Origin of the sequence: Bradyrhizobium manausense (assembly GCF_018129685.1) — a bacterium.
GTDB lineage: Bacteria > Pseudomonadota > Alphaproteobacteria > Rhizobiales > Xanthobacteraceae > Bradyrhizobium > Bradyrhizobium manausense_D.
Genome location: NZ_JAFCLG010000004.1, coordinates 112,572 through 169,461, shown reverse-complemented (window position 1 = coordinate 169,461; position 56,890 = coordinate 112,572). Strand labels below are relative to the sequence as shown.

At 63.5% G+C, this 56,890-nt stretch carries 54 protein-coding genes and 1 tRNA gene (2 of these 55 only partly in view); 18 read left to right on the top strand and 37 right to left on the bottom strand.

Annotated features, from left to right (window positions below; all coding sequences use genetic code 11):
• Positions 1-1,207 carry the 5' portion of a ferredoxin:protochlorophyllide reductase (ATP-dependent) subunit N gene (locus JQ621_RS13385; RefSeq protein ID WP_212235175.1) on the bottom strand. The gene continues 80 nt to the left of window position 1, outside the view, so 1,207 of the gene's 1,287 nt are visible here — the first part of the coding sequence; the start codon lies at positions 1,205-1,207; its stop codon lies off the left edge, out of view.
• Positions 1,204-1,776, bottom strand: a complete 573-nt coding sequence (bchF, locus tag JQ621_RS13380; protein ID WP_409334223.1) for a 2-vinyl bacteriochlorophyllide hydratase — start codon at positions 1,774-1,776, stop codon at positions 1,204-1,206. Before bchF ends, JQ621_RS13385 begins: the two co-directional genes overlap by 4 nt.
• A gap of 264 nt (positions 1,777-2,040) precedes the next feature.
• On the opposite strand from bchF, the gene JQ621_RS13375 reads away from it, so the two are divergent.
• Positions 2,041-2,934, top strand: coding sequence for a cobalamin B12-binding domain-containing protein (locus tag JQ621_RS13375; RefSeq protein WP_212235174.1), 894 nt, complete (start codon positions 2,041-2,043; stop codon positions 2,932-2,934).
• Entirely contained in the window at positions 2,931-3,704 is a 774-nt protein-coding gene (locus JQ621_RS13370) for a biliverdin-producing heme oxygenase (protein WP_312015416.1), read from the top strand. Before JQ621_RS13375 ends, JQ621_RS13370 begins: the two co-directional genes overlap by 4 nt.
• A 19-nt stretch (positions 3,705-3,723) precedes the next feature.
• On the opposite strand, the gene JQ621_RS13365 is transcribed toward JQ621_RS13370, so the two are convergent.
• Both JQ621_RS13365 and ppsR (JQ621_RS13360) read right to left on the bottom strand, forming a co-directional pair.
• On the bottom strand, positions 3,724-5,904 hold the full coding sequence (locus tag JQ621_RS13365) for a GAF domain-containing protein (protein WP_212235173.1): 2,181 nt from the start codon (positions 5,902-5,904) through the stop codon (positions 3,724-3,726).
• 1 nt (position 5,905) lies between these two features.
• On the bottom strand, positions 5,906-7,279 hold the full coding sequence (gene ppsR / locus JQ621_RS13360) for a transcriptional regulator PpsR (RefSeq protein WP_212235172.1): 1,374 nt from the start codon (positions 7,277-7,279) through the stop codon (positions 5,906-5,908).
• 382 nt (positions 7,280-7,661) lie between these two features.
• Between ppsR (JQ621_RS13360) and JQ621_RS13355 the strand changes: the two genes are divergently transcribed.
• Entirely contained in the window at positions 7,662-8,096 is a 435-nt protein-coding gene (locus JQ621_RS13355; RefSeq protein WP_212235171.1) for a c-type cytochrome, read from the top strand.
• 27 nt (positions 8,097-8,123) lie between these two features.
• Here JQ621_RS13355 and JQ621_RS13350 read toward each other — a convergent pair whose 3' ends face one another.
• From JQ621_RS13350 to JQ621_RS13270, 17 genes are all read right to left on the bottom strand, one after another.
• Positions 8,124-8,390, bottom strand: a complete 267-nt coding sequence (locus tag JQ621_RS13350) for a hypothetical protein (RefSeq protein ID WP_212235170.1) — start codon at positions 8,388-8,390, stop codon at positions 8,124-8,126.
• Between the two features lie 41 nt (positions 8,391-8,431).
• A complete protein-coding gene (locus tag JQ621_RS13345; protein ID WP_212235169.1) occupies positions 8,432-8,920 on the bottom strand; it encodes a TspO/MBR family protein in 489 nt (162 codons plus the stop codon).
• Positions 8,920-10,116 carry a geranylgeranyl diphosphate reductase gene (locus tag JQ621_RS13340; protein ID WP_212235168.1) on the bottom strand — a complete coding sequence of 399 codons (1,197 nt, stop codon included), beginning with the start codon at positions 10,114-10,116 and terminating at the stop codon, positions 8,920-8,922. Before JQ621_RS13340 ends, JQ621_RS13345 begins: the two co-directional genes overlap by 1 nt.
• On the bottom strand, positions 10,113-11,465 hold the full coding sequence (locus JQ621_RS13335; RefSeq protein ID WP_212235167.1) for a BCD family MFS transporter: 1,353 nt from the start codon (positions 11,463-11,465) through the stop codon (positions 10,113-10,115). The genes JQ621_RS13340 and JQ621_RS13335 overlap by 4 nt, the downstream gene beginning before the upstream one ends.
• A gap of 2 nt (positions 11,466-11,467) precedes the next feature.
• On the bottom strand, positions 11,468-12,361 hold the full coding sequence (gene chlG, locus JQ621_RS13330) for a chlorophyll synthase ChlG (RefSeq protein WP_212235166.1): 894 nt from the start codon (positions 12,359-12,361) through the stop codon (positions 11,468-11,470).
• Positions 12,354-13,739, bottom strand: a complete 1,386-nt coding sequence (gene ppsR, locus JQ621_RS13325) for a transcriptional regulator PpsR (RefSeq protein ID WP_249125255.1) — start codon at positions 13,737-13,739, stop codon at positions 12,354-12,356. Before ppsR (JQ621_RS13325) ends, chlG begins: the two co-directional genes overlap by 8 nt.
• A 256-nt stretch (positions 13,740-13,995) precedes the next feature.
• Positions 13,996-14,919, bottom strand: coding sequence for a photosynthetic reaction center subunit M (gene pufM, locus JQ621_RS13320; protein ID WP_212235164.1), 924 nt, complete (start codon positions 14,917-14,919; stop codon positions 13,996-13,998).
• Positions 14,920-14,947: 28 nt separating this feature from the next.
• On the bottom strand, positions 14,948-15,784 hold the full coding sequence (gene pufL, locus JQ621_RS13315; protein ID WP_212235163.1) for a photosynthetic reaction center subunit L: 837 nt from the start codon (positions 15,782-15,784) through the stop codon (positions 14,948-14,950).
• A gap of 120 nt (positions 15,785-15,904) precedes the next feature.
• Complete coding sequence (pufA, locus tag JQ621_RS13310; protein WP_015684467.1) at positions 15,905-16,096, bottom strand: light-harvesting antenna LH1, alpha subunit; 192 nt, start codon at positions 16,094-16,096, stop codon at positions 15,905-15,907.
• Positions 16,097-16,108: 12 nt separating this feature from the next.
• Complete coding sequence (pufB, locus tag JQ621_RS13305) at positions 16,109-16,327, bottom strand: light-harvesting antenna LH1, beta subunit (protein WP_021076708.1); 219 nt, start codon at positions 16,325-16,327, stop codon at positions 16,109-16,111.
• 119 nt (positions 16,328-16,446) lie between these two features.
• Positions 16,447-16,755 (bottom strand): hypothetical protein, encoded by a 309-nt coding sequence (locus tag JQ621_RS13300; protein ID WP_249125254.1) that lies wholly within the window; start codon positions 16,753-16,755, stop codon positions 16,447-16,449.
• A 2-nt stretch (positions 16,756-16,757) separates the two neighbouring features.
• Entirely contained in the window at positions 16,758-18,209 is a 1,452-nt protein-coding gene (bchZ, locus tag JQ621_RS13295; RefSeq protein ID WP_212235162.1) for a chlorophyllide a reductase subunit Z, read from the bottom strand.
• Complete coding sequence (gene bchY / locus JQ621_RS13290) at positions 18,209-19,816, bottom strand: chlorophyllide a reductase subunit Y (protein ID WP_212235161.1); 1,608 nt, start codon at positions 19,814-19,816, stop codon at positions 18,209-18,211. Before bchY ends, bchZ begins: the two co-directional genes overlap by 1 nt.
• Positions 19,817-19,841: 25 nt before the next feature.
• Positions 19,842-20,837 carry a chlorophyllide a reductase iron protein subunit X gene (locus JQ621_RS13285; protein WP_212235160.1) on the bottom strand — a complete coding sequence of 332 codons (996 nt, stop codon included), beginning with the start codon at positions 20,835-20,837 and terminating at the stop codon, positions 19,842-19,844.
• Positions 20,834-21,775: a chlorophyll synthesis pathway protein BchC gene (gene bchC, locus JQ621_RS13280; RefSeq protein WP_212235159.1), complete on the bottom strand. Its 942-nt coding sequence runs from the start codon at positions 21,773-21,775 to the stop codon at positions 20,834-20,836. The genes JQ621_RS13285 and bchC overlap by 4 nt, the downstream gene beginning before the upstream one ends.
• A 62-nt stretch (positions 21,776-21,837) precedes the next feature.
• Positions 21,838-22,980 (bottom strand): methyltransferase, encoded by a 1,143-nt coding sequence (locus JQ621_RS13275; protein ID WP_212235397.1) that lies wholly within the window; start codon positions 22,978-22,980, stop codon positions 21,838-21,840.
• A gap of 89 nt (positions 22,981-23,069) precedes the next feature.
• Entirely contained in the window at positions 23,070-23,936 is an 867-nt protein-coding gene (locus JQ621_RS13270) for a polyprenyl synthetase family protein (RefSeq protein ID WP_212235158.1), read from the bottom strand.
• 103 nt (positions 23,937-24,039) lie between these two features.
• Between JQ621_RS13270 and crtD the strand changes: the two genes are divergently transcribed.
• Positions 24,040-25,578 carry a 1-hydroxycarotenoid 3,4-desaturase CrtD gene (gene crtD, locus JQ621_RS13265; protein ID WP_212235157.1) on the top strand — a complete coding sequence of 513 codons (1,539 nt, stop codon included), beginning with the start codon at positions 24,040-24,042 and terminating at the stop codon, positions 25,576-25,578.
• 47 nt (positions 25,579-25,625) lie between these two features.
• The gene (locus JQ621_RS13260; protein ID WP_409334222.1) at positions 25,626-26,438 is read left to right on the top strand and encodes a hydratase; all 813 of its coding nucleotides are present in this window, start codon (positions 25,626-25,628) and stop codon (positions 26,436-26,438) included.
• 11 nt (positions 26,439-26,449) lie between these two features.
• Here JQ621_RS13260 and JQ621_RS13255 read toward each other — a convergent pair whose 3' ends face one another.
• The 6 genes from JQ621_RS13255 to JQ621_RS13230 all read right to left on the bottom strand — a co-directional run bounded on the left by JQ621_RS13255 (position 26,450) and on the right by JQ621_RS13230 (position 32,097).
• On the bottom strand, positions 26,450-26,596 hold the full coding sequence (locus tag JQ621_RS13255) for a hypothetical protein (RefSeq protein ID WP_212235156.1): 147 nt from the start codon (positions 26,594-26,596) through the stop codon (positions 26,450-26,452).
• A gap of 63 nt (positions 26,597-26,659) precedes the next feature.
• Positions 26,660-27,562, bottom strand: coding sequence for an oxygen-dependent coproporphyrinogen oxidase (gene hemF, locus JQ621_RS13250; RefSeq protein ID WP_212235155.1), 903 nt, complete (start codon positions 27,560-27,562; stop codon positions 26,660-26,662).
• 10 nt (positions 27,563-27,572) lie between these two features.
• Complete coding sequence (locus tag JQ621_RS13245; protein WP_212235154.1) at positions 27,573-28,631, bottom strand: phytoene/squalene synthase family protein; 1,059 nt, start codon at positions 28,629-28,631, stop codon at positions 27,573-27,575.
• Positions 28,628-30,175: a phytoene desaturase gene (locus tag JQ621_RS13240; protein WP_212235153.1), complete on the bottom strand. Its 1,548-nt coding sequence runs from the start codon at positions 30,173-30,175 to the stop codon at positions 28,628-28,630. Before JQ621_RS13240 ends, JQ621_RS13245 begins: the two co-directional genes overlap by 4 nt.
• 56 nt (positions 30,176-30,231) lie before the next feature.
• Positions 30,232-31,128, bottom strand: a complete 897-nt coding sequence (bchO, locus tag JQ621_RS13235; protein ID WP_212235152.1) for an alpha/beta fold hydrolase BchO — start codon at positions 31,126-31,128, stop codon at positions 30,232-30,234.
• Between the two features lie 9 nt (positions 31,129-31,137).
• A complete protein-coding gene (locus tag JQ621_RS13230; RefSeq protein ID WP_212235151.1) occupies positions 31,138-32,097 on the bottom strand; it encodes an alpha/beta fold hydrolase in 960 nt (319 codons plus the stop codon).
• Between the two features lie 119 nt (positions 32,098-32,216).
• Between JQ621_RS13230 and hemE the strand changes: the two genes are divergently transcribed.
• On the top strand, positions 32,217-33,257 hold the full coding sequence (hemE, locus tag JQ621_RS13225; RefSeq protein WP_212235395.1) for a uroporphyrinogen decarboxylase: 1,041 nt from the start codon (positions 32,217-32,219) through the stop codon (positions 33,255-33,257).
• Here the strand turns inward: hemE and JQ621_RS13220 are convergent.
• The 3 genes from JQ621_RS13220 to hemC are packed head-to-tail and all read right to left on the bottom strand — an operon-like array spanning position 33,254 to position 37,014.
• Positions 33,254-35,011, bottom strand: a complete 1,758-nt coding sequence (locus tag JQ621_RS13220) for a magnesium chelatase subunit D (RefSeq protein ID WP_212235150.1) — start codon at positions 35,009-35,011, stop codon at positions 33,254-33,256. The genes hemE and JQ621_RS13220 overlap by 4 nt on opposite strands.
• Positions 35,008-36,030, bottom strand: coding sequence for a magnesium chelatase ATPase subunit I (bchI, locus tag JQ621_RS13215; protein ID WP_212235149.1), 1,023 nt, complete (start codon positions 36,028-36,030; stop codon positions 35,008-35,010). Before bchI ends, JQ621_RS13220 begins: the two co-directional genes overlap by 4 nt.
• 9 nt (positions 36,031-36,039) lie before the next feature.
• Entirely contained in the window at positions 36,040-37,014 is a 975-nt protein-coding gene (gene hemC, locus JQ621_RS13210) for a hydroxymethylbilane synthase (RefSeq protein ID WP_249125281.1), read from the bottom strand.
• Positions 37,015-37,304: 290 nt separating this feature from the next.
• Here hemC and JQ621_RS13205 point away from each other — a divergent pair, with 290 nt between their 5' ends.
• The 3 genes from JQ621_RS13205 to JQ621_RS13195 are packed head-to-tail and all read left to right on the top strand — an operon-like array spanning position 37,305 to position 40,668.
• Positions 37,305-38,624, top strand: a complete 1,320-nt coding sequence (locus tag JQ621_RS13205) for a DUF3422 family protein (protein ID WP_212235148.1) — start codon at positions 37,305-37,307, stop codon at positions 38,622-38,624.
• Positions 38,621-40,132: an alpha/beta hydrolase gene (locus tag JQ621_RS13200; RefSeq protein WP_212235147.1), complete on the top strand. Its 1,512-nt coding sequence runs from the start codon at positions 38,621-38,623 to the stop codon at positions 40,130-40,132. Before JQ621_RS13205 ends, JQ621_RS13200 begins: the two co-directional genes overlap by 4 nt.
• 38 nt (positions 40,133-40,170) lie before the next feature.
• Positions 40,171-40,668 (top strand): DUF427 domain-containing protein, encoded by a 498-nt coding sequence (locus tag JQ621_RS13195; protein WP_212235146.1) that lies wholly within the window; start codon positions 40,171-40,173, stop codon positions 40,666-40,668.
• Positions 40,669-40,692: 24 nt separating this feature from the next.
• Here JQ621_RS13195 and JQ621_RS13190 read toward each other — a convergent pair whose 3' ends face one another.
• Entirely contained in the window at positions 40,693-41,130 is a 438-nt protein-coding gene (locus tag JQ621_RS13190; RefSeq protein ID WP_212235145.1) for a hypothetical protein, read from the bottom strand.
• Positions 41,131-41,363: 233 nt separating this feature from the next.
• Here JQ621_RS13190 and JQ621_RS13185 point away from each other — a divergent pair, with 233 nt between their 5' ends.
• Complete coding sequence (locus JQ621_RS13185) at positions 41,364-42,014, top strand: RNA polymerase sigma factor (protein WP_212235144.1); 651 nt, start codon at positions 41,364-41,366, stop codon at positions 42,012-42,014.
• A 536-nt stretch (positions 42,015-42,550) separates the two neighbouring features.
• On the opposite strand, the gene JQ621_RS13180 is transcribed toward JQ621_RS13185, so the two are convergent.
• The 5 genes from JQ621_RS13180 to JQ621_RS13160 all read right to left on the bottom strand — a co-directional run bounded on the left by JQ621_RS13180 (position 42,551) and on the right by JQ621_RS13160 (position 47,080).
• Positions 42,551-42,626, bottom strand: a tRNA-Lys gene (locus JQ621_RS13180).
• 180 nt (positions 42,627-42,806) lie between these two features.
• Entirely contained in the window at positions 42,807-43,391 is a 585-nt protein-coding gene (locus JQ621_RS13175) for a Spy/CpxP family protein refolding chaperone (protein ID WP_212235143.1), read from the bottom strand.
• Positions 43,392-43,620: 229 nt separating this feature from the next.
• Positions 43,621-44,622: a TRAP transporter substrate-binding protein gene (locus JQ621_RS13170; protein ID WP_212235142.1), complete on the bottom strand. Its 1,002-nt coding sequence runs from the start codon at positions 44,620-44,622 to the stop codon at positions 43,621-43,623.
• A gap of 220 nt (positions 44,623-44,842) precedes the next feature.
• Positions 44,843-46,405: a 2-isopropylmalate synthase gene (locus JQ621_RS13165; RefSeq protein WP_212235141.1), complete on the bottom strand. Its 1,563-nt coding sequence runs from the start codon at positions 46,403-46,405 to the stop codon at positions 44,843-44,845.
• Between the two features lie 405 nt (positions 46,406-46,810).
• Complete coding sequence (locus JQ621_RS13160; RefSeq protein ID WP_212235140.1) at positions 46,811-47,080, bottom strand: hypothetical protein; 270 nt, start codon at positions 47,078-47,080, stop codon at positions 46,811-46,813.
• Between the two features lie 291 nt (positions 47,081-47,371).
• On the opposite strand from JQ621_RS13160, the gene JQ621_RS13155 reads away from it, so the two are divergent.
• From JQ621_RS13155 to JQ621_RS13120, 8 genes are all read left to right on the top strand, one after another.
• Positions 47,372-48,574, top strand: coding sequence for an SMP-30/gluconolactonase/LRE family protein (locus tag JQ621_RS13155; RefSeq protein WP_212235139.1), 1,203 nt, complete (start codon positions 47,372-47,374; stop codon positions 48,572-48,574).
• Positions 48,575-48,705: 131 nt separating this feature from the next.
• Entirely contained in the window at positions 48,706-49,824 is a 1,119-nt protein-coding gene (locus JQ621_RS13150) for a D-alanine--D-alanine ligase family protein (protein WP_212235138.1), read from the top strand.
• A gap of 67 nt (positions 49,825-49,891) precedes the next feature.
• Complete coding sequence (locus JQ621_RS13145) at positions 49,892-50,164, top strand: FAD-dependent oxidoreductase (protein ID WP_312015415.1); 273 nt, start codon at positions 49,892-49,894, stop codon at positions 50,162-50,164.
• Between the two features lie 325 nt (positions 50,165-50,489).
• Positions 50,490-51,728, top strand: coding sequence for an ABC transporter substrate-binding protein (locus JQ621_RS13140; protein WP_212235137.1), 1,239 nt, complete (start codon positions 50,490-50,492; stop codon positions 51,726-51,728).
• 93 nt (positions 51,729-51,821) lie between these two features.
• Complete coding sequence (locus JQ621_RS13135) at positions 51,822-52,697, top strand: branched-chain amino acid ABC transporter permease (protein WP_212235136.1); 876 nt, start codon at positions 51,822-51,824, stop codon at positions 52,695-52,697.
• Position 52,698: 1 nt separating this feature from the next.
• On the top strand, positions 52,699-53,625 hold the full coding sequence (locus JQ621_RS13130) for a branched-chain amino acid ABC transporter permease (protein WP_027529629.1): 927 nt from the start codon (positions 52,699-52,701) through the stop codon (positions 53,623-53,625).
• The gene (locus JQ621_RS13125; protein WP_212235135.1) at positions 53,625-55,106 is read left to right on the top strand and encodes an ATP-binding cassette domain-containing protein; all 1,482 of its coding nucleotides are present in this window, start codon (positions 53,625-53,627) and stop codon (positions 55,104-55,106) included. The genes JQ621_RS13130 and JQ621_RS13125 overlap by 1 nt, the downstream gene beginning before the upstream one ends.
• Positions 55,107-55,145: 39 nt before the next feature.
• Positions 55,146-56,384: an ABC transporter substrate-binding protein gene (locus JQ621_RS13120; RefSeq protein ID WP_212235134.1), complete on the top strand. Its 1,239-nt coding sequence runs from the start codon at positions 55,146-55,148 to the stop codon at positions 56,382-56,384.
• A gap of 62 nt (positions 56,385-56,446) precedes the next feature.
• Here JQ621_RS13120 and JQ621_RS13115 read toward each other — a convergent pair whose 3' ends face one another.
• A protein-coding gene (locus JQ621_RS13115) for an MSMEG_0569 family flavin-dependent oxidoreductase (RefSeq protein WP_212235133.1) crosses the window boundary here: on the bottom strand, positions 56,447-56,890 show its 3' portion. The gene runs 822 nt beyond the window's last position; the window shows 444 of its 1,266 coding nt (coding positions 823-1,266); its start codon lies off the right edge, out of view — the gene reads right to left on this strand; it ends in the stop codon at positions 56,447-56,449.

The following is a 56,890-nucleotide window of genomic DNA, read 5'->3' as shown; positions in this document are numbered from 1 at the left end:
TGGGCGTGAATACGAGCTCGATCGACCATTTCGTGGTCATGCCTTCCGCTTCCAGCGGATTGGCAAGCCCAAGCCCACACACCACCAGGTCCGGGCGCGCGGCGCGGCAGCGGTCGAGCTGCAAATCGACGTCCTGCCCTTCGGACAGCACGACGTCATCCGGCAGCAGCCTGAGCTCTTCGGCGAGATGCTCGCGGTGCAGATAGGGTGTCCCGACCTCGACCAGTTGCATCGACAATTCGCGCGACAGAAATCGTGCCAGAGGAATTTCCAGCTGCGAATCCGGAAACAGGAAAATGCGGCGTCCGCCGAGCTGGTCACGATAGCGAACGAGCGCCCGCTCCGCCCTGACGCGATGATTTTGCGTGACCTTCTCGAACAGCGCGGGCGCGACACCGAATGAGTCGGAAGCCGCGCGCAGCCACGCTGTCGTGCCCTCCACGCCCAGCGGGAACGGCGCAGCCAATCGTGTGGCGCCGCGATCTTCCAGGGCGCGCGCCGTGTCCGAGAGGAAGGGCTGAGCCAAGAGAAATCTGGTGTTTGGTCCGATCGCCGGAAGCGCCATTGCCTTGCGCGGCGGCAGAAACTGCACACGGCCAATCCCCAACGCATCGAACAGCCGGATGAACTGGTCCTCGACCACGTCGGCCAGCGAGCCGACGATGAGCAATTGGTCCTCGCTCGTCCGGGTCGGGGGGGGAGCCGCGGGGACGAGCGAGGCGAGACAGGCATCCTCGCCTTGCGTGAATGTTGTCTCGATTCCGCTGCCCGAGTAATTGAGAATGCGGACTGCGGGCGAAAACTTCTGTGACAGCCGCAATGCGGCGCGCGACAGATCGAGCTTGATGACTTCGGACGGGCAGGAGCCGACCAGGAACAGCAGCCGGATGTCCGGCCGCCGGGCAAGCAGCTGAGCCACGATCCGGTCCAATTCGTCATTGGCATCGTTGAGCCCGGCGAGATCCTTCTCCTCCATGATCGCAGTGGCAAATCGCGGCTCCGCAAAAATCATGACGCCGGCGGCGGATTGAATCAGATGCGCGCAGGTACGCGAGCCCACCACCAGGAAAAAGGCGTCCTGGATCTTCCGATGCAGCCAGACGATCCCGGTCAGCCCGCAGAACACCTCGCGCTGGCCGCTCTCGCGGCGGACCGGCTTTGGCGTGCCATCGGTGGCGACGGTACATCCCTGCACATGCACGTTCATGCGCGGCTCCCGGGAATGGAGGAAGCCGCCGAAAGCGCCAGTCGCTCGTCGCGACGCGCGGCGCGCAGCTTGAGGACGAACTGCGTGGCGTTGACGAAATAGGAAGCGTAAGCCGCCAGCGCGAGCAGCATCTGCTGGCGCGGATCGGCGAGCCCTGCGAACAGCGCGACCAGATAGCCGGTGTGCAGCGCCAGCACGAGAAAGCTGAAAACGTCTTCCCAGAAAAACGCCGGCGCAAACAGGTAGCAGCCGAAGACTTCACGTTCCCAGATCGAACCGGTGATCATGATCGCGTAGAGCACGAGCGTCTTGACGACGATCGACGCCGTCGCGACGCCCCATCCCTCGCCTGTCGAGAGATAGCGAAGCACCAGTGCCAGGCTGATCAGGAAAACGGCAAACTGAACCGGCGCGAGAATGCCCTGCACCAGCGTCCACTTTGTTGCATCGCGGCGCTCGCGCTGTTCGGGGGTGTATAGCGCCTTAAGTCCTTGCGCCGTCGAACGCGCCGAGGAGACGACATCGGCAGTTTTCGAAATTTCATTCGCAGGCGCAGCGACGGATTCCACGGCGCGACTGTAAAGATTGTTTGACAGTCCTCCGTCGCGGTGATGCGATATCGGCTGGGGAAATCGAGCAACTGCCGGCGAAGGGTCGCCGTGTTTGGGAAAGTCGCCGCTTTTAGCTGCTCGAAACTGCACCGCGCCACTCCCTAAGTGCGGGCTTGATGGAAAGAAGGCTAAACCTCGCTTCAGGAACTGTCAACTAAACCATACGTAAATTCAACTTGACGGTTTTTCGGCGTCGGGACTTAATGTTGGGGGGAGTGAAAAATGACCGATGTGAACGAGCAATCCTTCTCAAGCGGTAGCGCCACCGACACTGCTTCGGCGCCTCGTCCCAATTCGTTGCGACAGAAACTTCCGGCGCCGATCTGGCGCTTTCGGTCGACGCTGCAACCGGTCGCAGTGGTCAGAACCATCAAGACGCAGATCATTCCCAAGATCGTGCTGGCATTGCGCAGCACACCGATCGCAAAGCCCGCGGAGACTGCAGAGCCGACCACGCCGACCGAGGTTGAGACGTTCGCCGCACTGGCGCTCGGCGCCGATGACGGCGCTGCATACGCCTATGTCGTGGATCTCCAGGCGAAAGGCGCCTCGGTCGAATCGATCTTTGTCGATCTGCTGGCGCCCGCAGCACGACAGCTCGGTGCGCAGTGGGAATCGGACACGACGGATTTTGCCAGCGTGACGCTCGGCGTCGGTCGATTGCAGCTCATCATGCACCGCCTGGGCGACAGCTTCGTCGAGGAAGCAAACGACAGCCACAGCGGCGAATCGGCTCTGCTGACGATCATTCCGGGTGATCAGCACAGCTTTGGACTGTCCATGGTGGCCGAGTTCTTCCGCCGCGCCGGCTGGAATCTCTGCACCGGGCCTTTCTCGTCGCATCAGGAACTGACATCCCTGGTGCATAATCACTGGTTCGATATCGTCGGCTTCTCCGTGAGCAGCGATCGACGGCTCGACGAGTTGAAGAAGGATATTCACGACATCAGGCGCGACTCGCGCAACAGGCAGGTCGGAATCATTCTTGGCGGGCCGATGATAATTGCGCAGCCCGACCTTGTGGCGTCGATGGGAGCCGATATGATGTCGGCAGATGCGATCACCGCACCGCAACAGGCGCACGGTCTGATCGAGCGGATGAAGGGGCAAAAGTGACGGGCCTCGGCGCACAGGGACGGCGGAGATTGACGCGACGAAGCTTACCTTCAAACGCCATCGCGGAGGCGACGGGGATGACGGCCACGACGGCGGAGAGTTCTTCCCCGCCCAGCGTCGTGACCGGGCTTTACCTCCGCACCAAAGCGCTGCATGCGGAAGCGGAGCGGACCGGCGTCATTCGCAATCTGCTGCGGGGTGAGGCAAGCCGGGCAGGCTACATCCTGTTGTTGCGCAATCTGCTTCCTGCCTATCAAGCAATGGAGCATGGGCTCGATCGCCATCGCGGTTCACCCGGCATTGCATTGCTCTCCCGCTTCAGGATCGAGCGCTCGCTCGCGATCGTATCCGACCTTGCCGCGCTGTGCGGCGAGCGATGGATTGAAGACATTCCGCTGCTTGCCGCCGGAGAGATCTATGCCAATCGGATTGCGCATGTGGCCGGGGGCGACGGCATGCGGCTGATAGCTCATGCCTATACGCGCTATCTCGGGGACCTCAGCGGCGGGCAGATCCTGCAACGATTGCTGGCGCGTACGCTGGAGCTTCGCCCTTCGGAGCTGGCCTTCTACGATTTTCCACACTATTCCGATCTGGACATGCTGAAGGCCGACTATCGCAAAGCGCTCGACGAGGCCGCTGCACTTGCGCCCGATCCGCAGTCCGTGGTGGAAGAAGGCGCAATTGCCTTCTCCATGAATATCGACCTCTCCTGCGCCGTCGAGGCTGCCGTGCTACAGGGCTCGGCCACGGTCGCGCCGGTGGAGTAGGTCCGCCACGCCCGCAGTTTCAGGCTTTCGGCTTATTGCTGCCCGACGTGCGCGACGCATGCCAGATCAGATGCTCCAGCACTTCGGCAGTTCGCAGCGTCGAATTGCGGACGCTCTCGAGCATCTCGGCGATCCGGCCGGTTTCCACACCATAGGTGATTTCGAGCGCGGCGAGCTGCGCGTTCTCGATCACCGACGACAGCAGGTTCTGGTAGACGAGATCGGTCTTGGAATCGAGACGGACTCTGCCGATCCGATTGCTCTGGACGATGCCTTCCTGGAGACGGCTGCGCGCGATCTCGGCGGCCTTTCGGTCGGTGATGTCGGAGAAGATCAGCACGAAGCCGAGCACTCGGTCCCGCGACGGATGCACTGGATCGGCCCTGATCATCAACGGCTTTTCCCGGTTGCCTTCGCTGCGCAACAGCAATTCGCCTCGCCACGGGCGATGGTGACGGATGAGCTCCGCAACATCGTGAAGGAAACGGTCCGATTGCTGGAAGGCTGCGGCCAGCTCATCCAGGCGGCCGAACGCGGAATGATCCTTCGGCAGCAACGTCTTGAACGCCTCGTTCATCAGCAGAATCTTGCCGTCTGTATCGGCAATGATCACCGGCTGCTCGGACACGCGCACCTGGCGGCTGAACTGCTCGAGCTGGTCCTGGGCGATGAGCGTGCGCACCGCGCGGAATTGCAGCACGATATCCGCCACCGACTGGCCGATCAGGCGGGCGGCTGCAAGATCGGCCGGCGTCCAAGGGTCGGACGTTCCCTCGACCTGCTGATGCCACTGCGCGAACGACCGACGCGGCGACAGATCCGTGGGGTTATTGCCGATCACGAACGGCTTCAACGGATCGCCGCCCCAGGTCACCGTGCGAATGCGCTCCGGCCGGAACCAGATCAGGTACTCGCCGGGATTGCTGGAGATCGGCGTCACCGCGATGCCGCTCGCGACCTTCGTGATCCCCGCGAATTGAGGAAGATCCAGTCCGAGCGATGCCGTCGCCACCACAGACCGATCGCGATGCGTGTCGAGCCACGCACCAATCTCCCTGATTTCCTGGGTTCCCGGAACCTCACCGGTCGAAATGATCTGGCCTTCATAGATCAAAGCGCTTCCGCTCGCCCCGAGCGGCTGCAGGATCGATTGCGAGCTGTCGAAGATCGCGCCTCGCCAGTCGCCTTCGCGCGACATCGCTTCGATCATTCGCTGCTCGAGCCGCTGTACGAAGATCTCTGACTGGCTTTGCGCAAAGCTCTCGAGCGCCGCGATGCGTGTCGCGATCGCCTCGGCAAGCAGTTCGCAGACGGCCCGCAATTCAAAATGGATGAAGCGCGGCTCGTAATGATGACAGGCGACGAGGCCCCAAAGCTTTCCGCCGACCACCAGTGAGATCACCAGGGTGGCGCCCACACCCATATTCTTCAGGTACTGAAGGTGAATCGGCGACATGCTGCGCAGGAAGCAGAGCGACATGTCCAGATCCCGTCCGGTGATCGGCGACAGCCGGGGCTGCAACGGGACCGGCTGGTAGTTCACATCCACCAGCACGCGGACCCGCGTGCGCTCATAGAGTCGCCGCGCCATCTGCGGAATATCGGTCGCGGGGTAGCGATTGCCCAAATAGGCCTCGAGCTCAGGCTTGCGGCGCTCCGAAAACACTTCGCCGTGTCCCTCGTCATCGAAACGGTAGACCATCACCCGGTCGTAGCCGGTACGATCCTGAAACAAGGTCGCGGCCTCTTCGCACAGCGCGCGAATCGAGGACGCTGTGCGGATCTTCTCGAGCGCCTTGGCGATGTACCTGGTGAAATCGACAGACGGTCCGGCCCGCTCCAGCTCGATGACCAGGCCTCCTTCAGGCGGACGATGCAAAAGCCCGTCATAGTCGGCGCTGGGGCTTCCGATCCTGCAGCGAACCGCGATCGGCATTCCCTCGGCGGTCGGGTCGAGGTGCGGAAGAATTCGGACCAGCAGGTCGCCGTCAAGATCGGCGAGCGCCATGCCGTCGACTTGCTTCAGATTGAGAAATGCCGCCGCGTTGGCGCTGGCCTGCACGACACGGTGATCGGGCTCGCTGACGACCAACAGGGCGCCGTGCGGCTGGATCGAGCCCGCGAGATGAATCTCTTCCCGTTCGCAGTTCGAAAGATCGGCTTTTCCGAATGCTGGTGTAGCGAGCGAATGCAGCGCCAACTCAGTCCTCTGGGGTTTCCTCGGCGTCCGGCTCCTTGTCGTCCAGGCCGTAACGATTGAGCTTTGCATAAAGGCTCTGGCGGCTCAATCCCAGAAGTTCGGCGGTCGCCGTCCGGTTGCCGCCCGCAAGCTCGAGCGCCTGCTTCACATAATGCTGTTCGACGATGCCAACCGTATTCTTGACGAGCTGGCGCAGCGACGATTTCCCGATCTGCTCGCTCATCGAGCCCAGCGCCGTGCGCAGAAAATCACTCTCGCTGCCCGATGGCAGGCGACGGGCCACATTGCGGACCAGCACGCCGATCTGACCCGGCCCGCCCTCCCCGGTCCCGGCGGAGATCTCGACCTCGGTCTCGGTGCCGAGTTCCCCGCGAATCGACGTCGTGAACAGCCTCACGGTTTTGTGCCGCTGGATGTTCGAAAGAAGTGCATTCAGATCGGCGCCAGGCTGCCAGAGCCACCGGCCGAGCGATTCCCCGATCGCGGATGCCTTCGAGCCCAGTTGCACCAGATCGAGGAAGGCCTGATTGGCATGGCGAATGATGCCGGCTTCATCGAGCGCCACGAACCCGTCCGGCAAATGCTCGACCAACTCCTCGACGGTCGACGGCTCGCCATTTTCTTTGGGGGCCGAAAGATCGGTCGCCGCGGTGAATTGCAGCAGAAATACATGGCCAGGCTCCGCCGTCATCAGCGAGCCCCGCAGCATCCAGGGCTTCGCTTCAGGGCCAAGATGCACGAGGATGCTCAGCGCCTTGCCGCGCTCGCGGATGCGTGCCAGCACTTCGCGAACCGCGTCGCGGTCTTCAGCGGCGATCTCATGCAGCAGTTCGCGTCCCGCGATGTCCTCGTTGCGACGACGCGGCGAATTCAGCGCCTCGATCGCAGTACGGTTGGCTTCCAGGATCCGCAGATTGGCGGCCGATACGATCAAGACGGCTTCGTTCGATGCGTCGAAGACCAGACGGTAGCGCGTCTCGATTTCGCGCAGCTTCCAATAATCGCGCTCCATCGTCTGTTGGGCCGCGATCAGGCGTGACTGAAGCTCAGCGACCGCTTGCAGGTTCTTGCCGATCGCGAGCATCCCGGCGCGGCCGCCCAGCAGCACCGTTGTGTATTCCATCGGAATTTCGAGACCGCTCGGAAAGCGCTGGTTGATCTGGCGGAACGCCGAAATGCCGGTGACGCGCGCGTCATCGACCATGCGCTTGACCTTTTCGCCGCCCATCTCGCCGGCGACTTCGACCCACGGGCGGCCGAGCCATCCGTCGACACTCTCGCTGCTCATCGATGGAGACAGCGTCGCCTCGCGGATCACACCCTCCATGTCCAGCAAGAGCGTGATGTCGGGTTGGACGGTCGGTAATGCGGCCATTTTGTTATCTGCCGATCATTCTCTGCGGAAGCGTGAAGCTGACGAAATAACGGCAGTCGGGCCGATGCATGCGACGTGCCAACGTGGCCTGACACTCGGCACCCAAAATCTGAGGCCCTCCTTGGTAGGAATGCGCAAAATCGAGCGCGAAGTCAAGAAACACCTTTGTTTTGAATGTTTTAGTTGTCACATTTGATTGACACTGACTGTTGCCGTCCGGGCTGGAAGCTCGCTGACACGCGTTCAGCTAGCACAATCCGGCAAGGACTTGTTTGACCCCGCTCAAAAGATCCTCGGGAACCGACAACACCGATTGATATTTATAACTGTCAATATATCCTAACACTTAAATCGAGCCCAAACGGAAGTCAGGGAGATCAACGTGCCGGTGAAATCTGCAGTTTTTGGCTGTGTCTTAGCAGCCGTTGTCATTTCGAGCAGCGCGGTCCTGGCGCAGGACGCGGCCAAGGGTGAGCAGATTTTCAAGCAGTGCATGACCTGTCACCGCATCGGGCCGGATGCCAAGAACCTGGTCGGACCGGTCTTGACCGGCGTTATCGGTCGGCAATCGGGTACGGCGCCCGGCTTCGCCTATTCGGCGCTGAACAAGGCCGCCGGCGAGAATGGGCTGGTCTGGTCCGACGACCTGATCTTCCAATATCTGCCCGATCCGAACGCATTCCTGAAGAAATTCCTCACCGACAAGGGCAAGGCGGATCTCGCGACCGGCTCGACCAAGATGGCGTTCAAGCTCACCGACGAGCAGCAGCGCAAGGACGTCATCGCCTACATCAACAAATTCTCCGAGAAGAAGTAGTCCATCCTCTCAGCGCAGTCGCGGTGGCTAGTTGCGCCACCGCCGGGCGACGTCGGTCAGATGCGCGAGACCGGCGGCCGCAAGGAAGAGACTTGCCAACATCCAGCCGCTGCCGGCGAGGGTGGCCCGCAGTGCGAGCAGAAGACAGGCGCCAGCGCACAGATTTGGCAGCAGGTCGAATGGCGCGACCCCGCGCCGGGCGCGCAACCAATAGACCAGCAAGGCCACAGCCTCGATAACGACCACGACGAGAATGAGATCGACGAGGCGTCCGCTCGCAAACAAGTCAGCCATGCCGAAAGATCACATGGACGCCTGCGCCAGGCAACCGGCCATCACGCGAACGGTGCATTGAGGCGGACCACGGTGAGGTTGAGAAACGCGGCGAACGACACCCACAGCAGATAAGGCACCAGGTAAAGGCTCGCGGGCCTTGCGAAACGCCAGAACACGATGATCGGCAACAGGATCGAGAGCCACAGGAACACCACCTCGATCAACGCCCAATCCGGACGCTTCAGCGCGAAGAACAACGTGCTCCACAACACGTTGAGAAATCCGTTCAGGGCGAACAGTGCAACGACCCATTCCCGTTGCGCGCGGCTCCCGGCGTTGCGCCAGGCATGGACCGCCGAAGCCGTCGCAAGCGCAAAAATCAAGGTCCAGGCCGGTCCGAACAGCCAGTCCGGCGGCTGCCATGGGGGTTTTCGCAGGCTCTGATACCAGACCCCGGTGTCGGTCAGCGTGCCGCCGAGCAGCGCAATGAAGATCGCGACCGATGCCGCGATCAGCACCGGCCTCCAGAAATTGCCGCGCGTCGCCATCAGGCCGATGCCAGTCCTGCCATGTGGGCAAGGTTCTTGAAGAAGATGCGCACATGGGCGACCGGCTTGGCGCGAACCAGTTCCTTGTTCATATAAGCATCCCACGTCAGCTTCTGGACGTCGCGGTCGCGGCAGATGCTGACGAAGCGCTCGCGGCGACGATCATTGGAATACCAGTACCACTGCATCACGCCGAGAATCCAGAACACGACGCCGTGCAACCGCATGAAGCGCTTCCGCGCATTGCGCAGGGCCTTGGCGTTCCCTGTCTCCAGGAACTCGTCCACGGCTTCCGCCGACAAGCGTCCGCCGATCATCGCATAGTAGATCCCTTCGCCCGACGCGGGAGCAACGACACCCGCCGCATCGCCGGCGAGCAACACGCTGTGCCCATCATCCCACCGCGGCAGCGGATGCAGCGGGATGGGCGCGCCCTCACGGCGGATGGTTTCGGACCTTGCAAGCCCCGCGGCCTCACGCAGGCCTCCGACGGACCCCCGCAATGAAAATCCCTTATGCGCGGAACCTGTGCCGACGCTGACGGTGTCGCCATGCGGGAAGACCCAGCCGTAGAAGTCGGGAGACACGGTGCCGCGGTAATAGACGTCGCAACGTGTACCGTCGAAGCTGGACGTCGCCGCCGGCGCACGAACGATCTCATGATAGGCAAACACATAAGGCATCCGATCCGCACCGGGCAGGCATTGCCGCGCCACGGCCGACAAGGCACCATCGGCGCCGATCAACGCGCGGGCCCGAACCGTGCTTTCCGCGGTGGTCCCGTCGGCGGCGCGTTCCTCATAATGGACGACGGTCGTGCCGGTTTCGTCGCGTTCGAAACGCTTGAACAAGCCAATCTTCCGCTTCGCGCCAGCCTCGGCGGCGCGTGCCCGTAGCCATTCGTCAAAGACATCGCGGTCGACCATGCCGACAAAGCCGCCGTCGATGGGCATGTCAACCTGCTTGTCCGATGGCGACACCATCCGGGCGGAGTTGACGTGCGCGACCAGCAGATGATCGGGAATATCGAAATCACGGATCAGCCTCGGCGGGATCGCGCCGCCGCAAGGCTTGATGCGCCCGGCGCGGTCGAGCAACAACACGCTCCGGCCGAGCTTTGCAAGATCGTGCGCCGCCGTCGCGCCCGACGGCCCTCCGCCAACCACCACGACATCAAAAATCTCCGAACTGGTCATGACCGCGCTCCTTCTGCGATAGCGGCTACCGGCGAATCGAAAACACGCCGCTGCATCGCGTCCTTTGCCGGAGCGCGATGAACCCAAACGGCCAACACCGCGGCAACGACGAACAATCCTGCCTCAGATGCGAACACCGCCGAATAAGACAACGCCGCCGATGTCAGGACATAGCGCGCGATGTCGCTGGCCAGCGTTCCCAGGAACCCACCAATTCCGAATGCGAACGCCTGCGCCGCGCCCCACAGACCCATGCGCACGCCTTCACGCTTCTCTTCGCCCGCACCGACGAGTGCCATCATCGAGCCGATCGCCGCCACCGCGTAGGCCCCATTGGTAACGCCGAGCATGAACACGGTCTCGCGCAGCGGCCAGGACGGCCCGACAACCGCCGCTGCCGCCAAACACAACAGCGCGATCGACGAAGCGAGGCATCCGCCGATGGTCCAAATCTGCAGGTTTCCGCGAGATCGCGGATAGATGGCGCCAATCAGCGGCACTAATGCCATGCCGATCAACGTTCCCGCATGCTGGACGCCCGAAAGCTTCGTCGTCTCGCCAGGCGTGAAGCCGAACACCGTGCCGGCGAACGGCTCGAGGATCAGATCTTGCGCGCTATAGGCAAGCATCGAGACAAAGACGAAGATGGCGAATCGCCGCGATCTTGGTTCGGTCCAGACTTCCAGGAAGGCTTCGCGGAACGACGCTTGGCGCGGCGGCCTGGGAGCCGATCGGGCTTTGGCGGCCGGACCTGCTTCGACGCCCCATACGCCGACGACAGTGAGAACCATCGCCACCACGGATACCGATGCCGAAACAATGATCAACCGCACCGGCGAAAACGGATCGAGCAAATGGCCCGCTACACCGGTGGTCACGATGAAGCCTGCGATCATCATCACCCAGACGATGGTGGCCGCCGCCGCTCGGCGGTTGTCGTCGGTGCGCTTGGCGAGCAGGACCAGCAACGACGTGCCGGCGGCGCCGACGCCCACGCCGATCAGGCAGAAGGCAACAACCGCGAGCGCGATACCAAGCAGCGGATGCGTCGTCATCCAGGCCGTCGCGACCGAGGCTATCAAACCGCCGGTTGCGAGTACCGCCATGCCGCCGACGATCCATGGTGTCCGCCGCGCGCCCAGATCGGAGCCGTGGCCCCACGCCGGCCGAAAGACCTGGAGCACATAGTGGATGGCAACCAGCGCGCCCGGCAGCATCGCCGGCATTGCCAGCTCGACCACCATGACCCGGTTCAGCGTCGATGTCGTCAGGACCACGATTGCACCGAGGCCGGTCTGAACCAAGCCTAGTCTGACGATGCCGAACCACGAGAGAACTGAACCATTCATGGTCAACTCGCTCGCATCGCGGCCAGCGCAAAGGCGCTGACGAGCATGCCGACGACATAGCAGCTGACACCCGTGCCGTTATACCAGGGCGCGCGCTGGCGCGGGCTCTTGAGGAAATGGACCATCAGGCACAATTGCGCGAGCACCAACGCGGCAACCGCCGCCGCATAAAATGGCCGCTGCCACGCCAGCAACATCGCGACGACTCCGAGTTGCGGCACCGCCATCACCAGACAGGCAAAGCGCGCGGCATTGCCGACGCCGAGCAGCACCGGGAGCGAATCGATCCCCATCCGCCTGTCGCCTTCGACGGACTTGAAGTCGTTGAGAGTCATGATGCCGTGGGCGCCGATGCTGTAGAGCAGTGCGATCAGGACGATGCGCCAGTCGGGCGCGGAGGAACTCATCACGGCGGCCCCGGTGAACCAGGGCAGGCCTTCGTAGCAAAGTCCGCACGCGGCGTTGCCCCACCAGCCGTTCTGCTTGAGGCGGACCGGCGGCGCGCTGTAAGCCCACGCCAGCACGAGGCCGACGATCGCGGCAACAAAGCCCCACGTGCCGAGCATGGTCGCCACCAGCAACGACAGGGCCGTCCACACGCTTGCGATATAAAGACCCCAGCGGCCGGGAATGCGCCCCGACGGGATCGGCCGCTCAGGCTCGTTGATGGCATCGACATGCCGGTCAAACCAGTCGTTCACCGCCTGGCTGGTCCCGCAAACCATGGGTCCGGCCAGCAGCACGCCGGCGATGATCATCGGCCAACGCTGACCCGGGGAAACGCCCGACGACACGATCCCGCATCCCAGGGCCCACATCGGCGGAAACCAGGTGATCGGCTTCAGCAGTTCAAGAACGACCGACGGCGCGGGATGGCTGACGACGGCACTAGTCATCTTCGGCCTCCCCTTCTCCCGCATGCTCCGCAAGCCCAAAACGCCGGAGCTTGACGTAAAGGCTCTGACGGCTGAGCCCAAGCATCTCCGCGGCCGATGCGCGGTTGTCTCCGGTCAATTCCAGCGCGGCCTCGATCGAGAGCTTCTCGATGACGTCGGTCGCCTCGCGCACGAGATCGCGCAGCGGAACCCGTCCGATCCGTTCAGTCAGCTGGGCGACGGAGCGCGGGAGCTCTCGGGCCGAGGACGGCGATGCCGAAAGACGCTTCTCGACATTGCGAATGGCGAAACCGAAACCCTGCTTGCGGTCGTCGTGGATCAAGGATGCCGCGGAGACCTCGACGTCCGTCGTCGCGCCGTGCTCGCCGCGCAGCGAGGTCGAGAACAGTTTGATCGAACCGGTCTGGCGAAGATTGGCGAACGCCACCGCGAAGTCGACACCGGCACGGCCGAGCCAGCGATCCAGCAATTCGCCGCGAGACTGCTCCGCGCTGCCGAGTTGCGCCATCTCGGTGAAGGCCGGGTTCACCTTGACGATGCGGCCGTCATGCCCCGTGATCACCAATGCGTCGGGCGCAGCGTCGAAATACTCGAGCAAACTCGACGTCGCCTTCAGCGCACTGGCCTGCGGCGCCGTCAGTTGCGCGGACAGGCGGACCAGAAACAAGGTCGCGTTCTCCTGCCGGAACTGGGATGCGGCGACAACGCACTCGCGATCGCCCTTGGCGAGCCTGGCGCGGACACTGCCGTCCCGACCGGTCGCACGAACATTGGACAGCAGCGTTTGAACCGGTTCGGCGTCTGCCGCATCGAAATGTGAGGAGAGATTCGATTTCAGGACCTGCGGCGCGCTCTCGTCGAGCAGCGCCAGCGCGGCCGGATTGATCTCGAGGATCGCATTGCTGGAGGCATCAACGATCATGGCTGCTTCCGACGATACCTGGAACAACAAGCGATAGCGCGTTTCGGCGTGACGCAGCCGGACGTAGTCGCGCTCCATCGATTGCTGGGCGTTGACGAGCCGTTGTTGCATCGCTGCAAGCGGCCGCAGATCGCGACCGACCACGACGAAACGATCGTCGCGTCCGATGTTGACGGCCGAATACAACACAGGAATATCTGTGCCGCCGGGCGACGGATGATTGACCTGACGCCAGATCGAAGATTTTCGGCGCATCGCGTCCTGGAGCAGTTCCTCGGCTTTCGCACGGGTTTCGGACGTCACGATGTCGGCCAGCCTCGAACCGAGCCAGCGGCCGTGGGCGTCGAGTTCGAGCGACAAATCCTCCTTGTTGAAGGCGACATCGCGAATGACCCCCTCGCCGTCGACGATGACGGCGACGTCGCTGGCCGCCGCGATCAGGTTCGCGGCCGGCAATGCGCCGAGATTCCCCAGCGACTCCTTCGGAGATTTGAACACCTGAACCAGGGCAAATATCCTCCAACAACCCGTGATCTCTCACCTAGCGTTCCTCGAACCTGTTTTTGTTGGCGGACGCTTTTCGCACGAAGCCCGGATTGGGCCGTGCGCCGCCGTTTCGTCGCGAACAGCCGAGTCCCGGGAAGACGACGAAACCTGACGCGCGCCGCCGCGGGATGCTGCAATCCGGCGCGTGTCCAAAAGCTCTGACGAATTATCGCGGCAGGGCTAGGCCGTGCTTGACGCCCCAATCGAACCAATTGTCGACGACCGTACCGGAGAGAAGAATGCCGATACCGCCGCAGAGCGGGCAGAGCACCGCAAACCACCACGCCCAGCGATGGATCGATTCCGCGGTCGCATTGAAGCCCATGGTCCAGCGCCAGAACAGAGCTGCCCGCTCGAGCGCCGTACCGCGGTCGACGATCTGTTCGATCTCGCGCTCGCCGCCGTAGCGGCTGACTGCGAGGATCGTCGCGCCGTGCATGGCGAACAGAAGTGCTGAGCCGTACAGGAACGCGATCGACAGCATGTGGAACGGATTGTAGAAGAGGTTGCCGTGCGTGATCGAGAAGTTGTTGGTCCAATCCAGATGGGGGAAGATGCCGAACGGAACGGCTTCGCTGAAATGTCCCATCAATAACGGCCGGATGAAGCCGAGCACCAGATAGAGCCAGATCGCCGAAGCGAAAGCCCAGGCGACATGGGTGCCCATGCCGAGCGCGCGGGCCCGACGGTAGGTGCGTGCCCACCACAACAGGATCGAGGTGGTCAGGAAGAAGCCAGCCATCAGCCACCACCCTCCCTCCTGCAAGGGCGGGAAACTGATGCCGTATTCGGGCTTCGGCGGCTCCAGCGAGAGCCAGGGGAGTTGCCTGACGAATTCGATCGGGCTCCAGTTCACCGATGCGAGCATGTTGAGACCGATGATCTCGATCGCGACGATGCCGCATGCAATGGACGCCAGCCCGAGAAATCCGAGATAGAACGGGCCGACCTGGGCGTCACCGATCTTTCCGAGCCAGTAGTTGAACCGGCCCTCACTGGTACGAACCCATATTCCCGGCTGAATCGGAATGCCGGGATAGATGGTGCTGCGCACCTGCACTTGTGTAAAGAAGTTTTGATATTGGGCCATGGCTCAGGACTCTCTCTGATGACCGGATTTAGTTTGAGGACCAGATCGGAAGATTGCGCCACCAGTTCCACCACTCGGACCAAGCATTTCCTTCCGACCACAACGGCCCGCTGATCACGATGCAGACCGCGCTGAAGAACACCGCGGACAGCGCGATGAAGAGTCCGACACGATGGATGCCGAGGGTGCCGACCGAATAGCCGATCAGATCGCGGAACATGGTGTTCTCATGTTCAGGCGATTTCACTGGCTCGCCACGATCGGGATTGGTCGATGACAGGATCAGGCCGCCGTGCAAGGCCAGCGCCAGGCACGTCGTGAAGAAGAAGGTGATGGCGATCATGTGCGCGGGATTGTAGTGGAAGTTGCCGTATTGGTAGCCGGTGTTCGACACCCAATCGAGATGGGTGATGATGCCGTAGGGGAAACCGTAGCTCCACGATCCCATCAGGACCGGCCGGATCACCACCAGGGTGAAATAGGCCAGGATGGCGAAGCCGAAGGCGAACGGCACGTGATAGCCGATCCCGAGCTTGCGACAGATTTCGACCTCGCGCAGTGCCCAGGAGACGAAAGCGCCGAGCGCGCAGATCGTGACGATCTGCCAGATGCCACCTTCCTGCAGCGGCGCGAAAGACAGGCCGTATTTGACGTCCGGCGGATTGACGCTGATCTGCCAGAGATTCCAGGTGGGGCCGAGCGCGGTATTCCACAGGATCATTGCGATGCCGACGAAGGAAAAGAACACCGTCGTCACCCCGAAGAACCCGACGTAAAACGGACCGACCCAGAAGTCGAACAGGTCGCCGCCGATGAGCGTTCCGCCGCGAACGCGATATTTTCTTTCAAAGCTGAGCATTGCCATCGTTCGTTCCTCCGCCTGCGCAAACCAGCGTAACCATCATCTCCGGGTCGCTACCGGAAGCGGACGAGACGGGCCGCTCGATCCTGCCTCGTCCGTTCCGGTACGCATTTCCTCATGCCATCAGGACGGCATGCTTGGTGGTGTGTACGGCAGAGTGATCTCTGACGTCTTCGCCTTGCGGGGCCCGTCCAACCAGTTGAACCGGTCGGTCGAGAGCAGGATGAAGTGGATCACGATCGCCAGTCCGAACAGGAACGTGAAGAGCGCGACCAAGGCACGGCGCGGATCGAACAGAAGCCAAATTCGCCACATGATTGCCTCCCTCTATGTCAAGTACGAAAGGGCGACGCTGGCGACGTGCTGGATGCTATCCAGCGCCGTCGTCTTGTAGCCGCCCGGGCCGGGCAACCAGGGACGCCACATCCAGGCGAGGATATGGGCAACCACCGCGACAGCCGTGAAGAGCAGGAAGCTCGTCATGAATATCGAATGGAATTCCTTGGCTTCAGCTTCGGATAGCCCCGATAAGGAACCGTCCTTCATTTGGTATCCTCCTAGTGATGGCCTTGCGGCCGTTCGCCGCCCGAGCGTGGGCGACAGCGATTGCCGGACCTTTCGATACGGCGCTTATCCACCCGGCGACTGGCCGGACGGAATCCCGGTTACAGGCCCATGAACGACGATGTGACGATCGTGCCCGCGGCACTGCGGGCCTCCGCGAAGATCGACTCGCGGTTCCTGGAATGATCGAAGGCCGCTCGTTTGCGCCAGGGCGTCAGCCGCGAGAGCGCGGCCCGCAATAGAAAGGCCCCGTAGCAGGCCCCAAACACCACTTGGGATTCGATGGTTCTGTTCCCGCCATGCGCTTTCGTTCGATCGCCATAAGCATAATCGGACATCGACATCACCTCCCGCATATCGTTCTTCAGGTGCAGATACGGAATCACCGGAAACAAGCCGGCCTCGATCATTCTCATGCTGGCGCTCCACTGATCAGCGCCGCGCGGGCCCTGGCCACGAAATCCGTGGTGACCCGCGCCTCGCCGGCCTGGCGCGCACCGCTCTCAGCGGCATCGCGCAGGCGCTTGGCCGCCGAAATGCGCACCAGCACCGGATGAGCCTCCAACACCTCGTCGAGCAGCGCCTTGGCCTCGTCGCTCCAGAGGATTTCCTCGTGCAGCCGCGCGGGCGTCGGGTCGACACGATCGAGATCGGCTGCCAAGGGCAGGATATTGAACAACGCGTCGAACAGCGCGTTGCAGACTTCCTGAACGAGGTAGGTCGCGCCCGAATAGCCCATGAACGGCGTGCCGGTATGGCGGCGGATCACCGCGCCCGGGAAGGACGCCGGCACATAGATAGCCCGGCCATTGGCCTCGGCCAAATACATGCGTTCGTTGTAGCTGCCGAACAGGATTAGCGGTGGCTTCTCGCGCACCGCGGATCGCACGGCATCGTTGTCCGGCTTGACGCCCGCCTTGCGCGAGAAGGAGAAGGTGCACGGCAGACCCATTTCTTTTTCCAGGAAATTCCTCACGCCGCGCGCATAGGTCTCGTTGGCGACGATGGCGAAGCTGGCTGTGCCGAAAAAGTCCTGGGTTACCGATCGCCACAGATCCCACAGCGGCTTGATGGTGGTGTGCTTCTCGCGCGCGATGAACGGCTCGGGATCGAGGCCCAGCAGTTCGCCGAGCTTGCGCAGAAATCTGGTGGTGGAGTGAAGGCCGATCGGCGCCTGCAAATACGGCCGCTCCAGCGCCTCGCACAGCATCCGGCCGAACTCTCGATACATGCAGACGTTGACGTCGGCGTTCACCAGCTTCGGAATGTCGGCAAGATGGCTTCCGAGCGGGAAAACCATGTTGATCTCGGCGCCGATGCCCTCGATCAGCCGGCGGATCTCGGCGAGGTCGGACGGCATGTTGAAGGTGCCGTAGATCGGCCCGATGATGTTGACGCGCGGTTTGACGCCGTCGGCGCGCGGCTTGCGCTCGGGAATTTTCTTGACACCGTATTCCTTCCAGAGCCAGACGATGGCGCGGTCGGCGCTCTGCCACTGATCTTCGTCGATGGTGCGCGGCAGGAAGCGCTTGATGTTGGTTCCCTCCGGCGTCACCCCGCCGCCAATCATTTCGGCGATCGACCCGGTGACCACGACGGCCGGCAGATAGGGATCGAGCACGCGGTGCGCGCGCTTCATCGCGCCCTCGGTGCCGGTCTGTCCGAGCTCTTCTTCGCCGAGGCCCGTCACCACGATTGGCAGCTCGTGCGGCGGCAAAGCGTCCGTATAGTGCAGCACCGATGTGACCGGCAGATTTTCGCAACCGACCGGACCGTCGATGATGACCTGCATGCCCTTCACGGCAGTGAAGGCGTACACCGCGCCCCAGTAGCCACCCGCACGATCGTGGTCGAGGACCAGCATCAGATCATCTCCTCGGCTTTGCGCTTCTTGGCCTGGGCTTCGATCTGCTTCCTGTATTTCTCGCGGAAGGCCACGTTTTCGTTCGGCGTATCTTCCCAGATGCCGGCGGCGTGGCCTTCGCCGACATCGCCGAAGAAGTCCTTCATCTCGTCGAAGCGACTCTGGTTGGCGAGCGCGGCGTTGACGACCTGCGCCAGCGAGCCGGCACCGGCGACGCCGAACAACGGGCGCGCCGAAATCAGATTGGTGAAATACAGCGCCGGGATCGCGAGTTGCTTGGCCTTCTGAACGACCGGCGTGGTGCCGATGGCCAGATCGGGCTTGAACTCGCCGACGGCGGCCAGATCCATTTCCAGCGATGCGCGATACTGAACGCGTGTGCCCCTGGCTTCCAGCCATTCGCGGTCGGCATCGGACCATTGCGTCCTCGGGCAGGCCGTGCCGACATAGGATACGCGCGCGCCGCTCTCGATGAGGAGCCGCGCGACGAGAAGTTCGGAACCTTCGTAGCCGGAGACCGTGATGCGCGCGTCGATCGGCTTCGCCGCCAGCGCGGCCTTGATCATCGGCAGGAAGCGGTTCTTGGCGGCGTCGATCTTGTCCCGCGCGACGTTGCAGGCCGTGCCGATGGCTTCAAGCCAGGCTTCGGTACCGTCATGCCCAACCGGCGCGGAACCTACGATCTTGCGGCCGGCCAGTTCGAACTGGCGGAAGCTCGCCGTGTAGAACGGATGGATCGCGGCAATAACGGAGCCATCGAGCGCGGCGTATAGCTCGCGCCACTCCCGGGTCGGCACCACCGGACCGGCCGCCAGACCGAGCGGATCGAGCATCATGCCGATACCGACGGGATCTGCCGGAAACATTTCGCCGACGAGGGTCACCGTCGGCCGTTCGCTCTTGCCACCGCGCGGCGCCTGAACCGGCCCCTGCTCCACTTCCTTGCGGGCATATTCGAGCATCGCTGCCGCCAGGACATCCTTGGCTTCGGCATGGGTCGGCACACCAAAGCCGGGCACGTCGATACCGATGATCCGTACCCCGTTGATTTCGTCCGGCAACAGATCGAGCGGAACGCCGGACGCCGTGGGTACGCAGAGATTGGTGATGATGATGGTGTCGTACAGCGCAGGATCGGCGAGCTTGAAGACAGCTTCGCGAATGTCCTCGAACAGCTTGCCGGTGACCAGCGTCTCGGAGTTGAAGGGAACGTAGCCGACCGTTCGCCGCGCGCCGTAGAAATGCGAGGTGAAGGTCAGCCCGTAGACGCAGCAGGCAGAGCCCGACAGGATCGTCGCGGTGCGCCGCATCCGCAGGCCGACCCGCAGCGAACCGAATGCCGGGCACATGCTTTGCGGCTGGTCGTGCGGACCTTTGGGATAGTCGGCGGCATAACGATCGAGGATCTCGCTCTTTCCCGCAGCGCCGGCGGCAGCCTTGAGTTCAGCAGCACCGGCATGACAGCCCAAGCCGTCGCTCTTGGTCGCTGCGGTGTTGATGGCGGGCTGTGCAACGACGGCGTCCGTCGCCGCCACGTCGAGCTCGACGGGCTCGTTCACGACGGACTCGGCGATGGCGCCGGCGTATCGCGGCAGGATGACGTTCATGTTGCGCTCCGCGTCATGCTGCCGCTCACGCCGCGTCGTAGACGACTTCGAGGGACGGCTTGTCGACGACCGACTTGCCGCACATGTCCTCCATGGTCGCAGGCTCGAGCACGACTCCGCGGCCGACCACTTCGCCCTTGAACAGGCTCAGCAGACCGTCCTGAGTCAGCGGCGCGGGGCGAACCGGCGGTGCCAGGCCAACATTGGTGGCAAGTTCTTCGAACAGCGAGCTCCACGCTCCGCCCGGCAGGCCGATGATCTCGTAATTCGCGCTCTTCTTGCGGATGTCGTCGTCGGCGGGGATTGCCGCGAGAACGGGGATACCGACCGTTTTGGCGAACGCCGCCGCCTCGCCGGTGCCGTCGTCCTTGTTGATGACCATGCCGGCGACGCCGACATTGCCGCCGAGCTTGCGGAAGTATTCGACCGCCGAGCAGACATTGTTCGCGACGTAGAGCGACTGGAGATCATTCGAGCCGACGACGATGACCTTCTGGCACATGTCGCGCGCGATCGGCAAGCCGAAGCCGCCGCAGACCACGTCGCCAAGGAAATCGAGCAACACGTAGTCGAATCCCCATTCGTGGAAGCCGAGCTTCTCCAGCAGTTCGAAGCCGTGGATGATACCGCGGCCGCCGCAGCCGCGGCCGACTTCGGGGCCGCCGAGCTCCATCGCGAACACGCCGTCGCGCTTGAAGCAGACATCACCGATCTTCACTTCCTCGCCCGCAAGCTTCTTCTTCGACGAGGTTTCGATGATAGTCGGACAGGCGCGACCGCCGAACAGCAGCGAGGTGGTGTCGCTCTTGGGGTCGCAGCCGATCAGCAGCACCTTCTTGCCCTGCTGAGCCATCATGTACGAGAGATTGGCCAGGGTGAAACTCTTGCCGATGCCGCCCTTGCCATAGATGGCGATGATCTGGGTTTCCTTGGTCGCCGGCGTCGTCACCGGCGCGTCGGGCTCGATCGACGCTTCCGCCCGCAGAGCGTCCTTCATGGTGATGGTTGGCACGACATTCATGAGAGCGAACTCCAGTTCAGGACCATTTTCAGGCAAGCCGGATCCTCGAACGCGATGCGATACGCATCCGCGGCAGCCCGGGCGTCGTGGTGGTGGGTGATCAGTCCGTCGAGCGAGAGACGCCCGGATTCGATCAGCCTCTTGATCGCGATCAGATCCGCTGGTTGCCACTCCGCGGCAACGCGTAGCCGCGCCTCGCGCATGAAGGCGGGCGGGAACGCAAAGGACAGTCGCTCGCTGTAGAAGCCGGCCAGCACGATCTCGCCGCCCGGCGCGATGCGACCAATCAAGGAATCGAGCAGGCCCGCGTCGCCGCTGACGTCGTAAATGCTCTTGTAGTCGCGCCGCGTATCGTGCTCGGGATCGATCACGCCATAGTCGATCGCGCCCCCGACGCGCGCTGGATTCGTCTCCCACACGGTCGGCGGCTCGTTACGAACAGCGAGCGAGATGCGGGCCAGCAGCCGCCCCAGCACGCCGTGACCGACAATGCAGTCCGGCGCCGAGGCGCCGCGCGCGGCGATGGCGTGATAGGCCGTCGCCGCCAGCGCCAGCAGGATTCCACGCTCACCGAAATGCTGATCGAGCGACACCACGCGTTTGGCGGGCACGACCAGGCGCGAGGCCGAGGCACCGAACAGGCCGCGCACCTCGCCGAAACATTTTGCGCCGGGAACGAAGACCCGCTGGCCAGGATGCAGATCGGTGGCCGATCCCGCTTCAACGACATGCCCGACCGACTCGTAGCCCGGCACCAGCGGATATCCCATGCCCGGAAACGAAGGCATCCGGCCCGACCAAAGCAACCGCTCTGTGCCCGTGCTGACGCCACTCCAGTCGACATCGACGACGACGTCGTCGGCGGTCGGAGGAGTCAAAGCCAGCCGATTGAGCTCGATCTGCTCCGGCTGCTTGAGAACTACCGCGATGGTCTCCATCGCACACTCCGATCTTCGGCGGCTATTCCGCAACTGTCATGCTAGACTTACATTTTGGACTGTCAAGTTTGATTAACGTCAATCTTGCTGTTTCGCGCCGTTATCACGCTTGCCAGCATCGGCATTGCGACCGGCCGCAGCGCAATATCGATAAAGCCGGCCTCGGTGAGCATGTCGCGCAGCCGCGCGAAAGTCCGGGGACGGCCGCTGCCCATTGCAAGCAGATAGAAAGCGAAATAGGCGTCCCCGATTGGCTCGGCACCGCGAACGCCGGAGATGGGCTCGGCAATGAGAAGCGTGCCATCGGATGACAGGGCCACGCGAATCGCACGCAGCAGAGTCATGATGTCGGCGTCGTCGTGATCGTGGATCACCCGCACCAGCGAGACGATATCGGCCCCCTCGGGGAGACGGTTCGCAAGAAAGCTCCCTCCGATCGCGACCGCACGCGATGACAGCCCCTCCGCACGAAACCGTTCGCTGGCCTGGTCGGCCACCGCGGGCAAATCGAACAGAACGCAGCGCAGTTTTGGTGCCCGTGCCGCGACGGCGGCGATGAAGGAGCCGTCGCCGCCGCCTATGTCGAGCAGGCAGCGATGTTCGCGAAAGGAGTAAGCCGACAGCACCTGTTGCGATATCATCGGCTGTGACGCCGCCATCAATGCGGTGTATGGCCCGATCGCGTCACGCGACAGATTGGCGGCCTTGCGATTGCCTGCATAGGGCCAATACGCGGCGAGTTGTCCTGCGCCGACGTCACCGCGCAGCAGCGCGATCGGATCCTTCAGGTCGTCATACAGCATCGCATGATGCTCGATCATGGCGACAACGCCGGGATTGCCCCTCAGGGCTGCCCCGAGCGAACCAAGGCCGTAACGGCCGTCGCTGCGACGCTGCAGCAGTTGCAGCGAGACCGCCGCATCGAGCAGCATCAGCGTCGCGTCGGACGGTAGCGGCAGACGCGATACGAGTTCTGCCGAACTCAACGGCCCATCTGCCAGTTGATCGAACAGCTTCAGGCGGACGCACGCGAACAGAACCTGTGAATAGACGAAGCCGGCGCAGAGGTCGAACAGCGCGCCCGCCCGCCGCCGCGCGATCGGCCGCGTTAGCGCAAAATTGGCTGCAAATCGCTGAAAAGCTGGATTGGCGAGGATCGAATCGCGCCAGCCCAGCAGGCGATCACGCAAAGATGGCCGCGACATGCCGTGTGCCGAAGGTACGACATTCACACCGCGCGCCGCCTCGGATGTCTCGCCGCCGCTATCACGATGTGTGATCGCGGCCATGGTGGCTATGCCGCGAACTGGGCAAGCTTGGCAGGCACCAGGCGCCTGGCTTCCGAGAGCATCAGCGAACGCAATTCGGCGCCATTGGGACATGGCGGAATCGCATCGATTGCGCCGCGCACCAGGTCGTGCAAACGGTAGAGTGCGCCATCGAGGCCAAGCTCGATCACGGCGCTCGGACGCCCGAGGGCGAGGTCGCGGCCGACGGGCTTGCCGATCTCATCTTCCTCGGAGGCAGCGTCACGAATATCGTCGGCGACCTGATAGGCCTCGCCGAGCTTCTCCCCAACCATCCGCCACGGCTCGCAATCGGCACCGGCCGACGCGGCGCCCGCAACGGTCGCCGCAGCGAACAGCGCGCCTGTCTTGGCACGGTGATAATGTGCGAGATCGATCTGGTTTTCGCATTCCCAGGCTTGCCCCGCGACGATCCCTGAGGGAACGCCGACCGATCCGGCCACCGTCAGGGTGAGCGTCGCCAGCCGCTCCGGCGTGCATTGAAGACGCGCCAGCGTCTGGAATGCGAGCACGATCAACGCATCTCCAGTGAGAACCGCGAGCGGCTCGCCGAACGCCTTGTGCACGGAGGGACGGCCGCGCCGCGTCTCCGCCGCGTCGAAGCACGGCAGGTCGTCGTGCACGAGCGAGGCACAATGCAGGAGTTCGAGGGCCGCGCCGGCAGCTTCCGTGGCGGCGGGATGATCCTCGCCGCAGGCGGCTGCGACGCTGTGGCAGAGCCTTGGTCGCACGCGCGCACCGCGGGGAAACACCGCGTAGCGCATGGCCGCTGCCAGCCGGGGGGGACAGCCGGGAAGCTCAGCCTGGCCAATCGCGTCGTTGAGTGCCCGTTCGATCCGGCTGCTGACGTCCATGGCTGGCTCCCGTGTTTGACACAAGGAATGTCAATTTGACTTGTCGTAGTGAGTGTAAATAATTATAGACACATGTCAACGACAACCCGGAGCAGCTGCGCAGATGCCCAGAGATCGTGTTGTCGTTGTCGGTAGCGGCGTCGCGGGACTCGTCTCAGCCTTCGCACTCGCAGCACGCGGCCTTGATGTCACTGTCCTCGAACGCGCCGCCGCGCCGGGCGGCAAGATGCGGCAGATCGCGATCGGGTCGTCGCGGATCGACAGCGGTCCGACCGTCTTCACGATGCGCTGGGTCTTCGACGAACTGTTCGCAGCGGCCGGCCGAAATTTCACAGACCATGTCCGGCTGCGCCCGCTGGAGGTTCTGGCGAGACACGCTTGGGATGAGCACGCCCGGCTCGATTTGTTTTCCGACCACGAGCGTACCGTCGATGCGATCGCGACTTTTGCCGGCGCACAGGAAGCAGATGGTTACCGCGCCTTCTGCCGCGATACCCGTGGCATCTATGAGATTCTCGAAAAACCGTTCTTGCGCGCCTCCCAGCCTAGCATGGGCGGACTGATCGGCGCCGACGGCCTTCGCGGGCTGATGCGGCTGCCGCAGATCAAGCCGTTCTCGTCGATGTGGTCGGCGCTGGGGCGATATTTCGCCGATCTGAGGCTGCGGCAGTTGTTCGGACGCTACGCAACTTATTGCGGATCGTCGCCGTATCTCGCGCCGGCGACGCTGATGCTGGTTGCGCATGTCGAGCGCGAGGGCGTCTGGTCCATCGACGGCGGCATGCAGGCGCTCGCGAAAACGCTGGCGGAGTGCGCAGGCTCCTTCGGCGCTGCGATTCGCTACGGCGAGGACGTCAGCGAAGTCCTGATCTCCGGCGGCCGCGCCAGCGGCGTCAGGCTCGCAAGCGGCGAGCGCATTGCGGCGGACGCCGTGATCGTGAATGCTGATGTTGGCGCCGTCGCGGACGGAGCGTTCGGTACCCCTGTCCGTCGCGCTGCGGCGGCGATCCCGCTCCGCGCCCGCTCGCTGTCGGCCATGACATGGAGTGTCGTCGCAAAGCCTGATGGCTTCCCGCTCCACCGACACAACGTCTTTTTCTCGGGCGACTATGCAGCCGAGTTCGACGACATTTTCGCGCGGGACCGGCTGCCGCGCGAGCCGACGGTCTATGTCTGCGCCCAGGATCGCGACGACAACGATATCGCGCCGAACGGCCCCGAACGATTTCTGGTCCTGGTCAACGCGCCCGCAAATGGCGACCGGCATGTCTACGATGCAACGGAGGTGGCACAATGCGCGCAACGAACATTCGACATGCTGGAGCGCCGCGGTCTGCGAATCCAGCCGCAAGCAGATGCGACGCAAGTGACGACGCCAGCGGATTTCAACCGGATGTTTCCGGCCACTGGCGGCGCGTTGTACGGCCGCAGCTCTCACGGATGGACGGCCTCTTTCCAGCGTCCGGGCGCACGAACCAGAATTCCGGGCCTGTATCTGGCAGGGGGCAGCACGCATCCGGGTCCGGGCGTGCCGATGGCGGCCTTGTCGGGTCGTTCGGCGGCAGCGAGCCTGCTCGCGGACCTGACTTCTCACGGGTCGTTCCGGCGAACGGCTATGCGTGGTGGTATGTCGATGCGCTGAGCGACGACGGACAAAACGGCATCACCATCATCGCTTTCATCGGCAGCGTGTTCTCACCCTATTACGCGTTCGCACGGCGCAAGGGACCGGCCGATCCGCTCAATCATTGCGCCGTCAATATTGCAATCTATCGCAGCGGCGGCAATCGTTGGGCCATGACGGAGCGGCCGCGCGGGGCGGTCAGCCGTACGACGGACACATTCACAGTGGGCCCAAGCCATCTGTCCTGGGACGGCAAATCGCTGACCATCAATGTCGACGAAATCTCGGTTCCGATCCCCGGACGCCTGCGCGGCACCATCCGGCTGGTCCCCACCGCGATCGCACAGCACGCCTTCGTGCTGAATCGGGACGGTCATCATCGATGGTGGCCGATAGCGCCATGCGCGCGCGTCCAGGTGCGGCTCGATCATCCGCGCCTGAGCTGGCAGGGTGACGGCTATTTCGACATGAACTGCGGCGACGCACCGCTGGAGCACGGCTTTTCGGATTGGCAATGGGCACGCGGAGCGATGCAGGACGGCACGGCGATCCTTTACGAAGCGGAACGGCGCGACGGCAGCCGGGTCGACCTGGCGATGACGTTCGATCCGAACGGACGGATGCAGATCTTCGAGCCGCCGCCAACGGTGGACCTGAGGCGCAGCGGCTGGCGCGTCGCCCGCAGCGTGCGCAGCGACAGCGCCGCCAAGATCGTCAAGACCCTCGAAGATGCGCCGTTCTATGCCCGCTCGGTCGTGTCGGCGACGCTCCTCGGCGAGCCCGTGACGCTGATGCACGAAAGCCTGTCACTTGATCGCTTCAATATGCCAATCGTCCAGGCCATGCTGCCATTTCGCATGCCGCGGGCGCGGAGGTAGATCTGGCGGGATCAAGGTGACGCGGTCGGCTTTTGCTGCTTGGTCGGTTCAGCTTCCTTCTTTCTGTCGAGCCGCCGGCAAACCAGTTCGAGGACACCCCAGGCCGCCGCGAACATGAGCACCACGAAGAGCTCGATGAAACCAAGATAGCTGTCCATGATGTCGCCCCGCGAAACTCTCCGCAGCTACCGTTTCAGTACAGAATTGGTTTCAGCCGAATGTTACACCCAGCTCACCAGCGGCGGCATCGAACTCAGGATGGTCTCGATGTTGCCGCCGGTCTGAAGTCCGAACATTGTGCCGCGGTCGTAGAGCAGATTGAACTCGACATAGAGGCCGCGGCAGGCGAGCTGCTGCGCGCGCTCGGCTTCGGTCCACGGTTCCATCATCCGTCGGCGCACGATCCGTGGATAGACATCCAGCAAAGCAAGTCCGACGTCGCGCGTGAAGGCGAAATCCTTGTCGAAGTCGCCCGTGTTGAGATGATCGTAGAAGATGCCGCCGACGCCGCGCGCCTGGCCCCGATGCGGCAGGAAGAAGTAGGTATCGGCCCACGGTTTGAACTTGCCATAATAGCCGGGATCGTGAGCGTCGCAGGCCCGCTTCATGGCGGTGTGAAACGTCACGGCGTCCGGCGCGTCCTGGGTTCGCTGCTCGGGCAACATCGGCGTGAGATCCGCCCCCCCGCCGAACCATCCATGCGTTGTCGACAGAAATCGTGTGTTCATGTGTACGGTCGGCACCCGCGGGCTGCGCGGATGCATGATCAGGCTGATGCTGGTGGAGACATAGTCGAGCTGAATGCCGTCGCCCGGCAACTTTTTGGCCATCTCTGGCGTAAGCGTGCCGTTGGCCGATGAAGTATGGATACCGATCTTCTCGAACAGTCTGCCACCGCTGAGGAAACCACCGGTACCGCCACCGCTGCCGGTCGCGCGCTGCCACGGCTTGTAGGTGAAGGTGGCAGGCTCTCCCGGGAACAGCTCGGCCGGGGCCTCGCGCTCCAGCAACTCGACCTCGGCGCAGATCCTGTCGCGCAACGATTCGAACCAGACCTTCGCTTCGGCACGTCGCCGTTCGACGAGACCGTTGCTGCCTTCCCGGATGGACTCGGTGCCGTGCATCTCGTTTGTTCTACCGGTAGGAGGCCGTGCGTTGCAGCTGGTCGCGACGTTCCAGCCGCTCGAACAGATCGATCACCCAGACCACGCGGTCCTCGATCGGCCGCCGCCGCGGCTGCGCGTTATCGCGCAGCGGCGTTGCCGCTACGGCCTCGACCAGGAAACGGGTCTCTTCAATATCGGCGGTCTTGACGTCAAGCTTTCTCGCAGGTGCCCATTCCGTTTGCGGCAAGAGCAGCGTTCGCGCCAAGACCGCGAGCTTGCGGTTGGTGGAGACGACCGCACGCTGCGACACCGAATCCAGCCCGCTCCGCTCCAGTTCGCGGCCGATCTCGGCATAAAGTGCGCGGGCCGCATAGATTCCGGGACGGCAGCCGATCGGCAGGTTGGCGATCCCGTGCGTCGCGCGGGAATAGAAGGTATCGGCCGCATCGAGCAGCCTCTGTACGATGGCCGCAACCTCAGGCGTGAAACAAGGGTTCGCCAGCCAAATGTCCGGATCGACCCCCGCCTCACGCAGCCACGATTGCGGCAGATAGAGCCGGCCGGCGCGGGCGTCCTCACCGACGTCGCGAGCGATGTTGGTCAACTGCATCGCGACGCCGAGATCGCAGGCGCGCGCAACAATCTCGGGAGCGCGCTGTCCCATCACGAGCGTCATCATCGCGCCGACAGCACCCGCGACCCGCGCTGCGTAGGCCGTGAGATCCTGCAACGTCTCATAGCGGCGGACCTCCGCATCCCATGCCAGCCCCTCGAGCAGGGCTTCCGGCAACTCACGGGGAATGCAGAATTTCGAGACGACGTCGGCAAACAGGCGATCCGCAGCAAGGTCGGTCGGCTGGCGCCGATAGGCGCGATCCAGCCGGTCCCGCAACCGCGTCACTGCCGCAGCGCGGTCCTCGCCGAGATCGACGGCATCATCGGCCAAACGGCAGAAAGCGTACAGCGCGATGGCGGGCTCGGCGACCCGGCGCGGCAGCACCTTCGAGGCCGCGTTGAAGGTCCGTGAGCCGCCCTTGAGCAGGGCACGGCAGGCAGCCATGTCGATGGGATCGAGCCTTATCGTCATGCGGTCACCATGCTTGCAAGGTGCGAGGCTTCAGGCACCTGGGAATCCAGAACGCGCGCCGACGAGAGCACGCCGGGCAGGCCCGCCCCGGGATGCGTGCCGGCGCCGACCAGATACAGATGTTCGATATCTTCGCTCTTGTTGTGCGGGCGAAACCACGCACTTTGCGTGAGGATCGGCTCCAGCCCGAAGGCCGCGCCGCGAAACGAGGAGAGACGGTCCTGGAAATCCTGCGGCGTCAGCATCCGCGAACTGACGATCTCATTCTCGAGATCAGGCAGCATGGTCCTGGAGAGTTCGCCTGCAATCGCCTGGCGGTAGCCTTCGGCCACAAGACTCCAATCGGTCCCGCTTTGCAGATGCGGGACGGGTGAAAGCACGTAGAACGCGTCGCAGCCGTCGGGTGCAAGGGATGTGTCAGTCGCGGTCGGGCGATGCAGATACAGGCTGAAATCGTCAGCCAGAATCTTGCGATCGAAGATGTCCGTCAGCAATCGCTTGTAGCGCGGCCCCAGCAGGATCGTGTGGTGCGGCACGCCCTCGTATCTGCGACGTGTGCCGAAATACCAGACGAACAGGCTCATCGAATAACGCGCACGTTCGATGCGCCTGTCGGTCCAACGCGACCGCGCTGACGCAGGCACCAGATGTCGATACGTCCATGCGGAATCGGCGTTCGACACCACGACATCGGCGGCAATGGTCTCGCCCGAAGCCAGCCGTACGCCGCGCGCAACGCCGTTATTCACGACGATCTCGCGGACCTCCTGGTTGCAGCGGAGCTTGCCGCCCTGTCCCTCGATCAACTTGACCAGGCCATCGACCAGCCGTCCAGTGCCGCCAAGCGCAAAATGCACGCCCCAGCGCCGCTCCAGAAATGCGATCAGGCAATAGATCGAACTCGCGGTGAGGGGGTTGCCCCCGATCAGCAGCGGATGAAAGCTGAAGACGACGCGCAGGCGCGGGTCGCGGAAGAACTTCGAAACCAGCGCATAGACACTGCGATAGCTCGACAGCCGCAGCATCTCGGGCGCGATCTTCGCCATATCCGTCCATTTGCTGAACGGCACGTCGCCGAGCCTCTCGAAGCCGACCTTGAAGATCTCCTCGCTGGCCTTCATGTACGCGTCGTAGCCATCAACGTCACCAGGCGAAAATCGCGCGATCTCGCGGCGCATCGCGCCAGCATCGCCGGAATAGTCGAAGTGCGATCCGTCCTGAAACCGAATCCGGTAGAACGGCGAGACCGGTACCAGCGTCACGTCGTCGGACATCTTTCGTCCGCACAGCTTCCACAATTCCTCGAATAGGAAAGGCGCGGTCACGATGGTCGGCCCCGCGTCGAAGGTGAAGCCGTCCTGCCGGTAGACGTAGGCACGGCCGCCAGGGGCATCGAGCTTTTCGAGAACCGTGACGCGGTAGCCCTTTGCGCCGAGCCGGATTGCGGCTGCCAATCCGCCAAAGCCGCTGCCGATCACCACCGCATGCGGCTGGCAATGCGGTGGCGCTGATGGCGTTGTTCGGACTGAGGTAGAGTCCAGCATGCGGCCACTGTAATTAATTCTTGACAGTTGCCTAGCCTGAAAGTGTACATTCCTTGTTACATTTGTTGAGCCGCTTGCTCGGCCGCATTTGCGTGGGCGTATTTCATGATGAGGTGCGCGATCAGTTGCGGCTGCTCTTCGTGCGCGAGATGGCCGAGGCCGGGCAGTCGCTCGATCACGGCACTTGGAAGAATCTCGCGAACCTGTCGCGCGACCTCCGGCGATATCGAACGATCATTGGTGGCGGCCACCAGGACCAGCGCCGTCGTCAGCCGTGGCAGATCGTGCAGCAGCGGCTCGAGTTTCCAGTTCGCCATCATCCCCAGTGCGGCCGCAACATGCGCGGGATTCCGCACCAGCCTGCGATAGAGTGCAATCCCCTCCTGATCGATGGTCGAACCGGTGTTGGCGATCAGCCGCTCGACCGCGCCGGCATGAGATGCCTGCCAGGCGAACACCCGGGGCACCAGCGGATTCATCACCAGCAGATTCGCCAGCGGCGCGACCAGATGGTTGGCCACGCCGCCGAACGGCATGAAGGCGCCGTTCAGGGCGATCAGCAAACGCGGTGCGATGCGGCCGGCGAGACACATGCGCGCCGATATCGCCGCCCCCGCGGAATGAGCGACCGCGATCTCCGGCTTGATCTCCAGCTTGCGCAGCAGCGCGCCGATGTCCGCCGCCATGCCCGGCAGCGACAGCCGGTGTGACGGCGGAGATTGGGTAAATCCGTGTCCGGGCAAGTCCGGGGCGATCACCGAGAAATGCCGGGCCAGCAGCGGCAACAATTCGCGCCAGGAATGCGTTGCGGCCCCGGTACCGTGAATCAACAGCAGCGACGGCCCATCGCCCATTCGCTGCACATGCCAGCGGATCCCGGCCGCCTCGACGAACACACTGGCATTCCGGTTGGGCCAGTCCGTACCATCGCGGCTCCAGACGAGACCGAACATGGCAGTGCCTTATGAGGCCGATGCCGACGGCACGCCGGCAAGGAACGCGTCGTAGGCCGCAATGAATTCGGCTTCGGCTTCGAAGTGCGGCATCGCACCGGTCGAGAACACACGAATGGTCCAGTTGGCGCGGCCCTCGACTTGTGACTTGTTGGTGTAGTCGACGAAATCACCGCGCATGCCGTGGCTCATCCAGACCGGCAGTGTCAGTGAATTGTAGATTTTCGGAATGTCCTTGCTGAACAGAAATCCGGAAACGAAATAATATGGTGCGTGCTGCGCTCCGGGTTGGTGGGTGGTGAGATAGTCGTACTCCAGTAAGCCCTCGTCGATATTGGTCGAGCCCCAGGTCTTGTTCAGGAAATAGCGGATGATGCGACGGCTGGTCAGCAGCCGGAAGAAGCCTTCGCTCCACAAGGGAAACTCGAAAAGTCCGTGTAGCCACGGCTTGCCGCGGGTGCCTTCGCGCGTGGTCGCGGTCTTGTCGAATGTGGTGAAACCGGTCGGGCTGACGAGCGCCAGAGAGCGGAATGCCAGCGGCGACTCAGAGACGGCCCGCGCAAGAAATTCCGACGACAGCGACACCGCCAGTGCGTCGATCGGACTGCGGCCGAAATCGTTCTGGATTTCGCGAACCGCAACCAGGATCGCATCCGTCATCATGCGTACGGTATATTCGCGCTTTCCGCGCTCGGAATGACCAAAACCGGGAAGCTCGAGCGCGTAGACGGTCCGGGTTCGGCGGTAGTGTTCGTAAAGCGGCTTGACCTCATAGGCCGAGGCCGCGGCATTGACGCTGTGAACCAGCAACAGCGGTGGGAATTTGCCGGGTGCCTCGGGACCGGCCGAAAAATATGTCAGCCGTCCGACTGGACTGCCAATCTCATGGCGCTGCCCCGAGACGGGCGCCGGCAATTCGTCAATGCCATGCAACGCAGAAGAACGAATCGTCGGGGCGGCTGCGCTCATCGCAAATCTCCTTTTTTGAACTCGATCGCATCTCGCCGTGGCCAAGACCGTAACAGCAGTGTATCAGAAATGACAATCGTGCTTGTCGACAACATCGGAAACGCTGCTTGACAACGTCTTTGCCCCCCAAGCCCTTTGTCGAAGTCCTTTCCGGCCGCCGCCAGCCGGTTCCCCCGCTCTGGATGATGCGACAGGCCGGCCGCTATCTGCCCGAATACCGCGACGTTCGCGCCAAGGCCGGCGGCTTTCTCGATCTCTGTTTCACGCCCGAACTTGCCGCCGAAGTGACGCTGCAGCCGATCCGTCGCTTCAACTTCGATGCGGCGATCATCTTCTCGGATATCCTCGTTGTCCCCTATGCGTTGGGCCGCGACGTCCGGTTCGAAGCCGGCGAAGGACCGCGGCTCGATCCCCTGGACACACCGGACAGGGTCGGCACACTGGCCTCGACCGGCGATTTCACCAAGCTCGAGCCGGTGTTCGAAGCGCTGCGCCGCGTGCGCCGCGAGCTCGATCCCAGGATCGCGCTGATCGGATTTTGCGGGGCACCGTGGACGGTTGCGACCTACATGGTCGCGGGCCACGGCACGCCGGATCAGGCACCGGCGCGGATGATGGCCTACCGCCATCCCGACGCGTTTGCGCAGATCATCGACACGATCGTCGGGAACTCGATTCACTACCTGCTCGGGCAACTCGCCGCCGGCGCCGACGTGCTGCAGATCTTCGACACGTGGGCCGGTGTGCTCCCGCCGCGCGAATTTCAGCGCTGGTCGGTCGAACCGACCAGGCGCATCGTCCAGGGTATCCGCAAACAGGTTCCCGACGCGAAGATCATCGGCTTTCCACGCGGGGCCGGCGCATTGCTGCCGGGATATGTCGAGGCAACCGGCGTCGATGCGGTCAGCATCGACTGGACGGCAGAGCCGTCGCTGATCCGTGAAAGGGTTCAGAACCGCGTTGCGGTGCAGGGCAATCTGGATCCGCTGGCTCTGATTGCAGGCGGGGACGCACTGGATCGATCGATCGATGACGTGCTGGCGAATTTCGCGGGGGGCCGGCTGATCTTCAACCTCGGCCACGGCATCCAGCCCGAAACCCCGATCGCGCATGTCGAGCACATGGTGAGGCGGGTTCGGGCCTTCAATGGATCGCTTTAGCCGGCGCTGGCGAGCACCGCTTTCGACAAGGTCGCTGCGTCGGCATGCGGCAAGGGCAGATAGCGTGCGCCCATTTCGTTGGCGATGGATTCCCCTGAAATCCCCGGGCGCGGCGAAGTATCAACCAGGACGACCCTGATACCGGCGCCGCGCAACTGCCGCGCCGCGCTCATCGCGTCGTCCTCGGCACGCGGACGCCCCTGCCCGCCATCGCGTGCAATGTTGGCGCGGCCATCGGTCAGAACGATTACCGTCGGCGTCTGTCCCTTCCGGCGGACCGAGTCGGACAGCATGAACGCCGCATCGAGCCCTGCAGCCAAAGGCGTACCGCCACCACCCGGCAATCCCGCAAGGCTGCGTTTGGCACGCGCCAGCGAACGGGTCGGCGGCAGCAGCATTTCGGCGCCACTGCCGCGAAACGCAATCAATGCCACCTGATCGCGCCTGATGTAGCAATCGGCCAGTAACAATTCGACCGCCCCCTTGGCTTCCGCGAGCCGGTGCAACGCCGCTGAGCCGGATGCATCGACGACGAAAATCGTGACAGTTTCCGTGCGCTGCTTGAAACGCGAGATGCGGAAGTCATCCTTGCGTATCAGAATGCGGGGCCGGGATTGCTCGGCCGATCCGGCCACTTCGCGGCGCCGCAAAGGTTGCCATGGCGCCGCCGCGCGCAGGGTTTCGATGACGTTGAGTCTGGCGCCGGCACGCAACGCGCCGCGCAACACGCCGGCCGGACGCCCACGCTTGCCGGATTTCTGCAACGCACCGGCCTTGCCGGAGGAACGACTGCGCGATCGTCCCGCGGATCCCGCACGAAGCGCCATCAGCACATCCGGCGGGATTGCGGCCTGCACCGCGGCGAGAATGACTTCGTCGAGCGCCCGATCGACGTCGGCGGTTTGATCGTCGCCACCGGACTCGTCCGCTTCGTCTTCCGTCGGCGGGGGTGGCTGCTCCGGTTGGGCCTCTTGATCCGCTGGCGGAAACACCAGCGCGCGGGGCGCCAGCACTAGCCGTGCAGCCAACGCCAAGTCTTCCTGTTCGATTCTGGAATGACCTGCAAGCGCAGCACTGGCGCGGGCGATCCGCAGCGCCAGCAATGGCGCACGCAACGAGCTGATTCCAAGCGCGGCGGCCGCGGTACATAGAGCCACGATCCGGGCCACGTCGGCCTTGAGCGATGGCAGCGTCGCGCGGGCCGCTGCAATCTCCCCGGCATCCAGCGCGAATTCCTCGGCGTCACGGACGCCGATTGCGTTGAGATCGAGGTGAAGTGCCAGACGATCGCGCAGCGACGCCGGCGCAAATTCATCCTCAAGGCCCTCATCGATGGCGATGACGCCGAAACGCGCAGGCATCCGAAGCGACAGGCCGTCGCGCTCGACAATCGTTTCCCCGGCGTCCATCGCGGCCGTGACATGAACCGTCGTTGCGGCCGGCAGCCGCTCCGCCATCGCTAGCATGATCACGCCGCCATCGGCTTCCGCCAGCAGGCCGCGCTCGGCAACGGGACGGCCGGCCAGCAACGTCGCATTGAGGTCCAGCCCACCGAGCAGCCGGCCTTCGGCGATATTCAGTGGCATCTGCTTCATATTGACCGATGGCGGCAGTGCCGCACGAAGCAAGGCGAGCCAGCGATCCCGCACCGGGCCCGCGCGGGATCTCAACACCACGCCGCCTGTCCCCGACGGGTCCACGGCGAATAACTGCAACGCCGTCACCGCATCGGACCAGGCGGCAGCGCCGGTCATCCCAGCACCTCCGATATCGCACGGTCGACACGTACCGAGGAGCCCGCATCATCGAGGGGATTGCGCCGCAAGCGATGACGCAAGGCCGAAGGCGCAATCCGGCGCAGATGATCGTCGGTCACGGTCTTTGCGGAGTCGAGCGCCGCAAGCGCACGGGCCGCGCGCATCAATGTCAGCTCGCCACGCAAGCCGTCGGTGCCGAGCGCCATGCAGAGCTTTGCGGCGCGTTCGAGCGTTACATCAGGCACCGAGACCGATGATAGTTTCTCCCGCGCCCCGATGATCTTCTTGCGAAGCTTGGCCTCGTCCTTGACCCAATTGGCGACGAAGGCTTCGCTATCGCTTTCAAAGGCGTCACGACGCCGCACCACCTCGATCCGGTCCGCGAGATTGTCGGGGGTCTTCACCTCCACCGACATGCCGAAGCGATCCAGCAATTGCGGGCGCAACTCGCCTTCCTCAGGGTTTCCTGTGCCGACCAGCACGAACCGCGCCGGATGGCGTATGCTCAGGCCTTCGCGCTCGACGACATTTTCGCCGGACGCAGCGACATCGAGCAGGAGGTCGACGAGGTGATCCTCCAGCAGATTGGCTTCGTCGATGTAGAGAAACCCGCGATGCGCGCGGGCCAGCAATCCCGGCTCGAACGCCTTCTCTCCGCGCGCCAGTGCTCGTTCCAGATCGAGTGCCCCGACGACGCGATCCTCGGTTGCTCCAAGCGGCAGATCGACCACCGGCACCGGGATCTGTACGGACTTCAGCCCGCCCTTGGCTGTGCGAGCGCGGCAGTCTTCGCAAAGCTCGGCCGGCCGGTCAGGATCGCAATTGTAGCGGCAGCCGACAACGACCTTCATCTTCGGCAGCAACGCCGCAAGCGCGCGGACCGCCGTGGACTTGCCGGAGCCGCGATCGCCAAAGGCCAGCACGCCGCCGACCTTGGGATCGACCGCCGCGATCAGCAGCGCGAGCTTCATCTCGTCCTGGCCGACAATTGCGGAGAATGGAAACGCTGTTGCCATGCTAACCTTTCATCGCCCTGGCCGCGTACGCGCAATGATATCGGCCGCACCCTTGTGAAGCAGTTCCAATCCGACCGCGCGACCGAGTTCGCGAGGGCGGTTGGCGGGCCCGGAACGGGTCACCTCGATAAACCGACCTTCACTCGCCTCGTCCAGCACCGAAGCGGTGAGCGTCATCTGCGAACCATCGATCGTCGAATATCCCGCAATGGGCGAATTACAATGGCCGTTGAGGACCCACAACACTTCGCGCTCCGCGTCGCAACTCAGATGCGCCGCGGAATCGTCGATCAGGGCGAGACATTTCCGCGTCTGCCAATCGTTGGCCGCGCACTCGACCGCGACGATACCCTGCCCCACCGCGGGCAACATTTCCATGGGCGACAGCTCGCAAGCAATGCGATGGCCGAGACCGATCCGTTCGAGTCCCGACCGGGCCATGATCAGCGCATCCGCCGGCCCCACCTCGCCACCGCCGGGCAGGCGTTGCATCTCCCGATTGTCGAGCTTGCGAACTCTGGTATCGGCAGCGCCGCGAAAGTGAATCACCTCGATGTCCGGAAACAGCCGCCGGGCATAGGCGGCGCGCCGCACAGCGTTGGTACCGATCCGGTAACCCTTGCCGCGCGAGCGCTTGACGTCCTCGAGCGAGACGCCGGGCCGCAACACCAGCGCATCCGTTGGCGGATCGCGTGGCAGCGTCGCACCGATCACGAGCCCGGGCGTATCCTCATTGCCGGGCACGTCCTTGAGCGAATGCATCGCGGCATGAAGCCGGCCTGACATGACCGCGGCGCGGATTTCGACAACGAACGCGCCACCCTTGCCGCCATGGACCAGGAGCTTGCTGGTTTGATCGCTATCGCCGGTGGTCTCGAACCTGACGATCTCGACGGCTAATTCCGGCGCGGCCCTGGACAGGCGCTGTGCAATATCCTCGGTCTGGGCCAACGCCATGACGCTCTTGCGCGTGCCGATCCGCATCGAGACTGCCACCACCACGCTCCAATCCACAACCGCGCGACGCTTAGCGGTGCGGGCAGAGATTAAAGCCAGCCGTTGCCGGAATGCAAACCAGGGCCCGCGTGCGGTGCACGCGCCAATATCAAGACGCAGAACCACAGCATACATACGAGCCAATCATCCGGCGTTTCACCGCGCGCCAGATTTTTTTGCCGAAGCCCACCGGCCCTCTTCCGGCTTCTGTCCGGCACGACGGAGTGTTACTCGTATCGCGGCGGCCATCGAATGCAACAAGCCAACCGGAGATCGCGATGAGCGCGGATGTCCTGATAGGTGACGGCGAGGCGGTGCGGCTGACACCCCATCCACTGCGCGCGGCCGTGCTGGGCGAGGTCCACGCCCGCCCGTTTACGCCGATTGCGGTGCCATCGCGCGTCGTGCATTTTGCCTTCGATACGTCGGGGCCACGCGCACAGGCCGACCGCACCAACCTGATCGCATTTTGCACATCACGCGGGCTGCAGCCGCCGTCGCCTGCCGAAAAACATCATCGCGCCCCGTTCGGCACCACCGTGCTGCGATGGGAACAGCACTCCGAATTCACGACCTACACATGGGAAATGCCGGCCGATCCCGTGGCGGCACCGTTCCATCCGGATGCGGCCTTGCTGGCGCTGCCGATGCGGCTGGTGCCGCAGCCCGGCCCTTTGCTGGTGGCAGTCGATCTGCATCTTCTGGCGGAGGATCCGCAACGAACCGCGCCGGAACGCCTGTTCGAGAAGGCCAGTCTGGCCGTCGCCGAGAACTCCGACGGCGCCGCGCTCTATGCGACCGACTTCCAGCCTGGACCTTCGGGTTTCGTCCGTATCCTCGTTGCCAACCGCACGATGTCGCCGGAACGTGTCGGAGCACTGGTTCAGCGGGTGATCGAGCTCGAAACCTATCGCACGCTGGCCCTGCTCGGCCTGCCCGAAGCGCAACGGCTGTCGCCGTCGATCGCAGCCGCCGAGCGCCGCCTCGTCGAAGTCACTGACCAGATGCGCACCGCCGGTGACCTCGCCGCCAACCACAAGCTGCTCGACGAGCTGACTGCCCTCGCGGCCGAAGTTGAGGCAGGGGCGGCCGCCAGCGTCTTTCGGTTCGGCGCCAGCCGCGCCTATGAGGAAATCGTCGAGCAACGCTTGCAGACCATCGGCGAACGCAAGGTCGGCGGCCTCCCGACGTGGTCGTCGTTTCTGGCACGCCGGATGAAGCCGGCGCTGCGCACATGCGTCACGACCGAGGCGCGGCAATCGAGCCTATCGCTGAAGCTCGCACGCGCCGCAAACTTGCTGCGCACCCGCGTCGACGTCGAGCTGGAGCAGCAGAACCAGGAGCTTCTGAAGTCGATGAACGCGCGGACGCGGCTGCAGCTGCGGCTGCAAGCCACGGTCGAAGGCCTGTCGGTGGCGGCGATCACCTATTACGTGGTGAGCCTGTTCGGATACATCGCAAAGGCTGTGCATGACAGCGGCACGCTTCATCTCGAGCCCAGCGTTGCGACGGCCGCCTTCGTTCCGGTCGCGGGCCTTGCGATCTGGTGGACGGTGCACAGCATTCGCAGGAAGCACATCGCCGGCGAGGATCGATGAGGTTCCTCGTCGGATTTCTCGCCACCATGGCAATCCTGATCGGGCTGTTTGAATTGCATGAAGGCAGCCGGGACCTGAACATCACGCGCACCTTCGTCGGCGAAACGCCGGTCACGATCTTCAGACCGCAATCCGCCGCGCCTACGCCGGTGATCGTGATCGCCCACGGTTTTGCCGGTTCGCAGCAGCTGATGCAGCCGTTCGCCGAAACGCTTGCGCGCAACGGCTACATCGCCGTGACCTTTGATTTCCTTGGCCATGGCCGTAACCCGCTCCCGATGCATGGCAATATCAACGAGGGCCTGACCATCACTGCCGCCTTGCTGAGGGAATTGACCGACGTCGCGGCGTCGGCACGCGCACTGCCCGGCAGTGACGGCCGACTCGCGATGCTCGGACACTCGATGGCGTCCGACATCGTGGTACGGTTCGCTCAAACCCACCCGGATGTCGAAGCGACCGTCGCGGTCTCGGTGTTTTCGCCCGTCGTGACACGGGCCAGTCCGCGCAATCTGCTGGTCATCGTCGGCGCATTGGAGCCTGCGATGCTCAGGAACGAGGGCCTGCGCATCGTCAATCTCGCCGCCGGCGGCACAGCAATCCCCGGCGAGACTTACGGCCACTTTCCTGACGGCTCCGCCCGCAAGCTGGTGCTGGCGCGCGGCGTCGAACATATCGGCGTACTCTACAGCCATGACAGCATGGTCGAAGCCGTGCGCTGGATGAATGCCGCGTTCGGCGACCGGCCACAGGACGAGGTCGACAGCCGCGGGCGCTGGCTGGCGCTGGTGTTCGCGGGAATCGTCGCACTGGCCTGGCCGTTGTCGGCATGGTTGCCGGAGGTGAGCACGAGTCGGGCCGGCGCAAGCCTGGGCTGGAAGGCGCTGATGACGGCAGCGCTGCTGCCGGCGATCCTGACCCCGCTATTGCTATGGAAGATGCCGACTGACTTTCTGCCGATCCTGCTCGGTGATTATCTGATGCTGCATTTTCTGCTCTATGGCGCTCTCTCTGCAGCGACCCTTTTCTACTTGCGCAAGGGGCAACCGCCGCCCGTCGCGAAGGTCGCCTGGGCACGCGCTGCGATCGCGGCGGCCGCAGTTTTCGCCTACAATATCCTGGCCTTCGGTCTTCCCATCGACGCCTATGTGTTTTCGTTTCTGCCGATACCGGCGCGGCTGCCGCTGATCGCCGCAATCGCCTGCGGGACGCTGCCCTACTTCATTGCCGACGAGTGGCTGACACGCGGCAGCGAGTCCCGGAGGGGCGCTTACGGGCTCACCAAATTCTGCTTCCTGCTTTCGCTCGCGATGGCCGTGGCGCTCAACCCGATGAAGCTGTTCTTTCTCGTCATCATCGTGCCGGCGATCGTGCTGCTGTTCACGGCCTTCGGACTGATCAGCCGGTGGAGCTACGCGGCGACCCGGCATCCGCTGCCGGGGGCGATCGCCAACGGTGCGGTGTTCGCCTGGGCCATCGCGGTGACCTTTCCGATGATCGTGCGATGAGTACTGCCCGCACGATCTCATGCTGGAGTTGACAGAACATGTGGAGACCCAAGCGTATCGAACCCTCGGCCGGACAGGAGTCCGTCTGGGATTATCCTCGTCCGCCGCGGCTGGAAAAAACCAGCGCGCGGCTGCGCGTCATTTTCAACGGACACACCATTGCCGATACGATTTCGGGCTATCGCGTGCTCGAGACCAGTCACCCGCCGGTCTACTACATTCCGCCCGACGCTATCGCGCGGAACTATCTGCTGGATGCGCCGGGCGGCTCGTGGTGCGAATTCAAGGGGCACGCAAAATACTGGTCGCTCGATGTCCTCGGCCGGAAGTCCGAGCGTGCGGCCTGGAGCTACCCCGCACCGACGCCCCAATTCGCCGATATCGCTGGATATCTGGCTTTCTATGCGTCCCGCGTCGATGAATGCTGGGTGGACGACGACCGCGTACAGCCTCAGGAAGGCGATTTCTACGGGGGCTGGATCACCTCGCGCATCGTCGGACCGTTCAAGGGCGGCGCAGGGACTCGCGGATGGTAGACCGGAGTCTCCTGCTGGCTATCCCTACTTCGGTTGTCTCGTCGAACCGTTCGCGGGCCCAGTCCCGGTATCAGATGAGGTCGGCGCGGCACGGGTGTCGGGCGCGGGATTGCCCGGCTGGTAGAGTTTCGGCTGGTCGGGCGTGCCGACCGGCTGTGCCATGCCAGTGGTTGCGCCGCCGACCGGTGTGGGTGCTCGAGCGGTTTCAATGCGGGATTTGCCGTTGTAGCCGACCGTGAGCAAGCCCATCACGGCCAGCGCAAGAACTGTGAGCCCGATCAGTTCGGGACCCGCCCCGCTCGGCGCGACGCCGCGGCTGCTCCCGTTTCCTTCGAGCGCGTTCGCCGCGATTTCGCGGTTGGTGCGGGATCGCAGGAAGTAAATGAATCCGCCGGCAATGATGAACGTCGTTGCCGCGAGGGTGAAGAACATCAGCCAGCTGATCGGATTGTCGCCTTGCACGGGAAGCCTCCATTGTAAGATTGGGATGACAATGGGAGCAATCGAACTTCGTTCCTAAGGGAAGCGACCACACGCCTCTCAATGAGGTAAATAATTGAATCTACAATAATTCTTGAAATCCTGCGCGCCGTTTTAGTGCATTGTCATGTCTGTATGTAAACTCTGATTGACAGTTATGCTGGCATCGAAGAGCTTAGCCTGACGGAAATTGCGCGGCAGTCCCGGGGAATGACATGGCGCCAATGATGAGCGGCCTCCGCACTGAACGGTCCGATCCGACCGAACTTGAGCAGCTGCTGCTGCGCATGGTGGGAGGCGATGAGCCGGCCTTCGAAAAACTGCACGCGGTCACGCGGCGCAAGTTGTTGTCCACCGTGCTGCTGGTCGTCAGGCGCCGGCATCTCGCAGAGGAGATCGTGCAGGAGGCTTATGTTCGCATCTGGCTGAACGCGGCCGCGTATCGTCCGGCGCTGGGCTCGCCCATGATGTGGATGATCACCATCGCCAAGAATCTTGCCATCGATGCCGTGCGCAGGCCTTCGCGAGAAATCTATCGCGACCAGTCGGCCCTGCTGGAATTTCCCGCCGACGCACCGACGGCGCTGGAAAGCATGGAGAGCAGGGAAAACGAAAGCAACACGATCAGGCTTCAGCAGAGCATGTTGTCCGCCCTGCAAACGCTCGACCCGACAAGGCGTCATCTGGTGATCGCGGCCTATTTCTACGGTGAAAGCCGGCACCGGCTGGCCGAGCAATATGGCGTGCCCGTCAACACCATCAAAACCTGGCTCCGGCGCGCGCTGCTGCAGGTGCGGGCGCAGATCGGGGCTATGCCGCCTGGCGACCCTGATGTCGGCGCGCTCGCGTCCGTCCTGGGCCGCTAGCGCACAATCGGGAAAACAGTGCAGCGGCTTTCCGCGGAGATCGTGCTCTGAACGAAACCTGAGGCGCGATGGCGCGACGAGAGCAGTGTCCGCGAGCTTACGTCACTTTGCAACTGTGTCTCGAATTGCAGCGGGGAATGGCATCGTGCCGGAAATTGGAATCCCTTTCATCCTCATTGTGAAGACGAGGCGTTGCTCCAAGGCTTTGTCGCAGACTCGCTGCACGACGGCGGCTTCGAAACGTGCGTCGCATCGTCCGGAGAAGAGGCGGTGACTTTGTTGAAAGCCCACAAGAGCCACATCGCGCGCTAGTGACCGACATCGACCTGAAGGGAAAGATGGACGGCTGGGAGGTCGCGCAGCACGCTAGGGAGATCCATCCGGAATTTCCCGTTGTCTATATCAGTGGGGCTGCGGCGGCGGACTGGACCCCCTGTTCTTGCAACATTCACAACCAGATGCCGACGGTGCTTTACAGCCCGTCGCGGCTCCAATTCTCATCCAAAAAGAAAACTGATTGGCATCAGCCTTATATATGGTGGGCGCACCAGGGCTCGAACCTGGGACCCGCTGATTAAGAGTCAGCTGCTCTACCAACTGAGCTATGCGCCCGAAAGGCGGTCAATGCCTTGCGAGGCCGGTCGTTTAGCAAAGCGATCCGGGTCTGGCAAGCGATGTGACGCATGTTTTCCAAGGTTCTTCCGCAGCCCCGAAAACGCGAAAAGCCGCCGGATTCCAGCGGCTTCGCGCAAGGTCAATGCAAAGGTTGAGGCCCGGGAAATCCCGGTGCGCTCAGAGGCGCCCTTCCCTGTCAGGGCCGCCGTCGCGGTCACCGCCGCGGAAGTGGTCCATGCCACGTTCCATCATGCGGTCCATGCCGCGCTCCATGAAGTGGCGAGGCGGGCCGTCCTCGCCGCCGCCAAACGGGCCGCGGTGGCGGGTCAGCATGGCTAGGCGACGCTTCTGGCCGTCATCGAGGGTCTTGTAGAGAGGATCGGCCGCATCGGCGATCTTCTTCAGGGCCGCGGAGGACGCGCCCATATCGTCGGCCCGCTGGCGCAGGCGGGCGACCGGATCATCCGGCCTGTCGCCATCGCCGGGACCGGCGTTCATCCGCGCATTGGCGCGATCGAGCCGCAGCTTGGCGAAGTCGCGCACCGCAGCCTCGACCGGCGGCCACAGCTTCTCCTGCTCGGCGTTCAGTTTCAGCCCGGCATGGACGGCGGCGATCCGCGCGTCGACCAGGGCGGCGCGGTCTTCGGGATTCATGCGGATGTGGTGGAAGTGCTCCATCCACGGGCGATGAAACTGGGCATAGACCGCACCCGAGCCGGCGATGCTGAGCACGGCAATGGCGGCGATGGTGAACTTCCTCATGGATACCTCCTCTGGAAGGGTACCCTGAAGATGAGGGGCGCAACGCCAAGGCGCAACTTACAACTTGGACAGAGTGAGCATTCTTTCGCAAATGTAATGCACTTGAATGTCTGTTCAGCGGTACTGACATCTTCCGCAACAAAAAGGGCCTCCGTGCAGACTGCACGCAGGCCCATTCTTCATCATCAGTACAAGCCGGTTTGCGTTGCACCCAATTCGTGGTGCCGGCCTAGTTCGTGGTGCTCCTGGATTCTTTCAGGAACTCGTCGATCAGCGGCTGGCCGACGCGGCTTGCCGCGTCCTTGTAGACCGGCTCCATCGCCTTGCGCATGGCCTCGTCCTGCGCGGGCGTCAGCTTGATGATCTCGCTCTTGCCGCTCTTCCTGATCTCGGCCATCGCGTCGTCGTTTTCCTTCTGCGACTGCGCGTTGTTGTAGTCGGTCGCTTCCTTCATCGCCTTCGACAGCTGGTCGCGGATGTCGGCGGGCAGATCGTCCCAGAACTTCTTGTTCACGATCACGACATAGCCGATGTAACCGTGATTGGTCTCGGTGATGTACTTCTGCACCTCGTGCATCTTCTGGGTATAGATGTTCGACCAGGTGTTCTCCTGCCCGTCGACCACGCCGGTCTGCAGCGCCTGGTAGACTTCGGAGAACGCCATCACCTGCGGCAGCGAGCCGAGCGCCTTGAACTGCGCCTGCAGCACCCGCGAGGACTGGATGCGGAACTTGACGCCCTGGTAATCCGCCGGCGTGATCAGCTTCTTGTTGGCGCTCATTTCCTTGAAGCCGTTGTCCCAATAGGCAAGGCCGGTGATGCCCTTCGGCTCGAGCAGCTTGAGCAAGCGCGCGCCGAGCGGACCTTCCGTCACCTTCCGCAGCGTCTTCAGATCAGGAAGGATGTAGGGCAGATCGAACACTTCGAATTCGCGGATGCCGAGCGGGCCGAACTTCGAGTTGGACGGCGCCAGCATTTGCACGCTGCCGAGTTGCAGCGCTTCGAGCTCTTCCTTGTCCTTGTAGAGCGTCGAGTTCGGATAGACCTCGACCTTGACCTTGCCGCCGGTGTACGTCTCGGCCAGTTCCCTAAACTTCTCGGACGCCTTGCCCTTCGGCGTATCGGTCGCGACGACGTGGCTGAACTTGATGATGATCGGGTCGGCGGCAGCTGGGCCGGCAAGGCCCAAAGCCAGTGCCGCGACGGACGCCGCGATCGCGAAGCTGCGCATAGTGTCTCCCTGTTGTTATTTGAGCCGCCCGATGCGCGGACAGCCGGTTGTAGGCCGGCTGCATCAATAGCGGCTGGAAGAGACAGTCGCTATTGGCTGTTAGCAGGGCAGGTATTCATCATGCACTCCGTCATTCCGGGCGACGCAAAGCGTCGAACCCGGAATCTCGAGATTCCGGGTCCGCCTCTTCGAGGCGCCCCGGAATGACGAACGACGTTCGTCAGCTTGCCGCAGCCGTCGTCACGTTGTCGCGCTGACGCTTCATGACGATCTTGTTGAGCGCGCCGAGATAGGCTTTTGCGGACGCGACCAGCGTATCCGGATCCGCCGCGCGCGCCGTCATCGAACGTCCCTCCTGCGACAGGCGCACCGAGACTTCGGCCTGCGCGTCGGTGCCTTCGGTCACGGCGTGGACCTGATACAGCTCGAGCTTGGCTTCGTGCGGCACCAGGCGCTTGATGCAGTTGAACACCGCGTCGACTGGACCGTTGCCTTCCGCCTCCTCGATCTTGATCTGCCCGTCGACGTCGAGCTTCATGGTCGCGCGCTGCGGACCATGGGTGCCGGCGATCACGGTCAGCGAGGTCAGCTTGATGCGGTCGTGCGAGGCCGCCATCTCCTCGTCGACCAACGCCTCGATGTCCTCGTCGTAGATGTCCTTCTTGCGGTCGGCGAGCGCCTTCATCCGCGTGAACGCATCTTCCAGCTGGTTCGGGCCGAGCTTGTAGCCCATCTCCTCGAGCTTGTGCACGAAGGCATGACGGCCGGAGTGCTTGCCCAGCACCAGCGAGGACTGTTTCAGGCCGACCATTTCCGGCCGCATGATCTCGTAGGTGGAGGCGTCCTTCAGCACGCCGTCCTGGTGAATGCCGCTCTCATGCGCGAACGCGTTGCGGCCGACGATGGCCTTGTTGTACTGCACCGGGAACGAGGTCGCGGCCGACACCACCTTCGAGGCGCGGGTCAGCTGCGTGGTGTCGATCTTGTTCCAGTAGGGGAATTTGTCGTTACGCACGTTGATCGCCATCACGATCTCTTCGAGCGCGGCGTTGCCGGCGCGCTCGCCGATGCCGTTGATGGTGCACTCGACCTGGCGCGCGCCGCCGATGATGCCGGCCAGCGAGTTCGCCACGGCCATGCCGAGGTCGTTATGGCAGTGCACGGAGAACACCGCCTTGTCCGAGTTCGGCACGCGCTCGATCAGCGTCTTCATGAAGTGGGTGTATTCCTCCGGCACCGTGTAGCCGACCGTATCGGGAATGTTCACCGTGGTCGCACCGGCCTTGATGACGGCCTCCACGATGCGGCACAGATACTCCATCTCGCTGCGGGTGCCGTCCTCGGCCGACCATTCGACGTCGTCGATCTGGTTGCGGGCGCGCGCGACCATGGCGACCGAGGTCTCGAGCACTTCCTCCGGCGTCTTGTTCAGCTTCACCCGCATGTGCAGCGGCGAGGTCGCGATCACGGTGTGGACGCGGCCGCGTTTGGCAAATTTCACCGCTTCGGCGCAGCGGTCGATGTCGGCGGGATGGGCTCGCGACAGGCCGGCGATGACGGCATTCTTGGAGCGGCGGGCGATCTCGCTCACGGCTTCGAAGTCACCCTGCGAGGTGATCGGGAAGCCGGCTTCGATGACATCGACGCCCATATCGTCCAGCAGCTCGGCGACCTCGAGCTTCTCCTCGAAGGTCATGGTGGCGCCGGGGCACTGCTCGCCGTCGCGCAAGGTGGTGTCGAAAATGATGACGCGGTCCTTGTCGGACTTGTTCGCGGGGGCCATTGCTATTTTCCTTTTGAGCTTTCGCGCCGTCAGTCTGCTGGGCGCCTGGAGGTGTCCGGTGATCTCGACCAACCCCTGAGTGCCCAGGCGCGTTCGCCCAGCCGGCCCTCAGGGGCAGCTAAGAAGCAGCTCGCCGATCAGAAGGATGGACAGCGACGCGGCCGGGCTCGTGGCGGCGGCCAGAGCCACCTCCCCCGAAATCCCATCGATTTGGCCGCGAATCAGCATTGCCAGACCCTTTTGAGCCCCAAATTCTCGGTCAAAACCGTTGACGGTTGGTTGCCGGAGGCTCAGCACGTCCGTTTCTAGACGAGAAATGGCAGCAACTGCAACGTCAAAAGATGGTCAGATGGGCTGACCTGGTTGTAGCGAAGGGAGTCCAGCCTCGCGTCGTTGCTGGTGGGTTCATCCCGCGCGACGGGCGCGGGCCCTGGTTTCCCAACGGTTCAGCATCTGGCCGAGTTCGCTCGTCGCCGGGGCCGGAGGCGCGATCCTGTTGAGGGCCGTCACCTCGTTCGTGTTGGCGGGCGCATTGGCGTTGAGCCAGTCAGGCTGTTGCACGTAGCCGCGCCAAAGGCGGGCCTCCGCATGCCGCCTGCGGGAGATGTGGTCGCGCACGAAATAGCCGGCCGCAAACGCGATCCCCAGCAGCACGATCAATATGACGACGCCCACACTCAACTCCGAACTCGTCCCGACGCGATTTCTGCGCGGCAATGAGGGCGAGGTCAAGGCTGAGCGGTGCATCATTCCCAGGCGAACGAACGGACATTCACGTTGATGAAACCGAGATGCGCGCGCTCGCGATGCGTGTTTGAGACGGACCTGCGACGAAATGGCGGCATCATTTCGGCATCGCGCAGAGGATGCGAACCTGCCTCTCGCAACTCGTCGCAGACCGGACTAACCTCCACGGCAGCTCGGCCGGATCAACTGGCCAGCTGAACATGACCCGGGAGGACGCGAATGACACGCCAACAACAGCGTGAGCAGGATGCTGCGCTTTCACGACGAACATTGGTTCAGGGCCTTGCACTTGGTGCCGCGGCCACGATGGCCGGAACGGGCACGGCGCTCGCCCAGAACGGCCCTGCCGCCCCGCCGACAACGATCACCACCCCGCCGCGCGACTTCAGTCCGCGCGGCGCGCCAACGACCTATTTTTGGGACCCCGATATCATCGCCGTCGATCCTTCCTTCAACGATCTCGCCCAGCCCAACACCTCGATCAAGCGGCTCTACACCGGCGTGCTCTGGGCCGAAGGTCCGGCGTGGAGCGCGCAAGGCCGCTACCTGTTGTGGAGCGACATTCCCAACAACAGGCAGATGCGTTGGAGCGAGGACGACGGCCACGTCAGCGTGTTCCGTACGCCATCGAATTACAGCAACGGCAATTCGTTCGACTTCCAGGGCCGCCAGCTCTCCTGCGAGCATCTGACCCGGCGGGTGACGCGCTACGAGAACGACGGCAGCGCCACGATCCTCTGCGACAACTACAACGGCAAGAAGTTGAACTCGCCGAACGACGTCGTCGCCCATCCCGATGGCAGCTACTGGTTCACCGATCCGCCCTATGGCGGCCAGCTCTACGAAGGCGAGCCGGATTCGGGCGGCAAGCTCAATCCGAGGATCGGGCAGCCGGCAGGCTTCGCGCCGGGCAAGCGCGAGCTGCCGACCAATTGCTATCGCATCGATCCCTCTGGCCGCGTCGATCTCGTCGTCAGCGAAGACCAGGTGCCCGATCCGAACGGCCTGTGCTTCTCGCCGGACTACAAGAAGCTCTACGTCATCTCGACCGGCAAGGGACCGGGCGACACCGGCCCCGGCGGCAAGGGCGAGATCTTCGTCTTCGACGTCGGCAGCGACAACAAATTGTCCAACCTGAAGCTGTTCTCGGACTGCGTGATCGACGGCGTGAAGTGCGGACCGGACGGCGTTCGCTGCGACGTCAACGGCAATGTCTGGGCCTCCAGCAATGCCGGTCGCGCGGTCGGCTATAGCGGCGTGACGGTGTGGTCGCCGGACGGCAAGCTGCTCGGCCGCATTCGCCTGCCGGAAGTCTGCGGCAACATCACGTTCGGCGGACCGAAGCGCAATCGCCTGTTCATGGCAGCAAGCCAGTCGCTCTACGCCGTGTACACGGCGACGCAAGGCGCGGGAGTGGGCTGAACAGGCGCAACTGGAATCTCAATACGGCGCCGGTGTACCCTGCCGGCGCCGCATTACTTTTAGGACCCCATCATACGCCAACATCGGAGTAAGAGAGGTGACTTCCGGACAAGGCGCGTGATAATTGAGCCATGGCAGACAAAATTCGCGTCGTTGTTCTCTATGGCGGCAGGTCCGGTGAGCATGAGGTTTCGCTGAAATCAGCCGCCTCCGTGCTCCGCCATCTCGATCGCTCGCGCTTCGAGGTGATCCCGGTTTCGATCGACAAGGAAGGCCGTTGGCAATGGAACGACCTCGCCGCGATCGACCCGGCGCGGGCCTCGTTGCCGATCCTGCCCGATGCGCCAGAGATGCGGCTCGTCCGAGGCGCCGACGGACGCGGCGTTCTGATGCCGGTGTCCGGCAGCGCGAACGACCCGATCGCAATCGACGTCGTTTTTCCGGTCATGCACGGCCCGCTGTGCGAGGACGGCGCCGTACAGGGCGTTTTCGAGCTGGCCGACGTTGCCTATGTCGGATCGGGCGTGCTCGCCTCCGCCGTCAGCATGGACAAGGATGTCGCCAAGCGGCTTGCTGAACTCGCTCGCGTGCCGGTCGCGCCCTATCGCGTGCTCACCCGCAAGGCCTACGTCGCCGATCGTGCGGCATCTCTCGCCAAGGCGGTCGAGGGCCTGACGCTCCCCCTATTCGTCAAGCCGTGCAACATGGGCTCCAGCGTCGGCATTCACAAGGTCAAGAGCTGGGATGCGCTCGGCCCCGCGCTCGACGATGCGTTTCGCTACGATCTCAAGGTGCTGGTCGAGCAGGGCATCGACGCGCGCGAGATCGAAGTCGCCGTGCTCGAGGGAGAGGATTTGTTTGCGAGCGTCGCCAGCGAGCTCAATCCCAATGCCCATCACGAATTCTATTCCTACGAGGCCAAATATCTCGACCCCGATGGCGCTCGCGTCGATCTGCCGGCGAGGCTCGATGCCACGCAGATGGCGCGCGTGCGCGCGCTCGCGGTGCAGGTGTTCGCCGCGCTCGAATGCAGCGACCTCGCGCGCGTCGATTTCTTCCTCGACCGGCAGACCGGCGAATTCTGCTTCAACGAGATCAATACCCTTCCCGGGTTCACCTCGATCAGCATGTATCCGAAGATGATGGAAGCCTCGGGCGTGCCATACGGCGAGCTGCTGACGCGCCTCGTGCATCTGGCGCTGGACCGCTACCAGCAACGTCACGCGCTGGAACGCGGCTATTCCAGCTAGGTTGCCGCCGAAACGACAGGCTCGCGTCAGGAAAATATGCCATCGCGTTGTGATCTGCGGCGGCGGCGTGATCGGGGCCTGCACCGCCCGCTTCCTGCGCCGCCATGGCGTCGATGTCATCGTCGTGGAGCGAACAGACGTGGCGGCCGCGGCCTCCGGCAAGGCCGGCGGCTTTCTGGCTCGCTGCTGGTGCGCGGGCCCACCGCTCGATGCCCTGGCGCGGCGTAGCTTTGCGCGTCACGCGCAGCTGCCGGAACAGATCGCGGGCGACTGGGGCTGTCGTCCAATGACCGCCTATGCGGCTTCGTTGCCTCCGATGGCGAGCCCCTGCAACCGGTGAAGCGCTCGCGGCATTGATCGTCGAAGGCGCAGCGCGCAGTGTCGTCGACCTCACGCGATTCGATCCTGCCCGCCTCAGGGCACTCGATGGGCCGCGGCGGCGACCGGCATAACGCGTTTGTGCGCCTTCGATATACCCGCATGCCCACCGGCGAAATCTGCATGGCTGCTTGCGGAATATCGGTCTGCTCGGCCCGGTATTTACGCAGCTAGACTTTAGTCCCCATCGTACAATCCTGAATACAGTTTCACTTGCCGAGGATTCTCTCGCCGTTATAGTCGCGCACCAATAGCTCAAAGAAGCTTGGTTCAAGGGAGAGAACAATATGAATAAAGCACTCTCATTGCGAAGTGCATTCGGCGCGGCAGCGACAGGCGCATTGTTGGCGGCGTCAAGTCCGGCCTTTGCAGCCGATCCGATCAAGATCGGCGTGATCGCGGAAGCGCAGGCGATTGCCGGCGCATCGATCCCGCAAGCGGCGCAGCTCGCCGCCGACGAGATCAACGCTGCCGGCGGCGTCGACAGCCGCAAGATCGAGATCATCGGTTACGACAACCACTCCTCCTCGGCGGACTCGGTACGCGCCTTCCAGCGCGCGGTGAACGAGGACAAGGTCAATGTCGTCATTGCCAGCTACATCAGCGAAGTGGTGCTGGCGCTGGAGCCCTGGGCTTCGCGGCTGAAGACGCCCTTCGTGACACCGGGAGCGGCTTCCAACGAAATCAGCAAGAGCGTCCACGCTGACTACGAGAAGAACAAGTACACCTTCCACGGCTACCTGACCTCGGCCGCGCTGGCCCTCTCGGTCTGCGACGGTGCGAAGGACCTTCTCGTCGACAAGATGCACATGAAGACGGCCGTCATCATGAGCGAGGACGCCGCCTGGACCAAGCCGCTCGACGTCGGTTACGAGGAGTGCCTGCCCAAGATCGGGCTGAAGGTGCTCGACCACATCCGCTTCTCGCCTGACACCACGGACTTCACCCCGATCTTCAACAAGATCGAGGGCGCCAAGCCCGACGTGATCATCACCGGCATCTCTCATGTCGGCGTGCAGCCGACCGTGCAGTGGAAGAACCAGCAGGTGCCGATCCCGATGTTCGGCATCTCCTCGCAAGCGACCAACGAGACCTTCGGCAAGGACACCAACCAGGCGGCCGAAGGCGTGCTCTACCAGGGCGTCTCCGGTCCCGGCGTCGCGGTGACGCCGAAGTCAGTGCCGTTCGCGGAAAACTTCAAGAAGAAGTTCGGCAATTACCCGTCCTATGCCGGCTACACCGCTTATGACGAGGTCTATTACATCGCCGACGCGGTGAAGCGCGCCGGCTCGACCGACGCCGACAAGCTGGTCGATGCGCTGGAGAAGACCGATTGGGAGGGCACGATCGGCCGCGTCCAGTTCTACGGCAAGGACGATCCGTTCACGCACTCGATCAAGTACGGCAAGGGCCTGATCACCGGCCTGATGCTGCAATGGCAGGACGGCAAGCAGAGCGCCGTCTGGCCCAAGGACGTCGCCAAGGTCGAGCTCAAGTTCCCGAGCTTCATCAAGCTCAGCAACTAGGCCCGCCAGACCTGCTCCCGGGACACCTTCCCGGGAGCTCCATTTGCGGCCCCCGCAGCACGTTCCTCCAGCAGATCGTCTGACCAATCATCAATGCGCGCGTTCCAGATTCTGATTGATGGCTTTGCCATCAGCGCCCTCTATGCCCTCGGTGCCACCGGCTTCACGCTGATCTTCGGCGTCTCCGGCGTGCTCAACCTCTCCCACGGTGCCATCATGGTGGCGGCAGCGGTGGCGGCCTGGGCCGCCGCCAGCATCCTCGGTGTCGGCACCTATGCCGGCGCGCTCATCGGCGTTGGCGTGGCCCTCCTCATGGCGTTCGCCACTTACTTTGCCGTGGTGAAGCCCATCCAGGACTCCCGGCGCATCCCGAACGAGGAGAAGGAGATCTTCGTCCTCACGGGTACGCTGCTGTGGGGCATCATGATCCAGGAGCTGATCGCCTATTTCTTCACCAACAATGCCAAGACCGTGCTGCCGATCGTCGAAGGCGTGGTCGAGATCCTCGGTGTCCGTACACCGCAGAACGAGATCTTCACCGCGATCGTCTGCTGCCTCGTCATCGCGCTGCTGTGGCTCTTGGTGAACCGCACCCGCACCGGCAAGGCGGTTCTGGCAGCATCGATGAACCCGCGTGGCGTCACGTTGCTTGGGCTCGAGCTCACCAACATCTACGTCGTGGTCTGGGCCATTTACGGCATTCTGGCGGGCATCGCGGGCGTGCTGCTCGGCATGTTCCTTGGCGTCAGCTCCTACAGCGTCGGCCCGCTCACTGCGAGCGCGTTCTCGATCGTGGTGCTGGGCGGCCTTGGCAGCGTCTCCGGCTCACTGATCGCGGCCTTCGTGGTCGGCTATCTCGAGACGTTGACCGCTTATCTCGTCTCGCCAGCCTACCGCACCATCCCGGCGCTCCTGCTGCTGGTCTTCGTCATGTACATCCGGCCCCAGGGCCTTCTGGGGAGGCGCTGAGATGGCTGGTTTCTTTACCTCGCGCCTGTTCTTCGTCTCGCTGGCGCTCGTGATCGTCGCGGCGACGCTGCCGCTCTATGTCTCCGGCTATGTGCTCGGGCTCCTCACCGTCGCCTTCTATTTCGGCGTGTTCGCGATGGCCTGGGACCTCTTGTTCGGCTTTGCCGGTGAAGTGAATTTCGGCCCGACCTTCCTGATCGGCGTCGGCGCCTACACCGCCGGCATCCTCAACGCGCAGTTCGGCTGGTCGGTCTATCTCTGCATCGTGCTCGGTGCGCTTGCCTCCGTCATCGCCGGCCTCGTTCTGGCGCTGCCCGCGTTGCGCGTGCGCGGGCCCTATTTCGGGCTGACCACGCTGGTCGCGGTCCTGATGCTGCAAAACTTCATCGTCGTGTTCGCCGACCTGACCGGCGGCGAGATCGGCCTCACCATCCCCGATGTCATCACCATCAACGCCGGCGCCAATTACTGGATCGCGCTCGGCTTCATGACGATCTCGGCGGCGATCCTCTACGGCCTGTCGCAATCGCCTGTCGGCCTCGTGCTGCAGGCGAGCGGCCAGGATCCGGTTCAGGCCGGCGCGCTCGGCTTCAACATCGTCAAGCACAAGCTCGCCGCCTTCATCGTCAGCGCGTTTTTCTCGGGCCTGTCGGGCGCACTGCTGGTGTTCTACTTCGGCACCGCCTCGGTCGGCACCGTCGTCGACGTCGCGGTTGGCGTCAACGTCATCGTCTCGGCCGTGCTCGGCGGAAGGCGCACGGTGCTTGGCGCAGCGTTAGGGGCGATCTTCCTGATCGTCGCGGGCGAATTCCTGCGGCCGACCGGCGAGCTTGCGACCTTCATCGTCTCGGCGGTGGCGCTGCTCGTCGTTCTGTTCTTCCCCGGCGGCTTCTTAGGGGCGGCCCTCTCGCGCGAGGCTCGCTCGTAATGGATCAGAGGCTTTCAAACCGGCCCGTGCTCGAAGTCCGCGGCCTGACCAAGCGCTTTGGCGGATTGACCGCGGTGAAGAACCTCGGCTTCGAGGTCAACAGCGGCGAGATCTTTGGCCTGATCGGCCCGAACGGCTCGGGCAAATCCACCGCGATGAAGACCGTGATGGGCATCGAGCGCCCGACCGCAGGCGACGTGATCTTCGAAGGCGAGAATGTCGCCGGGCTTCCCGCTCACAAGATCGCGCGCAAGGGCTTCGGCATGGTGTTCCAGCACTCGCGGCCGCTCAACCGGCAGACGGTGCTCGAGAACATCATGGTGGCGCTGCTGCCGGACAGCCTGTTCATGCTGTTTCCGGACAAGGCGCTGCTCGAGCGCGCCAAATGGATCGCCGACCGCGTCGGCCTCGGCAACGTGATGAACCGCCGTCCGCCGACGCTGCCGTTTGCCGATCTGCGCCGGCTCGAGCTCGCCAAGGCCATTGCACGCGACCCCAAGGTGGTGCTGGTTGACGAGCCCTTTGCGGGCCTGACGCGGGCCGAGGTCGACGTTTTCTCCGACCTGATCCGCAGCTTCCGCGATGAGGGGCGCGCGGTGATGCTGGTCGACCACAACGTCAAGAGCGTCGCCGCGCTGGTCGACCGCGTGCTCGCGATGTATCTCGGCGAGGAAATCGTCACCGGCAAGGCCGACGACGTCATGAAGAACGAGACCGTGCGGCGGGTCTATCTCGGCGGCGCCATCGAGACCCATGCGCGGCCCGAGACCGGCTTCAAGGACAAGGTGCCGCTGCTCCAGGTCGAGAATGTCAGCGTGCATTACGGCAAGGCGCAGGCGCTGGAGAACGTCTCGATCCACGTTCACGAGGGCGAGTTCGTCTCCATCGTCGGCCTCAACGGCGCCGGCAAGACCACCCTGTTCAACACCATCTCGGGCTTCCTGCCCTACACCGGCGAGATCATCCGTGGCGGCGAGAAGCTGCGCGGCACGAGCCCTGCGAAAATTGCCCGCAGCGGTCTCGTGCAGTGCCCGGAATCGCGCGAGCTGTTCGGCGAGATGAGCGTGCGCGAAAACCTCGATCTCGGCGGGCAGCATTTGGACGACGACAAGCGCGCGGCGCAGCTCGCCTGGCTGTTCGAGCTGTTCCCGATCCTGAAAGAGCGGCAAGGACAGATGGCGCAGACGCTCTCCGGCGGCGAGCAGCAGATGCTGGCGATCGGCCGCGCCCTGATGATGCAGCCCCAGATCCTGATCCTGGACGAGCCGACGCTGGGGCTCGCGCCCGTCATCCTCGAACTGCTGTCAAAGGCGCTGGAAAAGCTGCGGCAGACCACCTCGATCACGGTATTGCTCGGCGAGCAGAACGTGACTTTCGCGCTGCCGCATGCGGACCGCGTCTACGTGCTGGAGCACGCACGGATCGTCTGGGAGGGCGATCCCGGCCGCTTCGCCAGCGAGGCCGGCGCCGATTTTCTTTGAGTTCGCGTACCAACAAGAAACAACGAAAGGGAGACGACCATGCGATCATCAAGGGTTATGGCGAGCAGCCTCCTCACCTCCGCGCTGGCGCTGTGCCTCGCCGCGCCCGCCTGCGCGCAGTCGAACGATCCGATCAAGATCGGCGTCATCGCCGAGGTGCAGTCGATCGCAGGCGCGGCGACGCCTGGCGGCGCGCAGATCGCGGCCGACGAGATCAACGCCAAGGGCGGCATCCTCGGCCGCAAGATCGAGATCGTCACCTATGACAACAAGAGCTCGTCCGCCGACTCCGTGCGCGCCTTCCAGCGCGCGGTGAGCGAGGACAAGGTCTCGGCCGTGATCGCGAGTTACATCTCCGAGGTCGTGTTGGCGCTCGAGCCCTGGGCGGCGCGGCTGAAGATGCCGATGATCACGCCCGGCGCCGCCTCGAACGAAATCACCAAGGCGATTCACAACGACTACGAGAAGAACAAATACAGCTTCCACGGTTACCTGACCTCGGCAGCGCAAGCCCAGATCGTCTGCGACGCCGCCAAGGATCTGCTGGTCGACAAGATGCATATGAAGACGGTCGCGATCATGAGCGAGGACGCCGCCTGGACCAAGCCGCTCGATATCGGCTACGAGGCCTGCTTGCCCAAGGCCGGGCTGACGGTCGTCGAGCACGTCCGCTTCTCGCCCGACACCACCGACTTCACGCCGATCTTCAATAACATCGAAGCCAAGAAGCCCGACGTGATCGTCACCGGCATCTCCCATGTCGGCGTGCAGCCGACGGTGCAGTGGAAGAACCAGCAGGTGCCGATCCCGATGTTCGGCATCAGCGCGCAGGCGCTGAGCCCGACCTTCTGGAAGGACACCAACGGCGCCGCCGACGGCGTGCCGTCGTTCGCGGTGTCGACGGCCGACGTCGCCGTGACCTCCAAGACCAAGCCGTTTGCGGCCGCCTTCGCCGCCAAGTATGGCATGCCGCCGGCCTATACCGGCTACACCGCCTATGACGAGGTCTACATCATCACCGACGCGATCAAGCGCGCCGGCTCGACCGATCCCGACAAGATGGTCGCCGAGATGGAGAAGACCAATTTCGAGGGCACGATCGGCCGGATCCAGTTCTACGGCAAGGACGACGAGTTCACCCACGGCATCAAATACGGCCCCGGCGCGGTCACCGGCCTCGTCTTCCAGTGGCAGGACGGCAAGCAAATCACGGTCTGGCCGGAGAAGATCGCCGAAGGCAAGCTGAAGTTTCCGAACTTCGTGAAGCTGTCGCAGTAAAACGCGCAAGAACACAGCGATAAAGGCGTGATGCCCGGGCCTAACCCGGGCATTCTCGCAAATTACGCGACTTCGCGCGCCTCGATGCGCGACACGCTCAATCGCTTGGTGATGTGGTCCGCAACGAACTCCGCATCTCGCCCGACGCCGACAAACCGGCCCGAACCCCAGGTGTAGAGCCAAGGCAGGCCGATCACATAGGCACCGTCGACCGACGTGACGCCGCGCTTGTGGGTCGGATAACCGGTGCCGTCGAACATCGGCAGGTCGACCCAGGACCAGTCGGAGCGAAAGCCTGTTGTCCAGATGATGGAAGTGACGCCGCTCGCCGCGAGATCGAGTTCCGTGGGCACGGCAGTGGGGGACCACACCGGCTCGTAGTGGGGCGTCTCGGGCGCCGCGATTCCATTCTTCGCGATGTGCTCGTCGATCATGCGGCAAATGCCGTTGTAGACCCGATCGGCACTGTCGAGATTGGCCTGGAGATCATCGCCAAACTGCAAGTG

Excerpts from the sequence above, each read along its gene's own strand:
- JQ621_RS13375 (WP_212235174.1), top strand. The coding sequence starts at position 2,041 with ATGACCGATGTGAACGAGCAATCCTTCTCAAGCGGTAGCGCCACCGAC.
- ppsR (WP_212235172.1), bottom strand. The coding sequence starts at position 7,279 with ATGGCCGCATTACCGACCGTCCAACCCGACATCACGCTCTTGCTGGAC.
- JQ621_RS13350 (WP_212235170.1), bottom strand. The coding sequence starts at position 8,390 with ATGGCTGACTTGTTTGCGAGCGGACGCCTCGTCGATCTCATTCTCGTC.
- JQ621_RS13345 (WP_212235169.1), bottom strand. The coding sequence starts at position 8,920 with ATGGCGACGCGCGGCAATTTCTGGAGGCCGGTGCTGATCGCGGCATCG.
- JQ621_RS13340 (WP_212235168.1), bottom strand. The coding sequence starts at position 10,116 with ATGACCAGTTCGGAGATTTTTGATGTCGTGGTGGTTGGCGGAGGGCCG.
- JQ621_RS13335 (WP_212235167.1), bottom strand. The coding sequence starts at position 11,465 with ATGAATGGTTCAGTTCTCTCGTGGTTCGGCATCGTCAGACTAGGCTTG.
- chlG (WP_212235166.1), bottom strand. The coding sequence starts at position 12,361 with ATGACTAGTGCCGTCGTCAGCCATCCCGCGCCGTCGGTCGTTCTTGAA.
- pufM (WP_212235164.1), bottom strand. The coding sequence starts at position 14,919 with ATGGCCCAATATCAAAACTTCTTTACACAAGTGCAGGTGCGCAGCACC.
- pufL (WP_212235163.1), bottom strand. The coding sequence starts at position 15,784 with ATGGCAATGCTCAGCTTTGAAAGAAAATATCGCGTTCGCGGCGGAACG.
- pufA (WP_015684467.1), bottom strand. The coding sequence starts at position 16,096 with ATGTGGCGAATTTGGCTTCTGTTCGATCCGCGCCGTGCCTTGGTCGCG.
- pufB (WP_021076708.1), bottom strand. The coding sequence starts at position 16,327 with ATGAAGGACGGTTCCTTATCGGGGCTATCCGAAGCTGAAGCCAAGGAA.
- JQ621_RS13300 (WP_249125254.1), bottom strand. The coding sequence starts at position 16,755 with ATGATCGAGGCCGGCTTGTTTCCGGTGATTCCGTATCTGCACCTGAAG.
- bchZ (WP_212235162.1), bottom strand. The coding sequence starts at position 18,209 with ATGCTGGTCCTCGACCACGATCGTGCGGGTGGCTACTGGGGCGCGGTG.
- bchY (WP_212235161.1), bottom strand. The coding sequence starts at position 19,816 with ATGAACGTCATCCTGCCGCGATACGCCGGCGCCATCGCCGAGTCCGTC.
- JQ621_RS13285 (WP_212235160.1), bottom strand. The coding sequence starts at position 20,837 with ATGAATGTCGTGCCAACCATCACCATGAAGGACGCTCTGCGGGCGGAA.
- bchC (WP_212235159.1), bottom strand. The coding sequence starts at position 21,775 with ATGGAGACCATCGCGGTAGTTCTCAAGCAGCCGGAGCAGATCGAGCTC.
- JQ621_RS13275 (WP_212235397.1), bottom strand. The coding sequence starts at position 22,980 with ATGTCGCGGCCATCTTTGCGTGATCGCCTGCTGGGCTGGCGCGATTCG.
- JQ621_RS13270 (WP_212235158.1), bottom strand. The coding sequence starts at position 23,936 with ATGGACGTCAGCAGCCGGATCGAACGGGCACTCAACGACGCGATTGGC.
- crtD (WP_212235157.1), top strand. The coding sequence starts at position 24,040 with ATGCCCAGAGATCGTGTTGTCGTTGTCGGTAGCGGCGTCGCGGGACTC.
- JQ621_RS13255 (WP_212235156.1), bottom strand. The coding sequence starts at position 26,596 with ATGGACAGCTATCTTGGTTTCATCGAGCTCTTCGTGGTGCTCATGTTC.
- hemF (WP_212235155.1), bottom strand. The coding sequence starts at position 27,562 with ATGCACGGCACCGAGTCCATCCGGGAAGGCAGCAACGGTCTCGTCGAA.
- JQ621_RS13245 (WP_212235154.1), bottom strand. The coding sequence starts at position 28,631 with ATGACGATAAGGCTCGATCCCATCGACATGGCTGCCTGCCGTGCCCTG.
- JQ621_RS13240 (WP_212235153.1), bottom strand. The coding sequence starts at position 30,175 with ATGCTGGACTCTACCTCAGTCCGAACAACGCCATCAGCGCCACCGCAT.
- bchO (WP_212235152.1), bottom strand. The coding sequence starts at position 31,128 with ATGTTCGGTCTCGTCTGGAGCCGCGATGGTACGGACTGGCCCAACCGG.
- JQ621_RS13230 (WP_212235151.1), bottom strand. The coding sequence starts at position 32,097 with ATGAGCGCAGCCGCCCCGACGATTCGTTCTTCTGCGTTGCATGGCATT.
- JQ621_RS13220 (WP_212235150.1), bottom strand. The coding sequence starts at position 35,011 with ATGACCGGCGCTGCCGCCTGGTCCGATGCGGTGACGGCGTTGCAGTTA.
- bchI (WP_212235149.1), bottom strand. The coding sequence starts at position 36,030 with ATGGCAACAGCGTTTCCATTCTCCGCAATTGTCGGCCAGGACGAGATG.
- hemC (WP_249125281.1), bottom strand. The coding sequence starts at position 37,014 with ATGCGGATCGGCACGCGCAAGAGCGTCATGGCGTTGGCCCAGACCGAG.
- JQ621_RS13205 (WP_212235148.1), top strand. The coding sequence starts at position 37,305 with ATGAGCGCGGATGTCCTGATAGGTGACGGCGAGGCGGTGCGGCTGACA.
- JQ621_RS13200 (WP_212235147.1), top strand. The coding sequence starts at position 38,621 with ATGAGGTTCCTCGTCGGATTTCTCGCCACCATGGCAATCCTGATCGGG.
- JQ621_RS13195 (WP_212235146.1), top strand. The coding sequence starts at position 40,171 with ATGTGGAGACCCAAGCGTATCGAACCCTCGGCCGGACAGGAGTCCGTC.
- JQ621_RS13185 (WP_212235144.1), top strand. The coding sequence starts at position 41,364 with ATGGCGCCAATGATGAGCGGCCTCCGCACTGAACGGTCCGATCCGACC.
- JQ621_RS13175 (WP_212235143.1), bottom strand. The coding sequence starts at position 43,391 with ATGAGGAAGTTCACCATCGCCGCCATTGCCGTGCTCAGCATCGCCGGC.
- JQ621_RS13170 (WP_212235142.1), bottom strand. The coding sequence starts at position 44,622 with ATGCGCAGCTTCGCGATCGCGGCGTCCGTCGCGGCACTGGCTTTGGGC.
- JQ621_RS13165 (WP_212235141.1), bottom strand. The coding sequence starts at position 46,405 with ATGGCCCCCGCGAACAAGTCCGACAAGGACCGCGTCATCATTTTCGAC.
- JQ621_RS13155 (WP_212235139.1), top strand. The coding sequence starts at position 47,372 with ATGACACGCCAACAACAGCGTGAGCAGGATGCTGCGCTTTCACGACGA.
- JQ621_RS13150 (WP_212235138.1), top strand. The coding sequence starts at position 48,706 with ATGGCAGACAAAATTCGCGTCGTTGTTCTCTATGGCGGCAGGTCCGGT.
- JQ621_RS13140 (WP_212235137.1), top strand. The coding sequence starts at position 50,490 with ATGAATAAAGCACTCTCATTGCGAAGTGCATTCGGCGCGGCAGCGACA.
- JQ621_RS13135 (WP_212235136.1), top strand. The coding sequence starts at position 51,822 with ATGCGCGCGTTCCAGATTCTGATTGATGGCTTTGCCATCAGCGCCCTC.
- JQ621_RS13130 (WP_027529629.1), top strand. The coding sequence starts at position 52,699 with ATGGCTGGTTTCTTTACCTCGCGCCTGTTCTTCGTCTCGCTGGCGCTC.
- JQ621_RS13125 (WP_212235135.1), top strand. The coding sequence starts at position 53,625 with ATGGATCAGAGGCTTTCAAACCGGCCCGTGCTCGAAGTCCGCGGCCTG.
- JQ621_RS13120 (WP_212235134.1), top strand. The coding sequence starts at position 55,146 with ATGCGATCATCAAGGGTTATGGCGAGCAGCCTCCTCACCTCCGCGCTG.